At 58.2% G+C, this 56,300-nt stretch carries 56 protein-coding genes and 1 pseudogene (2 of these 57 only partly in view); 39 read left to right on the forward strand and 18 right to left on the reverse strand.

Annotated elements, in window-relative coordinates:
- From hemW to AC0L8N_RS09005, 4 genes are all read right to left on the reverse strand, one after another.
- Positions 1-890: the 5' portion of a radical SAM family heme chaperone HemW gene (hemW, locus tag AC0L8N_RS08990; RefSeq protein WP_473667298.1), read on the reverse strand. The gene continues 274 nt to the left of window position 1, outside the view; 890 of the gene's 1,164 nt are visible here — the first part of the coding sequence; its start codon is at positions 888-890; the stop codon falls past the left edge of the window.
- Complete coding sequence (rdgB, locus tag AC0L8N_RS08995; protein ID WP_473667299.1) at positions 890-1,501, reverse strand: RdgB/HAM1 family non-canonical purine NTP pyrophosphatase; 612 nt, start codon at positions 1,499-1,501, stop codon at positions 890-892. The genes hemW and rdgB overlap by 1 nt, the downstream gene beginning before the upstream one ends.
- Positions 1,502-1,510: 9 nt before the next feature.
- A complete protein-coding gene (gene rph, locus AC0L8N_RS09000) occupies positions 1,511-2,230 on the reverse strand; it encodes a ribonuclease PH (RefSeq protein ID WP_473667301.1) in 720 nt (239 codons plus the stop codon).
- Positions 2,231-2,342: 112 nt separating this feature from the next.
- Positions 2,343-3,089 (reverse strand): PP2C family protein-serine/threonine phosphatase, encoded by a 747-nt coding sequence (locus AC0L8N_RS09005; RefSeq protein ID WP_473667302.1) that lies wholly within the window; start codon positions 3,087-3,089, stop codon positions 2,343-2,345.
- Between the two features lie 287 nt (positions 3,090-3,376).
- Between AC0L8N_RS09005 and AC0L8N_RS09010 the strand changes: the two genes are divergently transcribed.
- From AC0L8N_RS09010 to ubiA, 7 genes are all read left to right on the forward strand, one after another.
- Positions 3,377-4,243, forward strand: coding sequence for a YicC/YloC family endoribonuclease (locus tag AC0L8N_RS09010; RefSeq protein ID WP_473667303.1), 867 nt, complete (start codon positions 3,377-3,379; stop codon positions 4,241-4,243).
- A 2-nt stretch (positions 4,244-4,245) separates the two neighbouring features.
- Complete coding sequence (gene gmk, locus AC0L8N_RS09015; RefSeq protein ID WP_473667304.1) at positions 4,246-4,902, forward strand: guanylate kinase; 657 nt, start codon at positions 4,246-4,248, stop codon at positions 4,900-4,902.
- A 74-nt stretch (positions 4,903-4,976) separates the two neighbouring features.
- Positions 4,977-5,258 (forward strand): DNA-directed RNA polymerase subunit omega, encoded by a 282-nt coding sequence (gene rpoZ / locus AC0L8N_RS09020; RefSeq protein ID WP_473667305.1) that lies wholly within the window; start codon positions 4,977-4,979, stop codon positions 5,256-5,258.
- Between the two features lie 48 nt (positions 5,259-5,306).
- Positions 5,307-7,466, forward strand: coding sequence for a RelA/SpoT family protein (locus tag AC0L8N_RS09025; protein ID WP_473667306.1), 2,160 nt, complete (start codon positions 5,307-5,309; stop codon positions 7,464-7,466).
- Between the two features lie 37 nt (positions 7,467-7,503).
- Positions 7,504-7,887, forward strand: coding sequence for a RidA family protein (locus AC0L8N_RS09030; RefSeq protein WP_473667308.1), 384 nt, complete (start codon positions 7,504-7,506; stop codon positions 7,885-7,887).
- A 14-nt stretch (positions 7,888-7,901) separates the two neighbouring features.
- A complete protein-coding gene (gene recG / locus AC0L8N_RS09035; RefSeq protein ID WP_473667309.1) occupies positions 7,902-9,983 on the forward strand; it encodes an ATP-dependent DNA helicase RecG in 2,082 nt (693 codons plus the stop codon).
- 70 nt (positions 9,984-10,053) lie between these two features.
- The gene (ubiA, locus tag AC0L8N_RS09040; protein WP_473667310.1) at positions 10,054-10,971 is read left to right on the forward strand and encodes a 4-hydroxybenzoate octaprenyltransferase; all 918 of its coding nucleotides are present in this window, start codon (positions 10,054-10,056) and stop codon (positions 10,969-10,971) included.
- On the opposite strand, the gene AC0L8N_RS09045 is transcribed toward ubiA, so the two are convergent.
- A complete protein-coding gene (locus AC0L8N_RS09045) occupies positions 10,941-11,411 on the reverse strand; it encodes a ComF family protein (protein WP_473670252.1) in 471 nt (156 codons plus the stop codon). The genes ubiA and AC0L8N_RS09045 overlap by 31 nt on opposite strands.
- Before the next feature lie 78 nt (positions 11,412-11,489).
- Positions 11,490-11,924, reverse strand: a pseudogene (locus AC0L8N_RS09050) (double zinc ribbon domain-containing protein); the annotation flags it as partial.
- Between AC0L8N_RS09050 and AC0L8N_RS09055 the strand changes: the two are divergent.
- The 5 genes from AC0L8N_RS09055 (at position 11,827) to AC0L8N_RS09075 (ending at position 17,164) form a co-directional block, all read left to right on the forward strand.
- Positions 11,827-12,660 (forward strand): methyltransferase domain-containing protein, encoded by an 834-nt coding sequence (locus tag AC0L8N_RS09055; RefSeq protein WP_473667311.1) that lies wholly within the window; start codon positions 11,827-11,829, stop codon positions 12,658-12,660. The pseudogene AC0L8N_RS09050 and the gene AC0L8N_RS09055 sit on opposite strands and share 98 nt — an antisense overlap.
- A gap of 443 nt (positions 12,661-13,103) precedes the next feature.
- Entirely contained in the window at positions 13,104-13,907 is an 804-nt protein-coding gene (coxB, locus tag AC0L8N_RS09060; RefSeq protein ID WP_473667313.1) for a cytochrome c oxidase subunit II, read from the forward strand.
- Positions 13,908-13,960: 53 nt separating this feature from the next.
- Complete coding sequence (gene ctaD, locus AC0L8N_RS09065) at positions 13,961-15,574, forward strand: cytochrome c oxidase subunit I (protein WP_473667314.1); 1,614 nt, start codon at positions 13,961-13,963, stop codon at positions 15,572-15,574.
- Positions 15,575-15,703: 129 nt separating this feature from the next.
- On the forward strand, positions 15,704-16,279 hold the full coding sequence (locus tag AC0L8N_RS09070) for a cytochrome c oxidase assembly protein (protein ID WP_473667316.1): 576 nt from the start codon (positions 15,704-15,706) through the stop codon (positions 16,277-16,279).
- Positions 16,280-16,294: 15 nt separating this feature from the next.
- The gene (locus AC0L8N_RS09075; RefSeq protein ID WP_473667317.1) at positions 16,295-17,164 is read left to right on the forward strand and encodes a cytochrome c oxidase subunit 3; all 870 of its coding nucleotides are present in this window, start codon (positions 16,295-16,297) and stop codon (positions 17,162-17,164) included.
- Between the two features lie 80 nt (positions 17,165-17,244).
- Here the strand turns inward: AC0L8N_RS09075 and AC0L8N_RS09080 are convergent, their stop codons facing one another.
- On the reverse strand, positions 17,245-17,445 hold the full coding sequence (locus AC0L8N_RS09080) for a twin transmembrane helix small protein (protein WP_473667319.1): 201 nt from the start codon (positions 17,443-17,445) through the stop codon (positions 17,245-17,247).
- Between the two features lie 72 nt (positions 17,446-17,517).
- Between AC0L8N_RS09080 and AC0L8N_RS09085 the strand changes: the two genes are divergently transcribed.
- From AC0L8N_RS09085 to AC0L8N_RS09110, 6 genes are all read left to right on the forward strand, one after another.
- Positions 17,518-18,213 carry an SURF1 family protein gene (locus AC0L8N_RS09085; protein ID WP_473667321.1) on the forward strand — a complete coding sequence of 232 codons (696 nt, stop codon included), beginning with the start codon at positions 17,518-17,520 and terminating at the stop codon, positions 18,211-18,213.
- Positions 18,197-18,778, forward strand: a complete 582-nt coding sequence (locus AC0L8N_RS09090) for a hypothetical protein (RefSeq protein WP_473667323.1) — start codon at positions 18,197-18,199, stop codon at positions 18,776-18,778. The genes AC0L8N_RS09085 and AC0L8N_RS09090 overlap by 17 nt, the downstream gene beginning before the upstream one ends.
- Positions 18,779-18,827: 49 nt before the next feature.
- Positions 18,828-19,703, forward strand: coding sequence for a heme o synthase (locus AC0L8N_RS09095; RefSeq protein WP_473670105.1), 876 nt, complete (start codon positions 18,828-18,830; stop codon positions 19,701-19,703).
- A gap of 177 nt (positions 19,704-19,880) precedes the next feature.
- Complete coding sequence (locus AC0L8N_RS09100; protein ID WP_473667324.1) at positions 19,881-20,420, forward strand: RNA polymerase sigma factor; 540 nt, start codon at positions 19,881-19,883, stop codon at positions 20,418-20,420.
- A 38-nt stretch (positions 20,421-20,458) separates the two neighbouring features.
- Entirely contained in the window at positions 20,459-21,100 is a 642-nt protein-coding gene (locus tag AC0L8N_RS09105; RefSeq protein WP_473667326.1) for an anti-sigma factor family protein, read from the forward strand.
- Between the two features lie 26 nt (positions 21,101-21,126).
- Positions 21,127-21,507, forward strand: coding sequence for a hypothetical protein (locus AC0L8N_RS09110; RefSeq protein ID WP_473667328.1), 381 nt, complete (start codon positions 21,127-21,129; stop codon positions 21,505-21,507).
- Positions 21,508-21,669: 162 nt separating this feature from the next.
- Here AC0L8N_RS09110 and AC0L8N_RS09115 read toward each other — a convergent pair whose 3' ends face one another.
- Complete coding sequence (locus AC0L8N_RS09115; protein ID WP_473667329.1) at positions 21,670-22,158, reverse strand: hypothetical protein; 489 nt, start codon at positions 22,156-22,158, stop codon at positions 21,670-21,672.
- A gap of 370 nt (positions 22,159-22,528) precedes the next feature.
- Here AC0L8N_RS09115 and AC0L8N_RS09120 point away from each other — a divergent pair, with 370 nt between their 5' ends.
- The 7 genes from AC0L8N_RS09120 to AC0L8N_RS09150 all read left to right on the forward strand — a co-directional run bounded on the left by AC0L8N_RS09120 (position 22,529) and on the right by AC0L8N_RS09150 (position 31,502).
- Positions 22,529-24,091, forward strand: a complete 1,563-nt coding sequence (locus AC0L8N_RS09120; RefSeq protein ID WP_473667330.1) for a hypothetical protein — start codon at positions 22,529-22,531, stop codon at positions 24,089-24,091.
- A gap of 98 nt (positions 24,092-24,189) precedes the next feature.
- Positions 24,190-26,376, forward strand: coding sequence for a DNA helicase II (gene uvrD, locus AC0L8N_RS09125; protein WP_473667331.1), 2,187 nt, complete (start codon positions 24,190-24,192; stop codon positions 26,374-26,376).
- Between the two features lie 60 nt (positions 26,377-26,436).
- A complete protein-coding gene (gene trkA, locus AC0L8N_RS09130) occupies positions 26,437-27,813 on the forward strand; it encodes a Trk system potassium transporter TrkA (protein ID WP_473667332.1) in 1,377 nt (458 codons plus the stop codon).
- A gap of 22 nt (positions 27,814-27,835) precedes the next feature.
- Complete coding sequence (locus AC0L8N_RS09135) at positions 27,836-29,287, forward strand: TrkH family potassium uptake protein (protein ID WP_473667333.1); 1,452 nt, start codon at positions 27,836-27,838, stop codon at positions 29,285-29,287.
- Positions 29,287-29,616 (forward strand): tetratricopeptide repeat protein, encoded by a 330-nt coding sequence (locus AC0L8N_RS09140; protein WP_473667334.1) that lies wholly within the window; start codon positions 29,287-29,289, stop codon positions 29,614-29,616. The genes AC0L8N_RS09135 and AC0L8N_RS09140 overlap by 1 nt, the downstream gene beginning before the upstream one ends.
- A complete protein-coding gene (locus AC0L8N_RS09145; RefSeq protein ID WP_473667335.1) occupies positions 29,613-30,128 on the forward strand; it encodes a TRAP transporter small permease subunit in 516 nt (171 codons plus the stop codon). Before AC0L8N_RS09140 ends, AC0L8N_RS09145 begins: the two co-directional genes overlap by 4 nt.
- Positions 30,129-30,131: 3 nt before the next feature.
- Positions 30,132-31,502, forward strand: a complete 1,371-nt coding sequence (locus tag AC0L8N_RS09150; RefSeq protein ID WP_473667336.1) for a TRAP transporter large permease — start codon at positions 30,132-30,134, stop codon at positions 31,500-31,502.
- A 3-nt stretch (positions 31,503-31,505) separates the two neighbouring features.
- Here AC0L8N_RS09150 and AC0L8N_RS09155 read toward each other — a convergent pair whose 3' ends face one another.
- The gene (locus AC0L8N_RS09155) at positions 31,506-32,609 is read right to left on the reverse strand and encodes a TRAP transporter substrate-binding protein (protein ID WP_473667337.1); all 1,104 of its coding nucleotides are present in this window, start codon (positions 32,607-32,609) and stop codon (positions 31,506-31,508) included.
- A gap of 461 nt (positions 32,610-33,070) precedes the next feature.
- Between AC0L8N_RS09155 and dtd the strand changes: the two genes are divergently transcribed.
- From dtd to AC0L8N_RS09185, 6 genes are all read left to right on the forward strand, one after another.
- Positions 33,071-33,508, forward strand: a complete 438-nt coding sequence (dtd, locus tag AC0L8N_RS09160) for a D-aminoacyl-tRNA deacylase (RefSeq protein WP_473667338.1) — start codon at positions 33,071-33,073, stop codon at positions 33,506-33,508.
- 148 nt (positions 33,509-33,656) lie between these two features.
- Positions 33,657-33,899 carry a Sec-independent protein translocase subunit TatA gene (locus AC0L8N_RS09165; protein ID WP_068618584.1) on the forward strand — a complete coding sequence of 81 codons (243 nt, stop codon included), beginning with the start codon at positions 33,657-33,659 and terminating at the stop codon, positions 33,897-33,899.
- 6 nt (positions 33,900-33,905) lie between these two features.
- A complete protein-coding gene (gene tatB, locus AC0L8N_RS09170; protein WP_473667339.1) occupies positions 33,906-34,343 on the forward strand; it encodes a Sec-independent protein translocase protein TatB in 438 nt (145 codons plus the stop codon).
- The gene (gene tatC, locus AC0L8N_RS09175; protein ID WP_473667340.1) at positions 34,340-35,125 is read left to right on the forward strand and encodes a twin-arginine translocase subunit TatC; all 786 of its coding nucleotides are present in this window, start codon (positions 34,340-34,342) and stop codon (positions 35,123-35,125) included. The genes tatB and tatC overlap by 4 nt, the downstream gene beginning before the upstream one ends.
- Before the next feature lie 235 nt (positions 35,126-35,360).
- Complete coding sequence (locus tag AC0L8N_RS09180; RefSeq protein WP_473667341.1) at positions 35,361-37,166, forward strand: M2 family metallopeptidase; 1,806 nt, start codon at positions 35,361-35,363, stop codon at positions 37,164-37,166.
- A 90-nt stretch (positions 37,167-37,256) separates the two neighbouring features.
- On the forward strand, positions 37,257-39,656 hold the full coding sequence (locus tag AC0L8N_RS09185) for an ATP-binding protein (RefSeq protein WP_473667342.1): 2,400 nt from the start codon (positions 37,257-37,259) through the stop codon (positions 39,654-39,656).
- 6 nt (positions 39,657-39,662) lie between these two features.
- Here the strand turns inward: AC0L8N_RS09185 and AC0L8N_RS09190 are convergent, their stop codons facing one another.
- The 4 genes from AC0L8N_RS09190 to AC0L8N_RS09205 all read right to left on the reverse strand — a co-directional run bounded on the left by AC0L8N_RS09190 (position 39,663) and on the right by AC0L8N_RS09205 (position 44,124).
- On the reverse strand, positions 39,663-40,757 hold the full coding sequence (locus AC0L8N_RS09190) for a Kazal-type serine protease inhibitor domain-containing protein (RefSeq protein ID WP_473667343.1): 1,095 nt from the start codon (positions 40,755-40,757) through the stop codon (positions 39,663-39,665).
- A 57-nt stretch (positions 40,758-40,814) separates the two neighbouring features.
- On the reverse strand, positions 40,815-41,594 hold the full coding sequence (locus AC0L8N_RS09195) for a divergent polysaccharide deacetylase family protein (protein WP_473667344.1): 780 nt from the start codon (positions 41,592-41,594) through the stop codon (positions 40,815-40,817).
- A gap of 15 nt (positions 41,595-41,609) precedes the next feature.
- Positions 41,610-42,851: a S41 family peptidase gene (locus AC0L8N_RS09200; protein WP_473667345.1), complete on the reverse strand. Its 1,242-nt coding sequence runs from the start codon at positions 42,849-42,851 to the stop codon at positions 41,610-41,612.
- Between the two features lie 100 nt (positions 42,852-42,951).
- Positions 42,952-44,124: a murein hydrolase activator EnvC family protein gene (locus AC0L8N_RS09205; RefSeq protein WP_473667346.1), complete on the reverse strand. Its 1,173-nt coding sequence runs from the start codon at positions 44,122-44,124 to the stop codon at positions 42,952-42,954.
- 142 nt (positions 44,125-44,266) lie between these two features.
- On the opposite strand from AC0L8N_RS09205, the gene AC0L8N_RS09210 reads away from it, so the two are divergent.
- From AC0L8N_RS09210 to AC0L8N_RS09225, 4 genes are read left to right on the forward strand one after another with little or no spacing between them, the layout of a single operon-like run.
- Positions 44,267-44,707, forward strand: coding sequence for a rhodanese-like domain-containing protein (locus tag AC0L8N_RS09210; protein ID WP_473667347.1), 441 nt, complete (start codon positions 44,267-44,269; stop codon positions 44,705-44,707).
- 6 nt (positions 44,708-44,713) lie between these two features.
- Positions 44,714-44,983 (forward strand): glutaredoxin 3, encoded by a 270-nt coding sequence (gene grxC / locus AC0L8N_RS09215; protein WP_473667348.1) that lies wholly within the window; start codon positions 44,714-44,716, stop codon positions 44,981-44,983.
- A gap of 50 nt (positions 44,984-45,033) precedes the next feature.
- Positions 45,034-45,519, forward strand: a complete 486-nt coding sequence (secB, locus tag AC0L8N_RS09220) for a protein-export chaperone SecB (RefSeq protein WP_473667349.1) — start codon at positions 45,034-45,036, stop codon at positions 45,517-45,519.
- Positions 45,520-45,551: 32 nt separating this feature from the next.
- The gene (locus AC0L8N_RS09225) at positions 45,552-46,535 is read left to right on the forward strand and encodes an NAD(P)H-dependent glycerol-3-phosphate dehydrogenase (protein WP_473670107.1); all 984 of its coding nucleotides are present in this window, start codon (positions 45,552-45,554) and stop codon (positions 46,533-46,535) included.
- Positions 46,536-46,556: 21 nt separating this feature from the next.
- Here AC0L8N_RS09225 and AC0L8N_RS09230 read toward each other — a convergent pair whose 3' ends face one another.
- Positions 46,557-47,024, reverse strand: coding sequence for a tRNA (cytidine(34)-2'-O)-methyltransferase (locus AC0L8N_RS09230; RefSeq protein WP_473667350.1), 468 nt, complete (start codon positions 47,022-47,024; stop codon positions 46,557-46,559).
- 59 nt (positions 47,025-47,083) lie between these two features.
- Here AC0L8N_RS09230 and AC0L8N_RS09235 point away from each other — a divergent pair, with 59 nt between their 5' ends.
- Positions 47,084-48,016 (forward strand): dihydroorotate dehydrogenase, encoded by a 933-nt coding sequence (locus AC0L8N_RS09235; RefSeq protein WP_473667351.1) that lies wholly within the window; start codon positions 47,084-47,086, stop codon positions 48,014-48,016.
- Positions 48,017-48,085: 69 nt separating this feature from the next.
- Here AC0L8N_RS09235 and ntrC read toward each other — a convergent pair whose 3' ends face one another.
- From ntrC to glnA, 4 genes are all read right to left on the reverse strand, one after another.
- Complete coding sequence (ntrC, locus tag AC0L8N_RS09240; protein WP_473667352.1) at positions 48,086-49,480, reverse strand: nitrogen regulation protein NR(I); 1,395 nt, start codon at positions 49,478-49,480, stop codon at positions 48,086-48,088.
- A complete protein-coding gene (glnL, locus tag AC0L8N_RS09245) occupies positions 49,473-50,546 on the reverse strand; it encodes a nitrogen regulation protein NR(II) (RefSeq protein ID WP_473667353.1) in 1,074 nt (357 codons plus the stop codon). The genes ntrC and glnL overlap by 8 nt, the downstream gene beginning before the upstream one ends.
- 35 nt (positions 50,547-50,581) lie before the next feature.
- On the reverse strand, positions 50,582-51,127 hold the full coding sequence (locus AC0L8N_RS09250) for a DUF4124 domain-containing protein (RefSeq protein ID WP_473667354.1): 546 nt from the start codon (positions 51,125-51,127) through the stop codon (positions 50,582-50,584).
- A gap of 82 nt (positions 51,128-51,209) precedes the next feature.
- Entirely contained in the window at positions 51,210-52,619 is a 1,410-nt protein-coding gene (gene glnA, locus AC0L8N_RS09255; protein ID WP_473667355.1) for a glutamate--ammonia ligase, read from the reverse strand.
- A 334-nt stretch (positions 52,620-52,953) separates the two neighbouring features.
- Between glnA and glyQ the strand changes: the two genes are divergently transcribed.
- The 3 genes in view from glyQ to gmhB are tightly spaced (at most 3 nt apart) and all read left to right on the forward strand, a layout consistent with a single transcriptional unit that may run on beyond the window.
- Positions 52,954-53,892, forward strand: coding sequence for a glycine--tRNA ligase subunit alpha (glyQ, locus tag AC0L8N_RS09260; protein WP_473667356.1), 939 nt, complete (start codon positions 52,954-52,956; stop codon positions 53,890-53,892).
- On the forward strand, positions 53,889-55,979 hold the full coding sequence (gene glyS / locus AC0L8N_RS09265) for a glycine--tRNA ligase subunit beta (RefSeq protein ID WP_473667357.1): 2,091 nt from the start codon (positions 53,889-53,891) through the stop codon (positions 55,977-55,979). Before glyQ ends, glyS begins: the two co-directional genes overlap by 4 nt.
- 3 nt (positions 55,980-55,982) lie before the next feature.
- Positions 55,983-56,300: the 5' portion of a D-glycero-beta-D-manno-heptose 1,7-bisphosphate 7-phosphatase gene (gmhB, locus tag AC0L8N_RS09270; RefSeq protein ID WP_473667358.1), read on the forward strand. Its footprint extends 231 nt past the window's final position; 318 of the gene's 549 nt are visible here — the first part of the coding sequence; the start codon lies at positions 55,983-55,985; its stop codon lies beyond the right edge, outside the window.

Raw genomic sequence — 56,300 nt, forward strand, 5'->3', positions numbered from 1 at the left:
AGGTCGTCCCGCTCTGCACATTCCATATAGGCCTGCGGGTGTGCCGGCTTCCGGTAACGCCAGGCCACGCCGGCGCTGTCGGTTACTTTGCCGTGCGCGCCAGCGCCAACCGCAAGGTAGTCGCCGAACGTCCAGTAATTGCGGTTGTGCCGACAGTGCCTGCCGTCACGGGCAAACGCCGAAATCTCGTAACGCCGGTAGCCCGCCCGCTGCAGATGCTGAAATGCCGCCTCCTGCATATCCCAGCTGAGTTCGTCGTCCGGCAATTCAGCCGGTGGTCGCTGGTGAAACACCGTGTTCGGCTCCAGCGTCAGCTGATACAGCGACAGGTGCTCCGGCGCCAGCGCGACCGCCTGCTGCAGATCGTCCGCTGCCATGGCCAGGGTCTGACCCGGCAGCGCAAACATCAGGTCGAGATTGAGGTTGTCGAAACCGGCCGCCCTCGCGTCGTCAACAGCCTGCGTTATTTCTCCGGGACCGTGGATCCGACCGAGTCTTGCCAGAGAACCCGCGTTGAAGCTCTGGGCCCCGAGGGACAAGCGGTTCACTCCGGCTTCGCGGTAGCCAGAGAGGTGGTGGCGTTCGACCGTGCCGGGATTGGCCTCCATCGTCACTTCGACATCCTCGGCAAGAACGAAGTGCTCGCGGACCGCATCCAGCAACTGGCCAATCTCATCGCCACTGAACAGGCTGGGAGTGCCGCCGCCAATGAACACGCTGGTGATGACCCGGCCATTGGCATGAGGTGATTCGTAGAGCAGGTCTCGCTGCAGTGCCTTTACGTAGCGCTCGCGCGGCATGGCGTCGCCGGCGGTATGCGAGTTGAAGTCACAATAGGGACATTTTTTGACGCACCACGGCAAGTGCAGGTACAGCGCCAGCGGTGGCATCAGGCCCACCGCTCGGCCAGTTCATCGCACAATGCCCGGAATGCCCTGCCGCGGTGACTGCGCGCATTCTTCTCAGCCGCACTCAATTCGGCTGCACAACGCGACAGTTCCGGGTCGAAAAACACGGGGTCGTAACCAAAACCGCCCGCACCGCGACGGGTCGCGACGATTCGGCCACGCCACACGCCTTCCTCGATCAGTGGCGACTCGTCCACCGCGCTGGCAACGAAAACCGCCGCGCAATGAAAGCCCGCCCCGCGCTCTGCCTCCGGGCAGGCGCGTAGTTCATGCAGCAGTTTGTCGATGTTGTCATCGTCGCTGGCGCGTGGCCCGGCGTAGCGGGCCGAGAATACGCCGGGCGCACCGTGCAGCGCGTCCACCGCCAGGCCTGAATCGTCCGCAATGGCGGGCAGCCCGGTAAGTCGCGCCGCATGCCGCGCCTTGATCAGCGCGTTGGCCACAAAGCTGTCACCGTCTTCCACCGCCTCCGGAATACCAAAATCCGTCTGGGCGCAAACTTCGATCCCAAGCGGCGCCAGCAAGCTTTCAATCTCGCGGAGCTTGCCGCGGTTGCCGGTAGCAATGACCACTCGATGTGGAACCGCACTCATCGGCTCGTCTCAGACCGATTCCAGCACAGCGTTCTGCGCCGTCATGATCGTACTCACGCCACTGGCTGCCAGCTCGAGCAATGTCGCGAGTTCCTCACGTGAGAAGGCATGACCCTCGGCCGTTCCCTGCACTTCGATAAAGTGCCCGGCCTCGTTCATCACCACGTTCATGTCAGTTTCGGCGTTGGAGTCCTCGGCATAGTCGAGATCCAGCACGGGCGTGCCGTCGAATATACCGACCGACACCGCGGCGATCTGACCGTGCAGCGGGTTGCGTTTGAGTTCCCGTGCCGCACACAGACGCTGCATGGCAATGCTCAGCGCAACATACGCGCCGCTGATCGCAGCCGTCCGGGTGCCACCGTCAGCCTGCAAGACATCGCAGTCGAGCGTTACCGTGCGCTCACCCAGCGCTTCAAGGTCCATCACCGCCCGCAGTGACCGGCCAATCAACCGCTGGATTTCCTGAGTACGGCCGCTTTGCTTGCCGCGCGCTGCTTCGCGACCGGAACGGGTGTGCGTTGAACGCGGCAACATGCCGTATTCACCGGTGACCCAGCCGCTGCCCTGACCACGCATCCATGGCGGCACGCGACGTTCAACGCTGGCGGTACACAAGACCCGGGTGTCGCCAAACTCGGCCAGCACGCTGCCCTCCGCATGCCGGGTAAAGTCTGCGATAAATCGCACGGTTCGTAGATCGTTGGCGGCGCGGCCACTGGGTCGCATTGCTTGCTCCTGAAATGGAAGATAAAGACGAATAGCCGCCACGACGGTGGCAGGCGGATGTTGGAGCCGCACAGTTTACTGAAAAACGCAGCGCTGACGCGCGGTTTCACGCTTAAGCGGAAATGAATCTCAGGGCGGTGCCGGTTGTATTGTCGCTATAAGGCGAGTTGGCCGTCAGGGCCTTGACGCTCAGGGACTTGAGATTGTCGCCCAATTGGCTGTCCGGCAATGTTGCCAGCCGTGCAATCTCGGAATCACTGAGGCCTGACCACAGCCCGTCGCTACAGGCCAGCAGAACGTCGCCAGGCAGCAACGGCAATTTGCGGGTCAGCGTCATGTCGGGGACCGGAGCATCGCCGCCGAGGCAGCATTCAACGAAATTCCGCATCGGGTGGTCGAGGGCTTCGGCCTCGGTTATGGCTCCTTCCTGAATCAGTACCTCGACGTGACTGTGATCGCGCGAGCGCTGTACCAGCTGACCATCGCGCATCAGATAAATGCGGCTGTCCCCGATATGGCACCAGTAGCTTCCCGACTCCTGCACCAGGCAGACTGCGCAGGTGGCCCGGGGCCGAAAATCAACACCGATATCAGTGCCGAGTGCGACGATTTCATCGTGCGCACGCGCAAGCGCCATGTACAAGAACCCTTGTGGATCGAAGATGGGCATCGGCATCTTGGTGAACAGGTCCTGCACAACCTTGATGCCGGTTTCTGCCGCCAGCGCGCCATCCGAGTGACCGCCCATGCCATCAAATACCAACATCAGTGCCGCATTTTCGGCTACAACGATAGCCGCGCGGTCCTGATTGTCCTGGCGATCACCGATTGCCGAAACCTTGCTGTATTCAATCTGCATGTGATTCTGCAATGCTGTCACGTCCGTCCTGACCGGCAATGCCTGTGGGGCAGCGCAGCTCAGCTGTCGATATTTCCTGCATGGACTATTGCTTCTCTCTTGTCGAAGAATTCGCCGGCAACGAATGCCGTCAGTGATCAAAGGTTTCAACGGGCCGCGAGCTTCCATTAGTATGGCCGCCGCAGGCTCCCGTACAACACGTTTCCCAGTATGGGGTCGGACGGGACCGCCAGTCTGTGACCCGAACTGCAGTTTCCGAGGCGGACCAATTTATCAGGGGTTAGTGAATGTTGCACAGTATGACCGGCTTTGCCCGGCAAATCGCCGAGTCACCGTTAGGCACGCTGACCTGTGAAATACGGGCCGTCAACCACCGCTACCTTGATGTGCAGTTTCGCCTGCCGGAGGAACTGCGTCCCAAGGAATCCGAACTCCGGCAAGCGGTTAGCAACCATCTGCAGCGCGGCAAAGTGGACTGCCACCTGCATTTCCGGCGCGCGACCAGCAGTGAGCGCAGCCTGATGCTCAATCACGAATTGCTGACCCGCCTTGCGGAACGCACCGCAGAACTCGCGACCTTGCTGCCCGATACCCGGCCTATGGACCCACTGGACGTATTGCGCTGGCCCGGCGTGGTCGAAGAGCTGCCGCTGGACGTTGAGCCGCTGTTTGCAGCCGGCAGCGAATTGCTGGCTACGACCCTGAGCGCGCTCAATACGATGCGGGCGAGCGAGGGCGGTCGCATTGAAGACATGCTCAGTGCACGCTGCGACGAAATACTGGTCATCGCCAACAACGTTCGTGCGCGTATGCCAGAGGTGCTGGCACGGGTCCGGGAAAAGCAGCGTGAGCGGATTGCAAAACTCGATGTCGCAGCCGACCCCGCGCGACTTGAAGTCGAACTGGCGCTCATCAGCCAGAAGCTTGACGTCGACGAAGAACTGGACCGGCTGGAAAGTCATATCAGTGAGATTCGTCAGAACCTCGCCGCCAGTGAGCCCGTGGGCCGCCGACTGGATTTCCTGATGCAGGAACTGAACCGCGAAGCCAATACACTGGGGTCAAAATCTGCCGATACCGACACCACCCGGGCCGCGGTCGATCTCAAGGTGCTGATCGAACAAATGCGCGAACAAATCCAGAACGTCGAGTAAACATGAGCAGAGTCTCCCACAGGGAATCGAACAAGCGAGCCGCCGAGGCAGGCCCCGACGCACGGCTGTTTGTTATTGCTGCACCGTCCGGCGCCGGCAAGACCACGCTGGTGAGAAAGCTCGTAGACCGGAATCCTGGCATTCGTTTCTCGGTGTCCTACACCACACGCCAGAAGCGGCGAAACGAAGAAGAAGGCAGGGACTACTTCTTCGTGAACCTTACTGATTTCCACGACCTGCAGGAAAAGGGCGAGTTGCTCGAATCAGCGCTGGTCTTCGACAATCACTACGGCACCAGCCGCCAGCAAGTCGAAGAACACCTGGCCAGCGGCCACCACGTCCTGCTCGAAATTGACTGGCAGGGCGCGCGACAGGTCCGGGAGTCCATGCCGGAATGCATTACGATATTTATCCTGCCGCCGTCCCGCGTTGAGCTGGAACGCCGCCTGCGCGACCGCCAGACTGACAGTGATGCGGTGATCGAACGCCGCCTGCGGGATGCACTTAGCGATATGTCACACTGGAACGAGTTCGACTACTGCATCGTTAACGACAATCTGGACCAGGCAGTTGATGAACTCGAAGCCGTGCTGCGCGGCGATTGCGAACACTGCCGCAGTGACCGCATGCGTCCGCTGATCGAAAAGATTCTGGCGTAATTCCGCAACAATCCTGTAAACTGGCCGGTCTTTGCGAAAAACCCGGCTCGCGCCGGCAACGGAGAATGACCCCCATGGCCCGAATTACGGTCGAGGACTGCCTGCACAACATCGACAACATCTTTGAAATGGTGCTGGTCGCCGCCAAACGCGCGCGACGCATTGCTCATGGCTCAGATGCCCTGGTCGAGATCGAAAATGACAAGCCGACGGTACTCGCATTGCGCGAAATTGCCGGCGGTCATATCACGCCGTCCATTCTTGAGGAAATCGAGCAGCCGCCTGTCGAAGACTTCATGCAACCCGAAAGCAACGACGACATCATGCCCATGCGAGGCATCTCAATCGGAGACTGACTGCAACACGGGTGCCGCGGCCAGCCCCAACTGCAGGTAACATGAAGCATGGACTACGCCGCATCCATTCTTGCGAGATTGCCAGGCCGGGCCGCCAGCCGCGACCACGGTTTGCGGCAGCTGCTGGTCAAACTACGCACCTACCTCACTCCTGATCAGATAAAGCTGGTCGTCAAAGCGTACCGCTTCGGCGCCGCCGCCCACGAAGGCCAGCGCCGCCGGAGTGGCGAAGACTATATTTCCCACCCCGTGGCAGTCGCCAGCATACTGGCCGATATGCACATGGATGCGCAGGCCATATCCGCCGCAATCCTGCACGACGTAGTTGAAGACACCGAGATCGGCATCGCCGACCTCGAGAAGGAATTCGACAGCGAGATAGCGACGCTGGTTGATGGCGTCAGCAAACTCGATCAAATGCCATTCAACAGTCGCGCCGAAGCGCAGGCTGAGAGCTTTCGCAAGATGATGCTGGCGATGATCGAGGACATTCGCGTGATCCTCGTGAAACTCGCTGATCGCCTGCATAACATGCGTACGCTGGATTCCATGCCACGCGAGAAGCAGGCCCGCATCGCCCGCGAAACCCTGGAAATTTACGCACCGATCGCCAATCGCCTGGGCATCAACCGCATGAAGGTCGATCTCGAAGACCTGGGCATGCGTTACCTGCACCCTTACCGGTATCGGGTTCTTGAGAAGGCCCTGCGTCGTTCAAAAGGCAATCAGCGCCAGATACTGCGCAAGATGGCCGATCGAATGCGCAAAGCGCTCCAGGAACAGAAGATCGACGGCGAAGTGGTAGGCCGCGAGAAGCACCTTTACAGCATCTACAAGAAGATGGCGGAAAAGAAGCGCTTGTTGAACGACATCGTCGACGTATACGGTTTTCGTATCGTGGTGAACGACGTCAACACCTGCTATCGCGTGCTCGGCATCGTGCATGGTTTGTACAAACCGATGCCCGGGCGCTTTAAGGACTACATCGCAATACCGCGAATCAACGGCTACCAGTCACTGCACACAACCCTGTTTGGTCCGAAAGGGCTGCCGCTCGAAGTGCAGATTCGCACCGTACAAATGAACCGCGTGGCAGAGTCAGGCGTCGCCGCACACTGGCAATACAAGGCAGAAGACAAATCGAGTGCAACACCGCAGCGGCGCGCACGCGAATGGTTGTCGCGACTCGTGGAAATTCAGGAACAAGGCAGTTCGGAAGAGTTCCTGGAGAACGTGAAAGTTGACCTGTTCCCGGACAAGATCTACGTGTTCACGCCCAAAGGCGACATCATGCCGATGCCGAAAGGCGCGACAACCGTTGACTTCGCCTACGCCGTCCACACCGACATCGGCAATCGTTGTGTTGCTGCGAAGGTAGATCGCAACCTGGTTCCCCTGCGCACCCAGTTGCAGAATAGCCAGACTGTCGAGATCGTCACTGCGCGCGGCGCGAAACCGAACCCGAACTGGGTCACCTTCGTGACCACGGCGAAGGCGCGCTCAGCGATTCGCTTGTACATGAAGCAAATGCGCTCCAGTGAATCCACCGACCTTGGCAAACGCCTGCTTGATCGCTCACTCAAGGACCTGGGCTCATCGTTGCGCAAGATCGGCAAAGTGCGCATGCGCGAAGCTCTGAATGAACTCAGCCTCGACAGCCCGGAAGGTCTGTACGAACAACTCGGGCTTGGTGAGCGGCTCGCGCCATTGGCCGCCCGGGTAGTGCTTGGCATTAGCGAAGACGGCGAAAAGAAAGATGCCAGGGCGAGCTTGACGATATCCGGTACGGAAGGGCTCGTTGTCACCTACGCCAAGTGTTGCTACCCGATCCCGGGCGACGAGGTCATGGGTTACCTGAGCACTGGTCGCGGTATCGTGATCCACCGCAATAACTGCGGCAATCTTTCGAATTTCCGCAAGCAGCCCGATAAGTGGATCTCCGTTGATTGGGAGAAAGAACTGCAGCGCGAATTCACCACCCAGATCCGGATCGAAACCATCAATCGCACCGGCGTACTCGCCGAAGTGGCGGCCACAATCGCCGATGCCGGCTCCAATATTGAACAGGTATCGGTCGGAGACCGGCACGACGACTGTTCCGAGCTCACGTTCCTGATTACGATTCGGGACCGCACGCATCTGGCAAACATCATGCGTCGCGTACGAACAATGCAAAACGTGGCTCGCGTCACCCGCGACTGCGCCTAGAATTAGTTAACCCAGTACAGAACCTCAGGAGACAGTCTTGTCCAGGAAAGTCATACACAGTGATAACGCGCCTGCCGCCATTGGCACCTACTCGCAGGCAGTAGAAGTAAACGGACTCGTATTCATGTCCGGGCAGTTACCGCTTGATCCGGTCAGCATGGAAATCGTTGAGGGTGATTTTGCCGCACGCGCACACCAGGTATTCAAGAACATGGCGGCTATTTGCGAAGCCGCGGGCGGCTCAACCGATGACATCGTAAAAGTGAATATTTTCCTTACCGATCTCAGCAGTTTCGCCACGGTCAATGAAGTCATGGCCCAATACTTCACTGAACCCTACCCGGCGCGCGCCGCCATCGGCGTCGCCAGCCTGCCTAAAGGCACGGATATCGAGGCCGAGGCAGTTCTGGCCGCCTCTTGAACTGACTTGCCCACGTGGCCGACCAACCCCTGCATGCCGCACTGACGACACTGAAAGGGGTTGGTCCGGCTCTCGTTCAGAAACTTGCCAGGCTACGCCTGGAAAATGTTGAAGACCTGCTGTTTCTGCTGCCGTTGCGCTACGAAGACCGCACAACGGTACGGCGGATTGGTGAGTTACTGCCAGGGACCCGCAGCCTGGTTTGTGGCGAGGTCCTGCTGGCGGAAACCGTGTTTCGCGGCCGACGCAGCTTGCTGGTCCGTATAGCGGATGGCAGTGGACAGCTCACCCTGCGCTTTTTTCATTTTTCCTCACAACAACAGGCGCAGTTCCGGCCCGGCGTAAAGCTTGCCTGCTTTGGCGATGCACGACTTGGCAGCGCTGGAATGGAAATTGTCCACCCGGAATACCGCATCGTTCGCGAGGGCAACAACCCGCTCGCCAGCGATACCCTGACTCCGATTTACCCTATTACTGACGGCGTACCGCAGGGCCGTATGCGCAGTCTTGCAGCACAGGCAGTCGCGATCATGCGCCGTGCACCGCCCGCCGAGCTGCTGCCTGACAGCCTGCGCGACGAACTTGAAATGCCAACGCTGGCTGAAGCATTGAGCTACCTGCACCAGCCACCCGTGGATGCCGACCTGGCACTGCTGGCGAGCGGCACGCATCCTTGTCAACAACGCCTGGCATTTGAAGAACTGCTCGCGCACTACCTGAGTCTGCGCAACCTGCGCCGGCTCGCCAGTCAGGAAAAATCTCCCCCGTTACCGACCGACGCAGGCTTGCACAAACAATTCCTGCAGAGCCTGCCGTTCACAATGACCGGCGCACAAACGCGGGTGATCGACGAAATTCTCGCAGACCTGAAACTGGCGCAGCCGATGATGCGCCTGATTCAGGGCGATGTCGGCTCGGGCAAGACCGTGGTTGCAGCGATGGCCTGTTTGCAGGCTATCGGCAGCGGCTTGCAGGCTGCCGTTATGGCACCCACTGAGCTGTTGGCCGAACAGCACTTGCAGAGTTTTGAGTCCTGGTTCGAACCGCTGGGCATCGAGCCTTGCTGGCTCGCCGGAAGCCAACGCGCGGCGGCACGGCGCGAGTCACAGGCGTCGATTGCGAACGGCGACGCCCGCCTGATTGTTGGCACGCATGCGCTGTTTCAGGACCGTGTCGATTTTCACAGGCTGGGTCTCATCGTAATTGATGAGCAGCACCGCTTCGGCGTTCACCAACGCATGGCATTGCGCGACAAAGGTGCTGACGGTCTGGGTCAGCCACACCAGCTGGTGATGACCGCCACACCAATCCCGAGGACGCTGGCGATGGCAGCGTATGCTGATCTCGACACCTCGATCATTGATGAGTTGCCGCCGGGAAGGCAGCCAGTTACTACAGTGGCACTGCCGGAAACGCGCCGCGAACAGGTTATTGAGCGAGTCCGCGAAGCCTGCGCTCAAGGTCAACAGGCCTACTGGGTTTGCCCGCTGATTGAAGAATCAGAGTTGCTTGATTTTCAGGCCGCCGAACTGAGTTATGCACAGCTCAGCGAGGCTTTGCCTGAGTTGCGGATCGGGCTCGTGCACGGACGCATGAAAGGTCCGGACCGGGACCTGATCATGCGCGCGTTCAAGGCCGGCGACATCCATCTGCTCGTCGCGACGACGGTTATTGAAGTCGGTGTCGATGTCGCCAACGCCAGCCTGATGATTATCGAGAACGCGGAACGCATGGGTCTGTCGCAGTTGCATCAGCTGCGTGGCCGCGTTGGCCGCGGCGCCGCGCAAAGCCATTGCGTGCTGCTCTACAAACAACCGCTCGGTAAGATCGCGAAAAGTCGTCTGGGTGTCTTGCGCGATACCAACGACGGCTTCATCGTCGCGCAACGGGATCTCGAACTGCGCGGGCCGGGTGAACTGCTGGGCACGCGCCAGACCGGTTTGCCGCAATACCGCATTGCCGATCTCAGCCGCGACGGCGAACTGATGCCCAAGGTGCAAAAGACAGCGCAAACCGTACTGCGGGAAAGCCCGGCCATCGCGACGGCACTGGTGCGCCGCTGGATTGCCGACGCTGGTCGCTACGGTAAGGTTTGATCCGTTTGTTTAAGCAGCGGTGTGCTTTCACAGTGGTCGCATCCGCGGAATTCAGTACACTCTCGCTGCAATGAATACCAACAAACCCGTGAACCGCAGCTCGGGCAATGCCGCTTTGCTGAGCCAGCTCCGCAATTACCTGTTGCTGATGCGAATGAATCGGCCGATAGGTATCTGGCTGTTGATGTGGCCGACCTTGTGGGCGTTATGGCTGGCAGGCGAAGGGCATCCCGATTCCGGCCTGTTCGTCGTCTTCGTACTCGGCGTCGTGGTAATGCGCGCCGCTGGCTGCGTATTGAACGACTTCGCGGACCGAAATATTGACCCGTACGTCGAACGGACCCGTAACCGGCCGATACCCAGCGGCGCCGTGGCGCCGTTGGAAGCGCTCGCATTGTTCGTCGCGTTGTCGCTGATCGCGATCGGGCTCGCTTCCATGCTGAACAGTCAGGCACAGATTCTGGCCGTGGTCGGTGCCGGACTCACCGTCGTGTACCCGTTTATCAAACGGTTTATTTCCGTGCCGCAGTTTTTCCTCGGCGCCGCGTTCGGCTGGGCTGTACCGATGGCCTTTGCCGCGCAAACAGGGCAAACGCCGCAGCTCGCCTGGATCGTGTTTCTTGCCGCGCTGATCTGGGCCACGATTTACGACAGCTTTTACGCCATGGTTGATCGCGAGGACGATCTGAAGATCGGCGTGAAATCCACGGCGATCCTGTTTGGCGATGCTGATCTGTTTGTTATCGGTGCGCTGCAGGTACTTATGCTGGTGGCGTTGATTTTCGCTGGCAATATGGCGGAACTGGGGCCGTGGTACTTTGCCTCGCTGCTGATCGCGGCGCTCATGATGGCCTGGCATCAATGGCTGGCGCGCGATCGGGACCGCGACGGTTGCTTCAAGGCATTTCTGCACAACCACTATATAGGCATGGCGGTGTTTATCGGCATTGTCCTGCACTACACCTTTGAGACTCCGCTACCGGGCTGACGCCCGTTCGCCGCTCGCGCCACCGTCAATACACCGACTTGTTTGGCACCGTTCGCCCGCAGCAAGAGGCTGAGCTGCCAGCAGGTTTCGCCGGTGGTCATGACATCGTCGATCAACAGCGGGTACTGACACCGGAGCGGCGCCGCCAATGCAAAGGCAGCACGCAAATTGCGGCGACGCGCTGCACGACCGAGGCCACTCTGCGCCGCGGTAGCGCGCACCCGGCGCGGCGCAGTTTCTATGCGCAACCCTGTTGCTCGTGCCAATGGCCGGCAAATTTCCTGCGCCTGGTTAAAACCTCGGAATGCCTGTCGCCAGCGATGCAGGGGGACCGGCACCAATGCATCCACAGATGCGAATTCCCGCTGGAGTATCGGCAGCATGATCTCCGCGAACGCGGCTGCATACGCCAGCTGTGCGGAAAACTTCAGCGCTTTCAATGCAGTACTTACGGGCCACTCGTAGGGCAGCGCCGCGCGGCATTTCGACCATGGGGGCGGGCGCTGCTGGCAACGGCCGCAGCACAGATCGTCAGCTGCCGAAATCGGCAAGGGCTCACTGCAAAGCGGGCAGACGGGGCCGAGCGCAGGGAGATCTCGGCGACAGCCATCACACAAGCGTCCACCATGCACGGGCTGCGCGCAAAAGACGCATACCGTCGGGAAACCGCGAGCTATCAGAGCGCCAATGTGCATGCCTCGATGCTCGCAAACCGCTGCCAACACCGCGATCCGTGTTTCCCAGTGACATTGGCAGATAATCGGCCGCCAGACCGTATCGCGGTGCGCCTGCATTGCCCGTATGCTATCGCCCGCCATGGAACCGCCAGATACAAAAACGCCACGCCAGCGAGAAGTGCAGAGACGCTTCGACCGCTGCGCAGGCGACAGTGACGCAGCCGAATTTCTGTTTGCGACCAGCCGCGCCGGCCTGCTTGACCGCCTGCAGCCCATGCAGCTGGACGTGGAGCGGGTACTGATCCTGGGGGCAGGGACAGGCGCGCTCAATCAGGAACTCGGTAAACGCTTTCGTGGCAGTCAATTGTTCGGCCTCGACCTGTCCCTCAACATGCTGCGACGCAACCGTCAGGCGAGCTCGCTGTTTTCCCGAAGCAAAGTACTGCAAGCAAACGCAGAGGCAATTCCCCTGAAAGACGGGAGCGTGGACGTCGTGGTTGCGAACCTGTTACTGCCGTGGATCGCCGATCTGCCGATGCTGTTCCACGAGGTCGCGCGGGTCTTGCGCAAAGACGGCCTGTTCGCGTTTTCCGCGCTCGGCCCGGAAAGCCTCCATGAACTCCGCAGCGCATTTCAGGAAGATGCGCCAGCCCACGTGCGGGAGTTTGCCGATATGCACAATGTCGGTGACGCGCTGGTGCGCGCGGGCCTGCGTGACCCCGTGCTGGATATCGACCACCTGCACATCGAATACAGCGATACCCGCGCTCTGTTTCGCGACCTGACCGTGACCGGCGCTCGCAATACCCTTGCTGGCCGACGCCGTTCTCTGACGGGCAAACAACGATTCGGCCGAATCAAGGAAGCGCTGGATAGTCAATTTCATGAGCAGCGGCTTAGGCTTACGCTTGAATTGGTGTACGGACATGCTTGGGGTGGCGGCCCGCCCGTTAACAGCAGCGAGTTCAGTTTCAATGTCGACGATTTGCGCGGTCGGCGACGCAGTCGCTAGATTTGCCGGAAAGTTTCCACAAGCCAAATCAGGTCCGCGGGCTAAGTGGTTGTTAATGAAATAATTTGTCTTCCGCGCCGACGGTCCGTCTGTTTGCAAGCCGTACGCGCTTTCAGTAAACTTCGCTGGCTTTTTGACCAGCCGGTGTCGACATTGGATACCGGGCAGCGGAACTGCCGGGTACCCGCATGCAGGCTTAAAGCCTCCGAACACTGAGCGGAGCTCAAGGTACCCGGACTTGCCACCCTGAAACCGACTCGTGATTTTGGCCTCACAGCCGAAGTTAGCGGTACGGTTTTGCGGTGAATCGACAGCCCTGACTTAACGACAGGCTGCGGTGGCTATCGGCTTGGCTTTGCTTTGCCGAGCTTGGTGACGATGTAACGCGTGCCTTACGTACTGGATGGAATTTTGGGTGACACGAGTCACCGGGTGAAGCTTCGATGATACGAAAACTGTGCCTCAGCGCGGCCGGACTACTGTTTGCCGGCAATGCCTTCGCGGACTGGACGCTGAATATGCCGAAAGGCGTAACCGAATTGAGTGTGGAAACCTACGGGCTGCACATGATGGTGTTCTGGTGGTGTGTAGCCATCGGCTTCGGTGTATTCGGTGTGATGATCTATTCGATGGTCAAGCATCGGAAATCTCAGGGCGTGAAGCCCGCCAGCTTTTCGCACAGTACGACCGCGGAAATAGTCTGGACCATCATCCCGATCATTATTCTTCTGGTGATGGCTGTGCCGTCGGCCGAAACGCTGGTCAAACTCGAAGACAGCCGTAAACCCGACATGACAGTGGTCATCACCGGTTACCAGTGGAAGTGGCATTACAGCTATCAGAATGAAGATGTAGCGTTCTTCAGCAGTCTTGCCCGGACCAGTGCGGATGCCCGACGTAAGAATTCCGGTATCGACCCGTTCAGCGTCGACAACTACCTGCTTGAAGTTGACCGACCGCTGGTTGTGCCCAAAGGCAGCAAGGTTCGCCTGCTACTGACCTCGAATGACGTTATCCATGCATGGTGGGTTCCGGAGCTGTCGATCAAAAAAGACGCAATCCCGGGCTACATGAACGAGATGTGGTTCCGTGCAGAAGAAACCGGAACGTTCCGCGGACAGTGCGCGGAGTTGTGCGGCAAGGATCACGGCTATATGCCCGTTGTCGTTGAAGTGGTTGAGCCGGAGGCATTTGCTGCCTGGCTGGCCGCAGAGCAGGACAACACGGCGCCAGTCGCCGCTAACTAACAGTTTGGAATACCGGCGGGCCCGTTAGAGGGCGCGCTGCTGGAGATAGATTGATGAGTACTGCAGTGACGGACGCAGCCGCGAGCCACGACGACCACGATCACCACGGACCAGCCAAAGGCATCAAGCGCTGGCTGTTCACGACGAACCACAAAGACATCGGCAACATGTACCTGATCTTCAGTCTGATCATGTTCTTTGTCGGTGGCTCTATGGCCCTCGTCATTCGCTCAGAGCTGTTTAGCCCGGGCTTGCAATTCGTGCATCCCGAGTTCTTCAACCAGATGACCACGATGCACGCGCTGATCATGATTTTCGGCGCCGTTATGCCGGCCTTTGTGGGCCTCGCAAACTGGATGGTGCCGTTGATGATTGGTGCGCCTGACATGGCGTTGCCGCGCATGAACAACTGGTCGTTCTGGATTCTGCCCGTTGCCTTCACGATGCTGCTGTCCACGCTGTTCATGCCAGGCGGCGCACCGGCCGGCGGCTGGACCATGTATCCGCCGCTGGTTCTGCAGACAGGCGATGCGTTTCCGTTCCTGATTTTTGCCGTCCATCTGATGGGTTTCAGCTCGATCATGGGCGCGATCAACGTCATCGTAACGATCATCAACATGCGCACACCGGAAATGACCTTGTTGAAGATGCCGATGTTTGTCTGGACCTGGTTGATTACGGCCTACCTGCTGATTGCCGTAATGCCGGTACTCGCTGGCGCAGTCACCATGCTGCTGACGGACCAGTTCTTCGGCACCAGCTTCTTCCTTGCCGCCGGCGGCGGTGACCCGGTCATGTTCCAGCACATCTTCTGGTTCTTCGGTCATCCCGAGGTGTACATCATGATCCTGCCGGCATTCGGCGTGGTGTCTGAGATCATCCCGACCTTTGCCCGCAAGCCGCTGTTCGGGCATGACTCGATGGTGTACGCAACAGCCAGTATTGGCTTCCTGTCGTTCATTGTCTGGGCGCATCACATGTTCACGGTCGGCATGCCGCTGACCGGTCAGTTGTTCTTCATGTTCGCGACGATGCTCATCTCCGTCCCGACCGGCGTGAAAGTATTCAACTGGACCGCAACCATGTGGCGCGGTTCCATGACCTTTGAAACTCCGATGCTGTTCGCGCTGTCGTTCCTGTTCCTGTTCACGATTGGTGGTTTCTCGGGCCTGATGCTGGCTATCGTGCCAGCTGACATTCAGTACCACGACTCATACTTTGTCGTAGCTCACTTCCATTACGTACTGGTACCGGGTGCCGTCTTTGGCATCATGGCGGCTGCCTACTACTGGCTGCCGAAGTGGACCGGCACGATGTACAACGAGAAGCTGGGACAATGGCATTTCTGGTTGTCGACGATATTCGTCAATCTCACGTTCTTCCCAATGCACTTCCTGGGCCTCGCGGGGATGCCACGACGCATACCTGACTACGCCACCCAGTTTACCGATTTCAATGCCGTTGCAAGTATTGGCGCGATCGGCTTCGGTGTATCGCAATTGTTGTTTGCTTACATCGTAATCCAGTGCGCGCGCGGCAAAGGCGATACGGCCACGGCGGAAGTATGGGAAAACCCGAAGGGTCTGGAATGGACCGTACCTTCGCCTGCGCCTTATCACACGTTCGATGAGCCACCGAAATTGTCGAAAGCCGGAGCATTTGAGTGATGGACCAAATTCGTAATAGCGAACTTCAGCAGAAGCGCCGCATACGCAATCATACGTTGCTGTTCGCAGGCATTGCGTTGGTGGTGTACATCGGTTTCATAACAATTAGCGGATTACGCTGAGACAGCCATGAGCACGCGGGGCACTTCAGCCAACAACGATAACCGTTCACTGGCAGTTCGCTTGCTGGTGATGGCCGTCGGAATGTTTGGTTTCGGATTCCTGCTTGTTCCTCTGTACGACGTATTTTGCGACCTCACCGGTTTCGGCGGCAGAACCAACGAAACCGCGGTGGTTATGGAAGAGAATCGGGATGAGAGCCGTGAGATACAGCTCGAGTTTGTGACTACGGTCAATGAGTTCGCGCCGTTCGCTTTCGAACCAACCGTCGAGTCCATGACAGTGCAGGCGGGTGGTTTGTACGAAGCAGTGTTTACCGCACGCAATTTAACCGGCCGCAGCAAGATAGCGCAGGCCGTGCCCAGCGTCGCACCATCGATCGCGGGCAGTTTTTTCAAGAAGCTGGATTGCTTCTGCTTTACCTACCAGGAATTTGCGGCCAATGAAGAACGCGAATTGCTGGTGCGTTTTATTGTTGATTCAGAGCTGCCCGACTACGTCGATACGCTCACCTTGTCATATACGTTTTTCGACACAGCCCGCCTGACCGACAACAGTCGGCAGGCCGCCACTTCCAACCAGTAAGTTTCGGATACCCACATGTCATCACACGCTGAAGATCGTTATTACGTCCCCCACGGCAGTCACTGGCCAGTGGTCGGTTCAATTGGCCTGTTCTTTTTGATGGTTGGAGTATCGACCTGGTTCAACGGTTCGGACGCAGGTTACTGGGTCATGCTTTTCGGCGCGGCGATCGTCATCTTCATGCTGACCGGCTGGTTTTCGAACGTGATCGCGGAAAGTCGGGGCGGTTTGTACAACAGTCAGGTCGACAAGTCCTTCCGCATGGGCATGTTCTGGTTCATTTTCTCCGAAGTTATGTTCTTTTCGGCGTTTTTCGGCGCTCTGTTCTATGCCCGCAACATGTCCGTGCCCTGGCTTGGCGGAGACAGCAACAACTTCTTTACCAATATGCTGCTCTGGTCAGGTTTCGAAAACACCTGGCCGACCAACGGCCCGGCAGAAATGGGCGGTGAGTACGAAAAGATGGGTCCGTTCGGTCTGCCTTTGCTGAACACCGCGATCCTGTTGTTGTCCAGTGTCACGATTACAATCGCGCACCACGCGCTGCTGCACAATCAGCGCAAGATCCTGAACGTCTTCCTGGCAGCAACATTCTTGCTGGGTTACTTCTTCGTGGTCATGCAGGCGGAGGAGTACATCCACGCCTACCAGGAGATGAACCTGACAATGACCTCGGGCATTTACGGCGCAACGTTCTACATGCTGACGGGTTTCCACGGCATGCACGTAACGATTGGCGCAATAATGCTGACGGTCATGTGGGTGCGCACGATGAAAGGGCACTTTACTCCGAAGAATCATTTCGGCTTTGAGGCCGTCGCGTGGTACTGGCATTTTGTCGACGTGGTCTGGCTCGGCCTATACGTCTTCGTTTACTGGATGTAAAAAAAAGCGGCGCTAAAGGCGCCGCTTTTTTTGCTGGGTCTCAATGGGCTGGCTGTACGCCGTCCCTGCAATGCCGGGTCTTACGACCCAGGCATTGGCCCCAGCCAGCCCAGAAAGTACGACGCAAGCAACGCCAGCAGCAAGACGACTGACAATGCGACCCGGATTTGCAGTGACTTGAGCACGCGCGACGAACCCTGCCCATCTTTACTAAGATAAAACAGGCCAGAACCCAGACTTGCCACAATCGCAATCAGCATTGCGATAATAAAGAATTTCATTGAGGCTCCAGTGAGCAACTGCCAGTACGGCATTATAACGTGATCGAGACACGAAACATTCAGCAGATGGCAATGAAGTGGCTTCCGCCAGTGGCGGGGGTCCTGTTGATTGTCATGTTCGTCTCACTCGCGAACTGGCAGCTAGACCGGGCCGAGGAGAAGGAAGCCACTGCCGCGCTGTTTGACGAAAATGCGACGCCGGTTGAGCTGGCAAGTGTTACGGAGCCGCTTCGTTTTCAGCCGGTGACCACCCGCGGACGTTACCTGCCAGAGCAACAGTTTCTGATCGACAATATCGTGAACAATGGTCGGGTCGGCTATTACGTTGTAACGCCATTCGAGGTGGCTGGCGGAGACCAGGTCGTACTCGTCAATCGCGGCTGGCTTGCCAAACCGCGAAACAGCGACGAATTGCCGGCGATTTCTGTCGGGAGCGAGATTCGTGACCTATCTGCGCGGGTCGGCCGTCTGCCGCGGGTGGCACTGCGCCCGGACCGCGCCGTGCGAGCCAACCAAAGCTGGCCGAAAGTGGCGGTCTATCCTGAAATCTCTGACCTGGCGTCTGAACTGGGTCGACCGGTCTCAGAAATGATTTTGTTGCTGGCGCCGGAGGCCAGCGATGGCTACGGAAGGAGCTGGCGACCGCCGGAGAAAGGGTCGATGATGCATTACGGCTATGCGTTCCAGTGGTCCGCACTGGCGTTAACCGTATTGGTAATTCTGGTTTATCAACTCAGGAAAAAATTCAGGCATGAACAACGGACCTGACAGGAAGCGTTCCGGACGCCTGCAATTGCTGCTGGTCGGGCTGGTATTCTTGTTACCACTGGTGGCGGCCAGCTGGATGTATTACAGCGGTAACGCGCCACGGCCGCAGGCGACTACGAATCATGGAGAGTTGCTCACGCCGATTCAAAACGTGAATGACATACTTGGCGAAACGGCTTTTACCGGGGCAATTGCCGATCATTGGGCACTGGTCTACGTATACCCGGCGCCATGCGCAACGACTTGCGGCGATGCTTTGTACAAGTTGCGGCAAAGTCGGCTGATGCTCGGTAACGACATGAACCGGGTGGTCCGGGTGATGTTGCACGGTTCTGAGGCGCCGGATACCCTGTTGCTAACCGAGGAGCACGCAGGCTTGATTGCCCTACAAGAGTCAGCGGCAGACCGTTTGTTGAACAATACACACCCATTTGACGACGATTCCGGTGGCTATTACCTGATTGACCCGCTCGGCAATCTTGTGATGTATTTTCCGACGGACATAACGCCACGCGACCTGGTTGACGACATCGAACACCTGCTGAAACTGTCGAGCATCGGCTAGTGAGCAGGCACGCGGAGGACCGGGTTTGAACACGAGCAGCCTGCATTACATGACGCAATGGCGTGACTATTACGAGCTGACCAAGCCCCGCGTCGTAATGCTCATCGTGTTTACCGCCGTGGTCGGAATGTTTCTCGCTGTACCGGGATTACCCAATATTGCCGCGCTGGTGTTTGGAACTGTCGGCATTGGTCTTGCCGCCTCATCGGCAGCCGTGATCAATCATTTGCTCGATGCCCGTATTGACGAAAAGATGGCACGCACCCGTTCGCGGCCTTTGCCACAGGGCAAACTGAACGAGCGCCAGGCATTAATATTTGCGGTGGCGCTGGGCGCGCTGTCGATGTTGATTCTGACGGTTCTCGTTAATGCCCTGACGGCTGTCCTGACATTCGCATCGCTTATCGGTTACGCAATCATCTATACCGTTTACCTGAAACGAGCGACTCCACAAAACATTGTAATCGGTGGCGCGGCCGGTGCCGCACCGCCGGTGCTGGGCTGGACCGCTGTTACCGGTGAAATCCACAGTGACGCGTTACTGCTGTTCCTGATCATATTCATCTGGACACCGCCACATTTCTGGGCGCTCGCCATTGCCCGCAAAGATGATTACAAAAACGCAGGCATTCCGATGTTGCCGGTCACTCACGGCAATGCGTTCACCCGCAAATACATAATGCTCTACACCATATTGCTGGTGTTGATTACGGTCATGCCTTACCTGTCCGGCATGAGTGGCTTGATATACCTTGTGACCGCGCTGTTGCTCGGCGCCGCCTTCCTCTATTACGCGTGGCTACTGTTGAAGAACGATGGACTGGATTTGCCCATGCGCGTCTTTCGTTTTTCGATCAATTACCTAATGGTGCTGTTTGCAGCGCTGTTGCTTGATCACTATTTCATCATTCGCCTGCATATCTGAACTGTTCACCCGTTCACAGTCGTCCGGGACTCAGCCTGCAACTATTGGCAGCAATCCTGAATCACGCGGTCCTGCTCTGAACGCAAAGAAACCGTCGATGCAAGGTGGCAGCACAGACCGGTCACCGCCACAGATGGCCAGTTACTCAATAGCCGGTGTACGAGAAGCAGTATTACGATGAGTTCGAAACAAAACAGGCAAGAGTTCGAGCGATTGCTGAGACCGTATCTCCCCAAACTGTACAGACTGGCCTGCCGTCTGACGGCCAGCAAGATTGATGCCGACGACCTGTTTCAGGACGTGCTCGCGCGTCTCTTCCCACGCCTGCAAGAACTGCAAGAGCAGGGCCAGGCAGCTACCTGGCTTGCGGGGGAAATGTACAACCGTTTCATTGACGATCAGCATCGATTTTCGCATCAGCGCGCACTCACGGACGAAGTCCGGGGCTTGACCGGCAACAGGGTGGACAGCCTCAGCAGTACCGGTGACAACCTGCACGACGTAGTGTGGCGCGAACAGGTGCAGACGCTGGGCCGGGCACTTGAAATGTTGAACGAGGCGCAGCGGGTGACCCTGTTGCTGCACGATGCAGAAAGCTACAAGCTCGCCGAGATACAAAGTATTACCGGGGACTCAATCGGCACGATAAAGTCCAGACTGCACCAGGCCCGGGCCCGGTTGCGGGAAATTTTGCCGGATGATGGGACTTTTCTGTAACGAACAGCGGGTAACAATCAGGGAGAGAAGGAGATGAAATGGCCTGCGTGACAGTTCGCGATCAGTTGGATGAATATATCGATGACATGCTGCCGGCGGTCGACCGCAGCGCGATTGAAGCTCATGTTGCCGACTGCGTGTCCTGCCAACGATTGACTGGACGCGAACGCGAGCTGCGCGAACTGCTGCAGGCGTTTGGTGAATCGTCCGTGCCCATTCCGGACGAAGAGTTTTTTGCCAAGGCGCTGGACAATGCCGCCAACGAAGGCAGCCGACAGCATCGCAACCGATGGCTGGCTACGGCGCTGGCCGTCGGGCTGATTGCATTAATTGGGCTGTGGATTACCAATGCTGTGCGGGTCGACACACCTTTGCCCGCCGCTCTCACGCAGTATCCGGTAGTCAGCCTGACGATTGGCGAACCTCGGGTAGTGAATCTGGTCTTCACCAGTTCATCGGCGCTGACAGCCGCCAGCCTGACCCTGCAGCTGCCGGCAGGCATTGAGCACATGGGTTTTCCCGGAAAGCGCGAGGTTAACTGGTTGACCAACGTGCAAAGTGGCCGCAATCTTTTGCCGCTGACGTTTGTCGCTACGGCAGACGTGGCTGGTGAGGTTGTTGCAACGCTTGAACACGGCACCAATGTTCGCGAGTTTCGGCTGCAAATTGACGTCTTTTGAAAACAGCGCTCTATAAGGATCGGACTATGAGCAACTGGCAATTTCTGGTGACAGCTATCGCGATCACATGGCTCGCGTTGCCTGTGTTTGGCCAGACCGAGGATGAGCTGGAAGTCACTATGGAAGTTATGGACACGCTTTCCGACCTTGACGGTGACCTCAACGAAATGCGCGGTCCGCGAGCCTCATTGCGCCCGGACGAGCAGGCTGACGAGAGCGCCGAAGAGCGCGACCAGCGGCTTAACGCTGAGGCGGAGGCCGCTCTCGCCAAACAGTTTGCGGGGATCGAGGATGACTTCGAGTACGACGACGTTAACAATGACTTCGATACAGCCATCAACGCGCAGGACGACTACGAACGGTCTGAAGAAGTCGACACTGACGAGCTCGTTGAATCGCTGCCCTGAAGTGCGCGGTCAGTTCTCCGGCAGCAACGCAAGCTGTTAACGGCTGACAATCATTGTCGTGCCCTCGGCCTGCCCGACCCTGCAATATCGTCGGGCACTCTTGCCGCCAGCGGGCACTACTGGTTCTCGAGACAAGATCGCCGGAGTGCGTAGACGGCCCGGTTACTCGCTGCCGGTGGCAACTTGCGGCAAAGGATGGGGGATGCGCAAAGCAGTCACGTCGACGTAGGTTCGCGCTTGCAGCTTGAAGACCGCTGCTGCGTTACTTGGGTGTACAAGCTCGTCAAGGTTTGCACTGCCATACGCTGAGATTTCAGCAACGTCCTCGCCCTTCAACGCCAACGCTTTCGGGGTCGCCGGAACGTCCTGCGTCCAGGCGCCGCGCAGGCCGGCAGCCGGAACAAAACAATTCAAGTTGTTTGCAACATAATGCTGCAACAGCGCATCCGTATTGCAGCCAAGGCGACTGCTCGCTTCTGCGAAGGAGTACCACGCTTGATCAGATTGCGGCGCGACGGCTGTTCCCGCATGGCCTAATTGGCGCAGTTCGCTGTATCGGAAAGCTTGTGTCGAAGTCATCTTTTCGATGCCGGAATCCGTTTCAACACAGACGCGCCCACTGTCGCCGTTTAAGGCGCGTACGCGTTTCATAATATTTTCTAGTTTGGTCACTTGGCCAGTCCAACGGTCAGAACAAAAGTAAGGTGGCAGTCTAGACAGTGGCTGCCGTGGCTTATGTGACCTCCTTCGCAATCCGGTAACTATCGACCAATAATCGCGACGGCGACATTTTCTCTGCCGAGTCGTCCGCCGGCGGGCATTGCCCGCGTCGGCCGGTCCGACGGCGGCGGCAATGCCATTCCGGTTTTTTTTGCGCTAAGTCTAAGTTTTGAGACCGGATGCTCGCATCTGCCGGATTTCCGGGTAGTTTATGCCCAAATCAGTACACCAGACGCACCCGGACACCCCGCATGTTTAAGGCTCGACACTTTTCCCGCCCTGGCTACCTGCCAGCCTTGTATTGGCTCTCGGCAGCCTCGTCCCCGGGCAGGCGGCATTTTCTGCCAGCGCTGAAGAAATGTTCGCCGACGGCAACCGGCTGTACCGCGATGACCTGTACTGGGCGGCATTGCTGCGCTATCAGCAAGCCGCCGATGCGGGACTTGATTCCTCTCTATTGCATTACAACACCGGCGTGGCGCACTACCGGGCTGGCCAGTTCCCGCGCGCCGGGCGTGCTTTCGAGCGCGCCGCAAGCGACCCCGGTCTGCTGCACATCGCGCACTACAATCTTGGCCTGACCGCGATGGCTGCTGGCGAACGCAGTACCGCTCTTGAGTGGTTTCGGCAGGTTGAAGCACAGCAATCCCGGCCACAACTGGCGGCGCTTGCAACACTCGCCATTGCCCGACTTGATCGTAACGACCGTGATCTATCGGCAGAGGATGAACCCGAGGGACCCGCGCCGTTGCCCCGACCGAACGGTTTCAGCGTTCGTGCTCTGGTGGGTTTCGGCAGCGATGACAATGCTTACCGCAGTCCGGACGAAGAGTATCTGGACCGCACCCGCAACGGCGCGCCGCTAACGGTACCGGTCGTTCAATCCGGCGCGTTCTATCCGTATGACGTCACCGCCAAATACACCGTCAACAGCTTCGAACATGAATCATTTTTTGGCCGCTACCGTGTCGCCGGCCGCTACTACCAGGACCCGGAACTGAGCAACGCGGATACCACTTCCCACGAAGTTGCGTTCGGAACAGAGTACCGGCGACGCAGCGAAAACCGAGAACGCAGGATCCGCAGTGCATTCACCGTAGCGCAACACAGCCAGGTCTGGTTCGACCCTGACGACGGCACCGAGCGCAATATTGATGGCGAAGACATTGGCGAACGCCTGTCTTTCATGCGTTATGGACCGGAAGTATGGGCCCGACAGTCATTCTCGCGATTGTCGTTCAATGTGCACTTCAAGGGCCAGATCTGGAACTACGAAAATTCCGACCCGGTGCCCGAATACGATCACGAGTACCTGAAGGGCGGCCTCAGTGTCCAATACCGATTCACATCGACATCATTATTGCGGCTCGAGGGCGATGTCTATCAACGCCGCTTCGGTGATCGGCGCGCCTTCGAACTGGATGGCACGCAAAGCATTGACAGCGAAACGCTGCGTTACGATTACCTGAATTACGGCGCGACCGCACGCCAGCGCGTAACCCGTGCCTTTTGGTTCGGCCTGCGTTACGCGCACACGACGCGGGAAGACAAGTACGTGGGCTATAACGATTATGTGCGTGACAGTTACGGTGCGGATATGAGCTTGCGGATTTCGGACAAGTTTAGAATTCGCGTCGAAGGCTGGTATCACAACTACAACTACACCAACGCGCTGGCCTACCACGACCCCGCTGCCGGCCGTAAGACCATGGAATCGGCCGACGGACGGGTTACGGCGCGCTGGCAGATCAGCGACCATTTCGGCATCGTCGGCAGCTTTGAGTACGACGACACTGCGTCGAATGATCACCGCATCGACTATACCCGCAGTCAATTCATGCTCGGACTGCGCTGGGAGCAGTAGTCCGCGGAATAGCAGGATTTGCAACTGGAATCGGCACAACAGGGACGGAACTTTCTCTGCTAGACTGCCTTGTTTTCAGAGTTCCCGCTGAAAGCTCGATGGACGTAACCCCAATACTTGACTCACTGAATGACGCACAACGCACCGCCGTTGCTGCGCCATCCGAGCCGTTGCTCGTCATTGCTGGCGCAGGCAGTGGCAAAACCCGCGTGCTTACGCATCGCGCTGCCTGGCTGATCGATGTAGAGGGGGTCAGCCCGCAAAGTCTGCTCGCCGTGACTTTCACCAATAAAGCCGCCGCAGAAATGCGCAATCGAATTGAGAATCTGCTGAAGATGCCAGCCAGCAACCTTTGGGTCGGGACCTTTCACGGACTGGCTCATCGCTTGCTGCGACGCCACTGGCGCGAAGCAAAACTGCCGCAGAGTTTTCAAATCATCGATTCAGACGACCAGTTACGCTTGCTGAAGCGCCTGTTCAAGAGCCTGGATCTCGACGACAGCAGTTTCGCGCCGCGTGATGTGCAGTACTTCATTAATGCGCAGAAAGACGAAGGCCTCCGACCACAGCATATCGACGACGGTGGCGACGAAACACGCCGCCAGCTCATTTCGCTGTACCAGAGTTATCAGGAAATTTGTGACCGCGGCGGCCTGCTGGATTTCGCCGAGTTATTGTTGCGCGCACACGAGCTGTGGCGGGACAACCCCACCGTTCTTGAGCATTACCGGGCGCGTTTCCGGCATTTGCTGGTCGATGAGTTTCAGGACACCAACGCTATTCAGTACGCGTGGTTGCGCTTGCTGGCCGGCAAGACAGGCGTTCTGTTTGCGGTCGGCGACGATGACCAGTCTATTTATCGCTGGCGCGGCGCGCGCGTTGAACACATCTATAGCTTTCAGAAAGACTTTCCGGCCGCTTCGATTGTGAAGCTGGAGCAGAACTATCGCTCGACCTCCACCATCCTGAATGCCGCCAACGCCGTCATCGCCAATAACAGCTCACGTATGGGCAAGAACCTGTGGACTGACGGCACAGACGGCGAACCGATACGGGTGTATTCCGCGTTCAATGAACGAGACGAGGCCGACTTCATCATCGGGCGTCTGCGCGACTGGAGCGATCAGGGTCACGCACGCACCGACGCGGCCATTCTTTATCGATCGAATGCCCAATCCCGCGTACTTGAAGAAGCGCTAATGAACGCGCGAATTCCCTACCGGGTTTACGGCGGCCTGCGCTTTTTCGAGCGCCAGGAGATCAAAGACGCACTCGCCTATCTGCGACTTGTTTCGAATCGTGACGATGACAGCGCGTTCGAACGCGTCGTTAACCGGCCGACGCGAGGCATCGGCGCACGTACGGTCGAATTAATGCGCGCCTACGGCAGGGACAATTCCTGTTCGATGTGGCGCGCGGCGGGTGCGATCACCAGCGATGCGCTGGCTGGTCGCGGCGCAAAATCCGTCGTCGCGTTTATGAGTCTGATTGAACGGATTGCACGCGAGTCCGAACCGCTGGATCTTGCCGGCAAAGTTGATCACGTCATCCAACAGAGCGGACTGATCGAATTTTTCCGTAAGGAAAAAGGCGAGAAGGGCGAGACCCGTATCGAAAACCTCGAAGAGCTGGTCAGCGCAGCGCGAGGCTTCAATCCCGACGTCGCCGAAGAGGGCATGAGTGAGCTCGATGGCTTCCTCGCGCACGCAGCGCTGGAAGCCGGCGAGGGTCAGGCGGACGCATGGGAAGATTGTGTGCAACTTATGACCATGCATTCGGCAAAAGGTCTGGAATTCCCACTGGTCATCATGTGTGGGCTGGAAGACGGGCTGTTCCCTCACCAGCGCTCATTAAATGACATGAGCGGTCTCGAGGAAGAGCGGCGCCTTTGTTACGTCGGGATAACCCGGGCGCGTCAGTTGCTGTACCTCACTCATGCGGAGCAGCGCCGATTACACGGTATGGACAGTTACGCACAAAAATCACGTTTCATCGGCGAGATTCCCAGCGAACTGGTGGAAGAGATTCGGCCGAAAGTTCAGGTCAGTCGCCCGGTTTCACCCAGCCCGGCACTGCGACACAAGAGTGACCGCACCAGCCTGCGTGCCGGCTCAGCCGCCGATATAGGCGTACGACTCGGGCAACGCGTGAGACATGCGAAATTTGGTGATGGCGTGATATTGAATTGCGAAGGGCACGGTGCGCACGCGCGCGTCGAGGTCAACTTCGAGAATGCCGGGAGCAAATGGCTTGTGCTGAGCTATGCCAACCTGGATCTGATGTAGAATCGCCCGAAGTATCGAAATAGCAAAGGCGCGATTGCGCTTTAGGACCCTGCTCCTGATATGAAGATTTTGATTCTAGGCGCCGGCCAGGTCGGCTCTTCGGCTGCATATCATTTGTCGCGCGAGGAGGCCAACGAAGTCACCGTGGTCGACATGCGCGCCGACGTACTCCGCGACTTGCAGGACAGGCTCGATATCCGCACCGTCGTTGGCCACGCAGCTTACCCCGACGTGCTGGAACGCGCTGGCGCCAATGACGCCGATATTATTGTCGCGCTCACGGATTCTGACGAAACCAATATGGTCGCCTGTCAGATTGCCTACACGCTCTATCACACGCCCACCAAGATCGCCCGCATCCGCTCAGCCGAGTACATGAGTGCGAAGAAGCTGTTTACCCAGGATGCGATTCCGGTCGATGTACGCATCAGTCCGGAACAGCTGGTCTGCGAATACGTTGCTCAGCTGATTCTGTACCCCGGCGCACTTCAGGTGCTGGACTTCGCTAACGGCCGGGTTCGACTCGTCGGTGCCCGGGCGGATGAAGGCGGCCTGTTGGTGGGCAAGAAAATTTCGACGCTGAAGGAGCACATCCCGAATACGGAAGGCCGCATTGCGGCTATTTATCGTGCCGGCCAATCCTTGCAACCTGATGGCGACACTATCGTGCAGGAAGGCGATGAAGTTTTCTTCATTGCCGCCCGTCAGGATATTCGCATCTTCATGAGCGAAATGCGGCGACTGGAAGACCCGGTTCGGCGAGTGGTTATTGCCGGCGGTGGCAACATCGGCATACGACTCGCGCATGCACTGGAGCAAACCAACCAGGTCAAGATCATAGAGCGCGATCCGAAACGCGCCAGACTGATCTCTGAACAACTGAACAAGGCTATCGTGCTGGTTGGCGATGCGGCGGATGAAGAATTACTGCTCGAAGAGAACATCGACAACGTCGATGTCTTCTGTGCACTCACTAATGCAGAAGAGGCCAACATCCTGTCAGCGATGCTGGCGAAACGGCTTGGTGCACACAAGGTGATGGCACTGATCAATCGGCCTTCTTACGCAGAGCTCGTCGAATCAGGCACGATCGACATCGCCATATCGCCGCAACAGGTAACGATCGGCTCATTGCTGGCCCACGTGCGACGCGGTGATGTTGTTAAAGTGCATTCTCTGCGCCGCGGCGCCGCTGAGGCGATCGAGGCGGTCGCGCACGGCTCGGAATCAGATTCAAGAGTAGTCGGCAGAAGAATAGAGGATATCGACCTGCCGCGCGGCACAACGATAGTGGCTGTGGTGCGGGGCGATGAGGTCATGATTGCCCACCACGACACGGTGATCGAGTCTGATGATCATGTCATTCTGTTTATGACCGACCGACGCAAGATCGAGAGTCTGGAGAAGTTATTCCAGGTTGGCGTCAAATTCGTTTGATTCACGGCCGGCAGCAAACACCATGAACTGGACTACTGTTCAACGCATCCTCGGACTGCTGCTGATGCTGTTCAGTATCACGATGTTGCCGCCGATCGTTGTCAGCTTTATTTTCGGAGAAGCGTCCTGGCTGCCGTTTATCCAGGGGTTTGCGTTGACGCTGGTATCAGGAATCATCATCTGGTTTCCGGTCCGTGGCGAACGCAAAGAGCTGCGCTTGCGCGATGGTTTTATTGTCGTCGCGTCATTCTGGACCGTACTGGGTACGTTTGGTGCCGCACCGCTGTTTCTTGCCGACGTGCCGTCAATGTCATTTACGGATGCCGTGTTCGAATCCATGTCCGGGCTAACCACAACCGGGGCGACCGTGTTGACCGGGCTGGATACGCTGCCGAAGTCGATACTCTATTATCGGCAGCAACTGCAGTGGCTGGGCGGCATGGGCATCATCGTCCTCGCTGTCGCGGTCTTGCCAATGCTCGGCGTAGGCGGGATGCAGCTGTACCGTGCGGAAACGCCGGGGCCGGTCAAGGACAACAAGCTCACGCCACGAATTACGGAAACGGCCAAAGCACTCTGGTACGTGTACCTGGCGTTTACAACCTTGTGTACCGTCGGCTATTTCCTCGCCGGCATGGACTGGTTTGACGCGATCTGCCATGCCTTCTCGACAGTGGCGATTGGTGGTTTCTCGACCCATGATCTTTCCATCGGCTACTTCAACAGCACAGCGGTCGACCTGGTTGCGATCGCCTTTATGTTTGCCGCCGGCATAAACTTTTCGCTGCACTTTTTTGCCTGGCGGTTTGTGCAAGTAAAACATTACGCCGCGGACCCGGAGTTCCGCGCCTACACCAAGATGCTGCTGGTCCTGTCGCTGATCGTTGCCGCATCCCTCGCATGGTCGAATACCTACGGCAGCATCAGCGATAGCGTCATCAACGGTGTGTTTCAGGCCGTATCCATTGCGACGACGACAGGCTTCACGACGGCCAATTATTCGGCATGGCCCGGAGCCATTCCCGTTCTGTTGATTTTCTCCAGTTTCGTTGGCGGCTCGGCGGGATCCACGGCGGGTGGCATCAAGGTGATTCGCTGGCTGCTGATTTACAAGCAGGGTGTCCGGGAGATTGCGCGACTGGTACACCCCAGCGCAGAGATTCCCGTAAAGCTTGGCAACAATGCCGTGCCATTTCGAGTGGTTGACGCGGTCTGGGGTTTCTTCTCCGTCTATATCGTCGTCTTCGGAATCATGCTGCTCGCGATGATGGCGACCGGGCTCGATCAGGTCAGCGCGTTCTCGGCGGTGGCTGCTTCTTTGAACAACTTAGGCCCCGGTCTTGGCGAAGTCGCGGCGGGCTTCATGACATTAAGTGATACCGCGAAGTGGATCTCGATGGTTTGTATGCTACTGGGACGACTCGAGATCTTTACACTGCTGGTCTTGATCACGCCGACGTTCTGGAGGCATTGATGAATGACCGCATCGATGCTTTTTCGAAGATGCTTGCGCGTGGCCAGGATTCAGCAATGCTGCGCTTTTCCCTGGGCAACGAATATTACGGGCAAGGTGAGGTAACCGCGGCTATACCGCATTTGCGCGCCGCCCTTGAATTGGACCGTAATTATTCAGCCGCCTGGAAGCTGCTTGGCAAAGCGCTAACGGATACCGGCGATGCGGTCGAGGCAGTGACAATCTACGAAGAGGGTATTCGAATCGCTACCACCAACGGTGACCGACAGGCGGCCAAAGAAATGTCTGTGTTCCTGAAACGCCTGCAACGGCAGATGGATTTGCTATGAATGTAACTTTTGACGACCTTAGTCAACGTCTGGACTCGTTCAGTGAGTGGGTCGGGAAGACCGCTTCCTGGCTGACTCTCGGCATGGTGTTGATAACGGTGGTGATCGTTGTCTTGCGCTACCTGTTCGACAGCGGTTTTATCTGGTTGCAGGAAACTCTCACGTGGATGCACGCGACTGTCTTCATGCTCGGCGCAGCGTACACCTTGCAGCAGGATGAACATGTGCGCGTTGACGTTTTCTACAGCGGCATGAGTGAACGTCGCCGCGCGCTGGTTAATGCGCTCGGTGTATTAATTTTCGTGTTTCCGCTGTGTGGCTATTTATTTTATGAAGCGCTCGATTACGTCGGTCGCGCCTGGGAGATCCGCGAAGTATCGCGCGAGACGGGAGGCCTGCCGTACCCGGCGATGCCGTTGCTGAAATCCATACTGCTACTGATGCCACTGACGCTCGGCTTGCAGGGTTTGTCGATACTGCTGCGTGCAATTGTCACGCTGCGCCGGAGCTGAGCCATGGAATGGGTCGCGTTACTACTGTTTGTCACCATTATTGTTTTGCTGCTCGCGGGTTTCCCCGTTGCCTTCACGCTCGGTGGAACAGCCCTGTTGTTTGCCACTGCCGGGGTCATCGGTGGCGGCTTCGAAGTGGCATTCCTCACCGGGCTGCCGAGTCGGCTGTTCGGCATCATGGGCAACGAGACGCTGATTGCAGTGCCGTTGTTTGTATTTATGGGGATCACGCTTGAACGGGCGAGGATAGCGGAGGACCTGCTCGAAACGCTTAGCGCATTGTTCGGGCGACTACGGGGCGGGTTGGGTATTGCTGTCACTCTGGTCGGCATGTTGCTCGCAGCCAGCACCGGCATCGTCGGCGCGACGGTTGTCACCATGGGGCTGCTCTCGTTGCCCACCATGTTGAAGCGTGGCTATTCGCCGGAAGTAGCGGCCGGCACAATCTGCGCTTCCGGCACGCTCGGCCAGATCATTCCACCGTCGATCATTCTGGTCATGCTGGGCGATGTCATGTCGTCTGCCTACCAACAGGCACAGTTGCAACAGGGTATCTTTTCTCCCAAGACCGTGTCGGTAGGTGACCTGTTTGCAGGTGCGCTGATTCCGGGTTTGCTGCTGGTTGTGCTTTACATGCTGTATTTGTTCGGCCTGGCGATCATCAAACCGGCGTCGATGCCGGCGCGGCCAGATGACGACAGCGAGGTAACGTTTGCGCGCCTCCTTGCAGCGCTCATGCCGCCATTGATACTCATATTCTCGGTGCTGGGTTCGATACTGGGCGGATTTGCAACGCCTACCGAGGCGGCGGGTGTTGGCGCCGCGGGCGGATTGTTAATCGCGCTGCAACGTCGGTCACTGAATTTTGAGCGTCTGCAGGAAATCATGCGTGGAACCCTGCGGGTTAGCAGCATGGTGTTTCTGATCCTGATCGGTGCGTCAGTATTCTCGCTGGTGTTTCGCGGTTACGGCGGTGATGACGCGGTACGCGAATTGCTTGATCACTTGCCTGGTGGCGTATTCGCTGCGGTGCTCGTGGTCATGTTGCTGATGTTTTTGCTCGGCTTCGTTCTCGACTTTATTGAGATTACGTTTGTTGTCGTCCCCATTGTCGCGCCGGTGCTGTTGGCGATGGGGCTCGATCCGGTATGGCTGGGCATTATGATTGCCATCAACCTGCAAACGTCATTTCTCACGCCGCCGTTCGGCTTCGCGCTCTTTTATCTGCGCGGCGTCGCGCCACCGGAAGTCAGCACAGCCGCGATATACCGCGGCGTGATTCCGTTTGTCGCCATTCAGTTACTGGCGCTGCTGATCCTTGCCGCGTTCCCCGAACTGATAACCTGGTTGCCCGAACAGATATACGGCAGCTGACGATCAACTGGCGTCGTCGAGTCTCATTCTGGCTTTAAGGTATGAGAACTCGCTGACGCGCTGATTGGCCGTCGACTTCTTGAGGAAGGGCGCCACGGATTCCTGCAGGCGCTTCGCCCAGGGGTCGCGCACAGCAAGCTCGTTCGCAACGTCGCTGCTGTGTTTTGCGAGCAGATCAAGAACATCGTCAGGCAACTCACGCACCTCGACGTCCGGCTGCTGCATCAGCTCGTGCAGCGCTTGCGCGTTGCCGTACATGTATTCTGACTGGATATCGAGGTTGATGGCCTGACAGGTGGTCGCCACGATTTCCTGCAGATCTTCCGGCAAGGTCTGCCACGCCTCTTTGTTGACGATGCACTCGATGAGCGGACCGGGCTCGTGCCAGCCAGGGTAGTAGTAGTAGCGCGCCGCTTTGTGCAACCCGAGTGACAGGTCGTTGTAAGGCCCAACCCATTCAGCCGCATCGATAGCACCGGTTTGCAGGGAAGTGAATATCTCGGAAGCGGGCACCGTGACTTGCGTCGCACCCGCCCGCTGCATAACTTCGCCGCCGAGCCCCGGGATGCGCATCTTCAGGCCCTTGAGGTCGTCGACCGAGTTGATTTCTTTGTTGAACCAGCCCGCCATCTGCACGCCGGTCTGGCCCGCCGGAAACGGTACCAGGCCGAATTCGTCGTAAAGTTCACGCCACAGCTTCAGTCCGCCGCCGTAGTACATCCACGCGTTGATTTCATTGCCGTTGAGAGCGAACGGGATAGTAGTGAAGTATTGCGCAGCGGGCACTTTGCCACGGTGATAGTACGAAGCGTCGTGGCCCATTTGCGCTGTTCCGGCACGTACCGCATCGAATACCTCCAGCGCCGGAACCAGCTCGCCGCCAGCATAAACGCGTATTTGGAGGCGGCCACCCGACGCGCGTTCGATACGCTTCGCGAGGTTTTCGGCGCCGATACCCAAGCCCGGCAGCCCGGGCGGCCAGGACGTGACCATGTTCCAACGAAACGTTTGCTGGCTTGCTGCCGGACTGCTGTTGGTTGATTCCTGACTGCAGGCCGCCACTCCAGCGGCAGCGGCGAGTGTCCCCACAAAGGCTCGTCGTTTCATTGATTCCGGTTCCGTCTAATTGATGGCAAAGGCTACGGAGTGTAGTGCCACGCCCGCGGACTGCAATTACTTTTTTTTGAGGAGAGAAAACCCACATAGTCGGTCCTGTCCAAGATTTTCGGGTATTTATGCCCACTACCTTACTAAATTTAATTGGGTGGGATTAACCCCCTCTATCAATGCATATAATGGCAACTGAGTGGGCCGCTGGCTTCTCTTGGGGTGATTTTTTGGCGGACAGTGGCCCCGGCCATTCGGCCGGGGCCTTTCCCTCCCTGGACCGGGCAGCAACACTGGACGTCCCTGGCCAGATGCCCCGCGCAACCAGGCTGCGGCGGTGGCGCTTGCCCGGCTGATTCAGACTGCCACGTCGTACGGAGGCGGGTAGGCGTTGTTATTCGGCGATGGATGAATAAACTCGTGCGGCCAGGGTGGCTTGCTTAGCGGAAGGAACAGAGACTGTGATTGGATTACTGCAGCGAGTGAGCGAAGCAGCGGTCACTATCGACGGTGAGCGCGTTGCCGCTATAGGCCGCGGCCTGCTGGTGCTGGTGGCGGTTCATCGCGACGACAGCGCTCGCGACAGCGAACGACTGGCCGAGCGCATTGTCCAATACCGGGTCTTCCCCGATGATACGGGACGTATGAATCGCAGCTTGCTGGACACCGGGTTCGAGCTCCTGCTGGTACCTCAGTTCACCCTCGCAGCGGATACGAAGAAGGGCACCCGGGCCAGTTTTACCCGCGCCGCGGCACCTGACATTGGCTCCGCCTATTTCGACGACCTTGCGGCGGCCTGCCGGGCGAAGCTCGGCAAGGTCGGCTGCGGGCGGTTCGGCGCCGACATGCAAGTTCAGCTCGTCAATGACGGTCCGGTCACCTTTTGGCTGGAGACTTGATGCCCGGCTTGTGACGGTGGTGCAGTTTTGTTGCACCGCCGGAGGTATCATGAACATAATTCGCGTCCCGCCTGTTTTCAGGCGACGACTGGCGCATACGCCTTTCACGAAATTCGGGGCAACTTAACGCCCCAGGAGAAGTAAGAAGATGTTATCGAACATCGGTCCGGTCCAGCTGCTGATAGTCCTGGTCATAGTGCTGGCTGTTTTCGGCACCAAGCGACTGCGCAATCTGGGCTCCGACCTTGGAAGCGCCGTAAAAGGGTTTCGTTCCGCCATGTCGGAAGCCGAAAAAGAGGAATCCGCCGAGCAGCTCAGCGACAAATCCCGCGACGCTGATTTTGATAACACGCCGGTGGAACAAGCCGACAAAAAAGAAAATAACCGGTAACTCTGTATGTCCGGCGTCGGCTTCTGGGAGCTGATCATCCTGCTGCTTCTCGGACTCATTGTTTTGGGCCCGGAGCGCTTGCCGCGTGTGGCTAATCAGCTAGGCGGCTGGTTGGGTCAGGCGCGTCGCATGACGCGCGTGATGAAACGGCAGCTCGATGATGAACTAAACATTGAAAAGCACCTGGATATCGTGCCGCCGGCGCGCACCCAACACTCAAACCCGGATAACTACCAGGCGCCAGTCGCCGAAACGCCGCCTGTGGATGACGATTACGACGACACCTACTCGCCAGCGCACGACAAGAACAGCGCCGGCACGGGAGTCCACGACGATGATGCGGTTGCCGATGTCGCAGAAGAGGCCGCTGAGCCGGTTGTGACCGAGACTGAAACCAGCGCAGACGAGCCCGTCGCCAGTCCCGATAAGAATCAATCCGCGTGAGTACAAACCCCGATCAAGATACCGCGAGCGACGCGGAAGACGGCATGCTCGAAGGCACGTTGCTATCGCATCTCGTTGAGCTGCGATCGCGCCTTCTCAAAATTTCCGCGGCTGTGGTGGGTGCGTTCGTCTGCCTGCTGCCATTTGCCAGCACCATATTCGAGATTGCTTCCGAACCGCTGCGCGCCGTATTGCCGGGCGCTCAGATGATCGCAACTGCGCCGGCGTCACCGTTGATCGCGCCGTTCAAGCTCACCTTCTACGTGGCACTCTTTGTCGCCATGCCAGTCGTTCTTTACCAGGTCTGGGCTTTCGTAGCGCCCGGCTTGTACCGCAAGGAAAAACGTTTTGCGGTGCCACTATTGGCATCAAGCATCCTGTTGTTCTACGCGGGCATCGCCTTCGCGTTCTACGTCGTATTCCCACTCGTCTTCGGGTTTTTCACGCAGATTGCGCCGGAAGGTGTCGAAGTCCAGCCCGACATCTCGGAATTCTTGTCATTCATCACTACGATCATCTTTGCCTTCGGCATTGCGTTCGAAGTTCCGATTGCTACGGTTCTTATCGTATGGACGGGACTGACCACGACCGAGAAACTCGGCAAGGCCCGCCCTTACGTATTTCTTGGCGCCTTTGTGATGGGCATGTTTCTGACGCCGCCGGACGTTATCAGCCAGACCGTGCTCGCGGTCCCGGTTTATCTGCTTTACGAGCTCGGCATTATTATGTCGCGCGTGTTTGCCATTCGTAAGCCAGAAGACGAAGCAGACCCGGCCGATTAAGCACTCGCTGCAGTGATGCAGGCCGGCTTGGGAAGTTCCCCTTGAAATAGGGTAATGTTTGCGGCGGAGCAGAAACGCCTCTGGTTGACGCGGCCTACCGGCACTGTTTGTGCGTGAGCTGATCGTCGCCCGGCTATACGTGGCTGCCCTTGACCGAAACCGCGGAACGACCGGCCGGAAGACAGATTCCACGCCGCGCCCTGCCTGACCACAGCATTCTTTGCAGAGGTTTCTTATGAGAAAGTATTGGCTGTTATCCGTACTGCTTTCACTCGCCGCTTGTAACGCGGACGTCGATGTTGCGACCACCGAAGCCAACGAGTCCCCGGATGAGTTCGTCGAGCGACTCAACACCGAGCTCGCAGAAATGGGTCGGGAGAACGGCGCTGCGAACTGGGTGCGGGCAACTTATATTAATTTCGACACGGCGATACTCAGCGCCGCAGCCAGCGAACGCTATTCCGCCTGGCACAGCAAGAGCGTTGCGGAGTCGCTAAAGTTCAGCGATGCCGATATGTCGGATCTCACGGCTCGCTCACTCAAACAGCTCAAACTTGGCACATCCGAACCAGCGCCGAACGATCCGGCCAAACGCCGCGAACTTGCCGCAATAATGACCGACATGGCAGGTACGTACGGAGCAGGCAAGTATTGCCCTGAAGACGGTCGCGAGTGCATGAGTCTCAATGAGCTGGAGAATGTCCTCGCCGCGAGCCGCGACTACGATGCACAGCTGGACGCCTGGCAGGGTTGGCGTGAAGTTGCGAAACCGCTGCGCGAGAAGTACGCACGCTTCGTCGAGCTCAGTAATGAAGGTGCGAATGAATTGGGTTACGGCGATCTGGGCCAATTATGGCGAGACGGCTACGACATGACGCCGGCGGAATTCGAAACCGAAACGGCGCGCCTCTGGCAACAGGTAAAACCGCTGTACGACGCACTGCATTGCCACGTTCGTGCGGAACTGGCAGAAGAATACGGCGAAGACAAAGTACCACTGAACGGCCCGATTCCGGCACATCTGCTCGGCAACATGTGGGCACAGGAGTGGGGAGAAATTTACGACCTGCTGGAACCCTACCCTGGCGTTGGTGACCTGGACGTGGACAGCGCGCTGATCGAGCAAGAGTACACGCCGATCAGCATGGTCGAATCCGCCGAGCAGTTCTATGTATCGCTCGGCTTCGAGAAATTGCCAGCGACATTCTGGGAACGTTCGATGTTCGTTAAACCCGCGGACCGGGATGTCGTCTGCCATGCCAGCGCATGGGGCCTCGACGGTGGTAACGATCTGCGGATAAAAATGTGTATAGAGCCCGCGTATGAAGACCTGCGGGTTATTTATCACGAGCTGGGCCACAACTTTTATCAGCGCGCGTACAAAGAACAACCAAGACTGTTGCAAGGCGGCGCGCACGGCGGTTTCCACGAAGCGATCGGCGATACAATCACGCTGTCGATGACGCCGGGCTACCTCGCCGAAGTTGGCCTGATTGAATCAGCCGAGTCCAGCGAAGAGGCTGTGATCAATCGGCAAATGCAGCAGGCACTCGACAAAGTTGCGTTCCTGCCGTTCGGCAAGCTGATTGATGAATGGCGCTGGGATGTGTTCGCGGGCAAGACCTCGCCCGAGGACTACAACAAAGCCTGGTGGGAATTGCGAACACGCTACCAGGGCATCGCGCCGGTGGACGAGCGCGGCGAAGACTATTTCGATCCGGGCGCCAAGTACCATGTCCCGGGCAACACCTCGTATACCCGTTATTTCCTGGCGCGGATTCTGCAGTTCCAGTTCCAGCGTTCGCTGTGTGAAGCAGCAGGCTTCAACGGACCGTTGCACGAATGCTCTGTGTTCGGCAGCAAGGAGGCGGGTGAGCGCCTGCAAGCCATGCTGGCTGCCGGCGCCAGTCGCCCGTGGCAGGAAACTCTGGAAAAATTGACGGGTACCCGGGAAATGGATGCCACGGCGATTATTGATTACTTTGAGCCGTTGATGAGCTGGCTGGACGTACAGAACGAGGGCCGCAGCTGCGGCTGGTAACCGGGCCGGCGCCGCTCCCTGGCAGCGGCGGAAGCAGCCAGGTCCGATCAAGCCGGGCGCCGTCACCCACCGATAAGGAACGTTAAGGCAATGCACGATTTCGAAAAACTGGGCGCGTTTTATGTAGGTAAACGCGTGGACGACGCGACCGGAAAAACCGGTGAAGAGCTGGTGCTCTATGATTCCAGGGATCTCACGACTCACGCCGTGATCATTGGCATGACCGGCTCCGGCAAGACTGGCCTCGGCATCGGCTTGCTCGAAGAGGCGGCGCTCGATCATATCCCGGTGATTGCGATCGATCCGAAGGGCGATCTCGGCAACCTGATGCTCACCTTCCCCAATCTTGCGACGGAGGACTTTCAGCCCTGGGTCAATGCACGCCAGGCAACCGATCAGGGACAAAGCACCGAGGAGTACGCAGCAGCACAAGCGGCGCTGTGGAAGAAGGGCTTGTCGGGCTGGGGCCAGGACGGCGAGCGCATCCGCAAACTGCAAGCCAGCACGGACATCAACATCTACACCCCGGGCAGCCAGGCGGGTCGGCCGGTTTCCATATTGAAGTCGTTTGCTGCACCGCAACCTGAATTGCTCGCCGATGGCGACTTGTACCGGGAGCGGGTGCAGGCGACGGCAACGGGGATCCTGTCGTTGATCGGAATCGATGCCGACCCGATCACCAGCCGCGAACACATCCTGATTGCGCTGATCCTTGACCACTACTGGCAACAGCATCGCGATCTCGATATCGCCGCACTTATAGGCGCGATACAAATGCCGCCGGTCAGCAAAGTCGGCGTACTCGATCTGGAATCGTTCTACGCCTCCAAAGACCGTTTTGCACTGGCAATGCGGCTGAACAATTTGCTGGCCGCACCAGGCTTCGAGGCCTGGATGGAAGGTGAGCCGCTCAACGCCCAGAGCCTCCTGTACACGGCCGAAGGCAAGCCGCGCACGTCGATCATGTCCATCGCACACCTCGACGAAGCCAGTCGCATGTTCTTTGTGACCATGCTGTTGAACGAACTGATTGCCTGGATGCGCGCCCAGCAAGGCACCTCGAGTCTGCGTGCGATTCTGTACATGGACGAGATCTTCGGCTACATGCCACCGACCGCGAACCCACCGTCCAAACGTTTGTTCCTGACCCTGTTGAAACAGGCTCGTGCCTACGGTGTGGGTCTTGTGCTCGCAACCCAGAACCCGGTCGATCTTGACTACAAAGGCCTGTCGAATACCGGCACCTGGTTCATCGGTCGCCTACAAACCGAGCGCGACAAGATGCGGGTGATGGAAGGTCTTGAGGGCGCGAGTCAGGGCGGTGCTTTCGACAGGGCCAAAATGGAGCGGACACTGGCAGGACTCGGCAAGCGACGCTTCCTGTTGCACAACGTGCATGAAGATGAAGACGTGGTTTTCGGCACGCGCTGGGCGATGTCTTATCTTGCCGGTCCGCTGACGCGCGATCAGATCAAGACACTCATGCAAGACCGTTTGCCTGTCGCCGAAACAGCAGCGCCGGCGCAACGCGCCGCCAGCACTGTCGGTAGTGACGCGCCGGTACTGGCACCGGCCATCAAGCAATACTATGCACCGGCAAGCGGCGGCGGCATCGTGTACTACCCGCGACTGCTGGGTGCGGCAGACATCACCTTCAGTAACGCTCGCTATAAAGTTGATGAACACCGCGACGCGGTACACACACTGGAACTCGAAGACGGCCCGCTGGCAGTGGACTGGGATCTGTGCGAGTCGATGGTGTTCAGCGCCGATACGCTGCAAAGCAACGGCGAGCCTGACAGCGGCTACGCCGATTGCCCGGCACTGTTTAGTGCAGAGAGCAATTACGCAAAATGGGAAAAGCTCTACAAGCGCTGGGTTCGGCAGAATGAAACCATCTCGCTGTACCGAAGCAAGAAATTCAAACTGACCTCGAACCCGGGAGAAGCCGAAGGCGAGTTTCGAACCCGTTTACAACAGCAGGCCAGTGAAGAACGCGACAAGGCGATTGCAAAACTGCGCAATCGTTACGCCAGCAAGACCACCACGCTGGAAAATCGCCTCTTGCGTGCGAGGCAAGCAATTGACCGCGAGTCCCAGCAAGCCGGCAAGAAGAAGTTCGATACGGTTTTGTCGTTCGGCACCGCGATTCTGGGCGCCGTCCTCGGCCGTAAGAAGCTGACCGCCAGTACCGCCAGCAAAGTTGGCACCGCGATACGATCAGCCAGTGGCGCCCGCAAAGAAGCGGGGGACGTTGAGCGGGCCAAAGAAACCCTGCAAAAAGTTCAGTCGGATCTCGATGCATTGAACGAGGATTTGCAACGCGAAATCGACGAGCTGGACACCGGATTCAACGCACTGGATGAAACGCTCGAAGAGATTGTGGTGCGCGCAAAAACAACGGATGTGCACGTGTCTTTGTTCGGTATTGTCTGGTTGCCGTATCGCGACGCTGGCGATGGCCGCTTGCAAAGTGCCTGGAGCGACTGAGCGCCTTTACTGCCCCAGGCAAACGCCCGCATAAGCCATCGTCTGCTTGGCGTTCAGCAGTCGGCATTCGTTGTCGTAGGTGTTGCCGTCGAGACCGCAAACCGGCTGATAGACGTTAGGGCAGTTTAGTCCCTGCGCTTCACACAGGCCCGCGTGCTGAATTCGGACTCCAGCACGTTCTGCCTGACAGGCGTTGCCGTAGGTTCGGTCATCCGCGGCGCAAACCGGCACGTACAGGCGCGGGCACGGCCGAGCGTCGCAAGCGCCTTCAGTAAACACGGTAACGCCGGCACCTTCCGCTTCGCAGGCATTCGCGTGGGTTTGCCCATCAGCATCGCAAACCGGCGCGTACACATCCGGGCAATTGCCAGGCTCGCATAATCCCCGACGCTGAACGGGCACGCGGTCCTGTTCTGCTTCGCAGCGATTACGGTAACTGCGCGCATTCATGCCGCACACGGGCTCGTAAACATCCGGGCAACCACTGTCACTGCAAATACCAAGGTTGGCGACATCGATGCCGACCTCGTTCGCTTTGCAGGCATTGTTGTAGGTCACACCGTCAACACCACAGACCGGCGTGTACTCATCGTCGCATTCGCTTTCCGGGGTTTCGCAAAGACCAGTGAAGGCGATATCAACCCCTGATGTGCTGGCGAAGCACGCATTGCTGTAAGTATTGCCATCAACACCGCAAACCGGCTCGAAATCTTCGCTGCACGCTTTCGCATCGGGGCACAAACCTTCACTGGTAACTGCTATACCGGCACCTTCCGCTACGCAGCGATTGCCGTAGGTCTTGCCGTCAGCGCCGCAGACCGGCTCGTCGCGATCGGTACAGGCCTCCTCATACTCGCTGCACTCGCCGAAGCCAACAATGTCCACGCCGGCAGCGGTGGCGACACAATCGTTGCTATAGGTTTTGCCGTCGACGCCGCAGACCGGGTCGAACTGCATCGTGCAAGCGGTGTCAGGCAATGCCTGTGTTGCCGATTCCGCGCGCTGCTGGGCCGCAGCGGTCTGCGACCAGAGCGCGGCAAGTGTGGCGAACAGCAAGACGGTTGGAACAAATTGCCTGAGCATGGCGGCAGGTATCTTCATTGCGAGTCTTTCAATAGCCTGACAGACGATGGTTAGAGCGGCAACTGGCTGGCGGGTTCAATATCCGTTCGGCAACAATTCGCGGAGGCTGACCAGGTCGATGCCCTCGGCAGCCAGTCCCGGCAGTGCCTGTTCCAGAAAGTCGAGGGTCTCGGGGTAAGGATGACCAATGGCGATGGCGCTGCCGTGTTCCCGGGCCAGGCTCAGCAGGCGCTCGAACTCACGAGCCACAGCGGCGGCCGAACGTTCGGCATCGAGAAAGACATCACGCCGCACCGCGGGTACTCCGGCTTCCAGCGCAACCTGCAGAGCCACGCTACGGTGAGTGGTATAGCTGTCGACAAAAAACAGCCCGCCGCGTGCGCGCAATTCTTCCATCAGCCAGCCCATGTGGCCGGGGTGACGGGTCAGCAGGCTGCCTCGGTGGTTATTGACGCCAATCACGTGCGGTATCGAGGCAATATTTTCGGCGAAGGTCGCTGCAAATTGTTCCCGGCTCATGTCCAGCAGCATAGCGCCGGGTTCTCGATCACCATCGTAGTTCTGTGCCTGCAAGGGCAAGTGCAACAACACCTCTTTGCCATTGCTCGCTGCGAGTTCCGCCAGCTGCCTGCCGCGCGGAGTGGCCGGCAATACAGCGCACGCCACCGGACCCGGTAATGTGACCGCCCGTTGTCCGGCCGCAAACTCGTAACCCAGATCGTCAATAATCACCGCGACCCGCGGCCGTGCGTCGGGCGCCACGGGTGCTGCCGTGTTGGCACCGGCAAGCAAAGGCCAGGGCAGTAGAATAAGGGCGAGGCTGATCGCCTTGAGTCGCCGAACGGTTCGGGTCATGCGCTGGCGGGGCCGTCAGGAACTGGCGCGCGTGTGCATGACGCGCTGATCGCGCAAGCGCTGCAACGCCTCGATAAGCTGCGTGTCGGCCTCACGATCGAGCTTGTCGGCAAGGCTGTAGCCAGGATGAGCGCTGCTACCCTCTATGTAGACATCCGGAGCAATTCCGGTTTCGTGTATCGAATCACCGGACGGCGTGTAGTAACGCGACGTGGTCAGTTTTATCGCGCGCCCGCGCGACAGCGGCATTACGGTTTGCACCAGCCCCTTGCCGAAGGTCGAAGTACCGATAATCAACGCACGGTGGTGATCCTGCAATGCGCCCGCAACGATCTCGGATGCCGACGCGGAGCCGGCATTGACCAGCACCACCATGGGTGTGCCGTCGAGCAGGTCGCCGCGGTGTGCCTTGCGCGTAAAGCGTGATTCCGGAGTACGACCATCCGCACTGACGATGATGCCGTCATCAAGAAACAAATCGGAAACATCGACTGCCGCGCCCAGTATTCCGCCCGGGTTGTTGCGCAGATCCAGAATCACCCCTTTCAAGGTTCCGCCGACCTGCTCCTGCACCTCATCGACCATCGCATCGATGGCTTCGGTCAACTCTGCAGCGGTGCTGTCGGTAAACTGACTGATGCGGGTATAGCCGATGGACGAGTCCATTAATTCGAAGCGCACGCTGGCAACATGAATATCGTCACGCCGCATGTCGAACACCAGAATCTGGTCATCGGGCTGGCGTTGCACGGTGATGCTGAGCCGGCTGCCGGTACGCCCGCGCAGCTGACGCACCGTCTCGCGCAGGCCGTCCTCTTCGACCGACGCACCGTTAATGGCAATGATCACGTCGCCGGCCCTGACACCGGCCTTTTTGGCGGGCGAATCGTCAAAAGGTGAAACGACCAGCAACTGCCCGTCGCGACTGCTGACCTCCAGGCCGACGCCGGCATAGTGACCGGTAGAGCTGATGCGAATGTCCTGATACTCGCGTGCATCCAGGTATTGCGAGTGCATGTCGAGGTCAGCAACCATGCCCCGAATCGCGCTTTCGAGCAGAACCTCGTCGTCGAGCGGCTCTACGTAGTCGCGTTTAACCCGCGCCATGACTTCCGCGAACAGGCGGGCATGATCCAGCTCCTCATCGCCGCTTCCGTACTTGTCGCGCGCCTGCATAGCGGAACCGCCCAGCGAAAGGCCGAAGCCCATCACCGTGCCGATTACCAACACCAGAATTACACGAATTTTCAGAGACATACTGTTACCCAGAAGAACGCGCTCCGCGGGCTACAGCGAACCCGGAGCCGCAGAACGATAGCACAGCGCCCACCTGTTTGGCGCGTTCCAAGCGGCCTTGCTAGCCGCCGCCCTGCGGCTGGCGGGTTACCCAGCCACGCGGATTGACCGGGGCGGTCCCTTTGCGGATCTCGAAGTACAGACCGGCCCGTTGCTGGCCACCGGTGTCGCCGACCGTGGCAATGACATCACCGGGTGCCACCCAGTCACCGGCATTGGTAAGGATCGATTCGTTATAGCCGTACAAGGTCATATAGCCCTCGCCGTGATCAACGATCACCAACAGGCCGAGCCCGGCGAGCCAGTCTGCAAACACAACCCGGCCGTGATAGACCGTGCGAACCTCGCGGCCGTGCTGAGCGCCGAGTACGACGCCATTCCATTTGACGCCGCCACCAATACGCGGCTGACCGTAGTCGTGCAGCAACTGTCCGGCGACGGGCCAGGTTAATTTGCCTTTCATCGAGCTGAAAGGTTCTTCCGAGGTGATCGGGTAGTCGGACAGGATGCTGGTCAGCTCCGCGATCAGTCTCGCCAGATCTTTTTCCTGCGCCGCGAGACGCTCTATCTCCGCTCCTTCCTCGGTCATGCGTTGCTGCAGGGCCGCCAGCAAATCTCGACGTTTTTCCTGGGCGGTGTTGAGTTCACCCAACTCGGCGTATCGCGCACGCGCCAGACGTTCCAGACGGCCTTCTTCTGCGGCGACTTCGTCGCGTACGCGTGCGGCCTCCGCTACGTGGGTGTTCATTTCTTCAATGTTGCTCGCGCGATAATCACTCAGGTAGCGATGGTAGGCGAGCAATCGACCCACCTGTGCCGGGTCCTGTTGATTCAGCAACAATTTGATTCGTTCCTGACCACCATTGACGTACGCCGCCCTGACCTGGGCAGCAAGTTGTTCGGCTTCAATATCCAGTTGTTTTTGGAGTTCAGCCAGCCGCGCTTCGAGCTGCAATTTCTTGCGCTCGCTGAAGTCCTTCTGACGTTGCAGCTCTTTAAGCTGTATCCGGGCCTCCGCAATACTGACCTCGGAAGCCTGCAGTTCAACCGTCACCCGATCGCGCTCGGCCGCCCGCTCATCCATGCTTTTCTTCAGGCGGCTGATACGCTCCCGTACCTCTTGCAGTTCCTGCTCCTTAATTCGACTAAGGCCTTCGTTCTGCGCACGCAGCCCGTCGCCGGGCAACAAGCTCAGAACAAAAAAGAAAAGGAGTACGCGCAGGATCGGTGACATGGACCCGAAGTGTAGTGCCTATGGCGGTTGAGGGGGTAGTCAGGCCGGGGGGGGGGGCGGCGTACGGCACAAGGGCTGTTATACTCGCCCTTTTCCACAACGCCGCCTGTCAGGCGGCGTTTGATCCTGTGAACCGACTCTGATGCAACAATTACTCGAGTTCGCCGCCAACCACAGCCTGTTGGCCGGTGGCGTCGTCCTTAGCTTTATAGTGCTGATATTCAGCGAACTCCAGCGCAAAGCCCGCGGCATTACGACGGTTGAACCGCAAGAAGCCGTCAACCTTATCAATGCCGACGCGGCCGTTATCGACCTGCGCAGTGCCGAGGCGTATGCCCGCGGCCATATTGTCAACGCAAAGAGCATTCCGTTCGATGAACTTGCAGCCCACGAAGAAAAGCTTAAGAAGATGGGCGGCAAAGCTATCGTCGCTGTATGCGACTCGGGAATGACCGCCGGCAAGGTGGTCGACCGGCTGCGCAAGTCCGGCGTTGAAAACATCTACGGCGTACGTGGCGGCATGAACGCCTGGAGAGAGGCCAGCTTGCCGGTGGTTGGTGGCAAGAAGATCAAAAAGAAATAGCGGCCGATGACGACGCAGCCGAAGGTGGTGATGTACGGCACGGCGATGTGCCCCTATTGCGCAGCCGCGCGCATGTTACTCACCAAAAAGAAAATCGCGTATGAGGACATCTCCGTATCCGGTGATGCCGCTTTGCGCGCGAAGATGGAACAGCTGAGCGGTCAGCGAACCGTCCCGCAGATCTTCATTGATGACAAGCCGGTTGGCGGCTTTGATGATATTTACGAGCTGGATCAGAAAGGCGAGTTGGACCGAATGTTGGGTCTCGCCGATTAACAGGTCCATTGACTGACACTATTGACTAAGAACTTACCCGGGTAGCGAACATGGAAGAACAGGCAGAACAGAATCAGCGCATTACGATCAACAAGATCTATATCAAGGACTTTTCATTTGAATCGCCACGTGGACCCGAAGTATTCACTTCCGGCGAGTGGAGTCCGAAGACCAACCTGAATTTGCGCAGCGCGCACGCACCGGCTCCCGGTGAGATGCACGAGGTCATTCTCACGATCACCGTCGAAGCGAAACACGATGACAAGACCCTGTTTCTCATTGAGCTGCAGCAGGCCGGCCTGTTCCAGATCGCGGGCTACAGCGAGCAGGAATTCGACGTTATCGTTGGCAGCTTTTGCCCCGCGACACTGTTCCCGTATGCACGGGAATCGATAGCCAACATCGTGTCCAAAGGCGGTTTCCCGGAATTCGTGTTGCAACCCATCAATTTCGACGTGCTGTATTCCGAAAGTCGCAAGAAGGCGGCCGCTGCACAGCAAAGTGCTAACCTGAGTGGGGAAGGGAGCCTGAACTGAACAACACCGCGCCAGCGACTGACATTCAATCGATAGCAGTAGTCGGTGCCGGCTCCTGGGGCACCGCGCTGGCGTTGCAGTTTGCGAGACGCGGTCATCAAGTCCGTTTGTGGGGCCGCGATCAGCAACAAATTGAAGCAATGGCCGCCGCTGGCGAGAACCGCCGCTATCTGCCTGGCGCAATGTTCCCGAACAACCTCGCCGTGTGCAAAGACTTACAGGATTGCCTCGACGGTGCTTTGATCATCTTGGTTGCGGTCCCCAGCCACGGGCTGCGCGAGACACTCACTCAGCTCAAGCCGAGACTGCGGGACGACATCCAGCTTTGCTGGGCGACCAAAGGCTTCGAGCTCTCCACTGGAAAGCTGCCTCATCAGGTCGCTGCCGAGGTACTGGGCGATCAGCGGCCGATGGCCGTGTTGTCCGGCCCAACGTTCGCTCGGGAAGTTGGCGATGGCCTGCCTACGGCAATGACCATCGCGGCCAATGACGAACAATTCGCCGCCGATCTTGCGAATGCGCTGTCAGGCGACAATTTTCGTGCGTACACCTCATCTGACATGATTGGTGTTGAAGTTGGCGGGGCGGTGAAGAACGTACTCGCTATAGGTGCCGGCATATCTGACGGACTCGGCTTTGGTGCCAATACACGTATAGCAATGATCACTCGGGGCCTCGTGGAAATGACCCGACTCGGCGTTGCCCTCGGCGCGAAGGCAGAAACCTTCATGGGCCTTGCCGGCATGGGTGACCTCGTGCTGACCTGCACCGACAACCTGTCACGCAATCGGCGCATGGGCTTGTTGCTCGCAGACGGCCGCTCGATTGACGAAGCGCAACAGGAGATTCAACAAGTCGTGGAAGGCGTACTGGCGGCGAAGGCCGTTAAAGAGGTCGCTGACAAACTTGCGGTCGAGATGCCTATCTGTCAGCAGGTCTACCGCATCCTGTACGAAGGTATACCGGCCAGCGAAGCCGTTGGTGCGTTGATGGGCCGTACACTGAAACCCGAATAAGTGACGCTCAGCCCTTCCCGGTCATTCACCGTGACCGGCAAAATCCAGCTGCCGCCAGGCTTCGTAGATCATGACCGCGGCCGCATTGGACAAATTCAGGCTGCGACTTTGTGCGCGCATCGGCAGGCGCAGGCGCTGCTCCGGCGGCAAGGCATCAAGCACGGCTTGTGGTAACCCGCGTGTCTCGGGTCCAAACAGAAAAGCATCATTAGCCTCGAACTGCACGGCAGCATACGGCGTGTCGCTGCGGGTGCTGAGCGCGAACACTCTCGGCTCACCCAGTGCCGTCAGGCAGGCTGCGAGGTCCGGGTAGGTTCGAATATCAGCGAACTCACGGTAATCCAGCCCGGCGCGGCGCAGGCGCGTGTCGTCCAACTCGAAACCCAGCGGCTCGATCAGGTGCAGAGCGGTTCCCGTGTTCGCACAAAGGCGAATAATATTGCCCGTGTTCGGCGGAATTTCCGGTTGATAGAGAATCAGATGGAACATGTTGCGTACAATACGGCATTCCTCAATTTCTGGACGTACGAATTTCCGTGGTCGCTGTCGTGAGTAACACCCCATCCATCGCTGTAGACTTTTGTGGACTTCGGCTTGATTCCCCGCTGGTACTGCTCTCCGGTTGCGTTGGCTTCGGCGAGGAATACACGCGGATCAAAGGCTTTTCCAACCGGGATGTGGGCGCGGTGGTCCTGAAGGGTACGACGCGCGAGCCGCGCCTCGGCAATCCGCCGCACCGAGTCTACGAAACGCCCATGGGTATGCTGAATGCCATCGGCCTGCAAAACCCCGGTATGGACCGGGTGGTCGATGACATTCTGCCAACGCTCGACTTCACTGAAACTCGTTTTATTGCGAACGTTTGTGGTTCGACGATCGACGACTATGCGGCGGTTACCGCGCGATTCGACGATTCGCCGATTGATGCCATCGAGATCAACATCTCCTGCCCGAATATCAAAGAAGGTGGCGTGTCGTTTGGCAATTATCCGGACATGTCAGCCCGGGTCGTCGCCGCCTGTCGCAAGGCCACGAGCAAACCCATCATCGCCAAGCTGTCACCGAACCAGACCGACATACGCGAAAATGCGCGGATGTGTATAGAGGCCGGGGCGGACGGGCTCGCAGTGATCAATACAGTGATGGGCATGGCAATCGATATTGAAAGCCGCACTCCGGTCATTGGCAATGTTCAGGGTGGTTTGTCAGGACCCGCGATCAAGCCGATTGCGTTGCTCAAAGTCCGCCAGGTCTACGATGTTGCCGGCCCGCTCGGCATTCCGATCATTGGTCAGGGCGGTGTCACTACGGTAAATGATGCCATCGAGTTCATGATCGCTGGCGCAACGACCGTCGGTATAGGCACGGCGTTGTTTTATGACCCCTTGTTATGCCAGCGGATGAACAACGGCATTGCCGACTATTTGTCGCGACACAGTATGAGTTCCTGCGCCGAGCTCAGCGGCTCACTGCTTGCATAGCGAAAGTCGCGAGCAGTCGTTGTTGACAGCGACTGTCGCGGCGGAGACCAATCTGGAAAGCAGCCGCGTCTAATCCAGCTGCAAAGACTTGATCTTGCGAGTGAGCGTATTGCGCCCCCAGCCCAGCAAACGCGCAGCTTCCTGCCGGTGTCCGCCGGAATGTGCCAGCGCGATTTCGATCAGGGTTTTCTCAAAGGCCGGCAAGGCGTCATCAAGCAAGGGCTTTTTGTCACGCCCCGCCAGCATGCCTTCGGCCCAGCCGCGAAGCGCCTGCGTCCAGTCCGGGCCGGATTCGGACAATCCACCCAGTTCCTCCGGCAAATCTTCTGGGGTAATCACATTGCCAGGTGCGGTCACCGTCAAGCGTCGCGCGGTGTTGACCAGTTGTCGTACGTTGCCCGGCCAGTCGTAGCTGCGCAACAACTGCAGCGCTTCCGCATTCAGCGCTTTGGATGACGCGCCGAGTTCGTGGGCAGCCGTTTCCATGTAGTGGCTAAACAGTAACGGAATATCTTCACGCCGCTGCCTGAGAGGAGGAGTGTTTATCCGCATGACGTTCAAACGATGGTACAGGTCCTCGCGAAACTGACCTTTGCGCACTGCCTGTGCAAGGTCTTTGTTGGTAGCGGCGATGACTCGCACGTCCACTTTGATTGAGGTCTGGCCACCCACGCGATAGAACTCGCTTTCAGCAAGCACACGCAGGAGTCGCGTTTGCAAGGCGGCGGACATGTCGCCGATTTCATCGAGGAACAAGGTGCCGCCATTGGCCTGTTCAAATCGTCCAACCCGACGCGCATCGGCGCCGGTGAAAGAACCGCGTTCATGGCCGAACAATTCCGACTCCAGGAGTTCTGACGCGATAGCGGAGGTATTCAATGCCACGAATTCGCGGTCGGCTCGCGGGCTGTGTTCGTGCAATGCGCGCGCCACCAGTTCCTTGCCAGTGCCTGATTCGCCAGTGATCAACACCGTCATGCTGGAGCCGGCAAGTCGGCCAATGGAACGAAATACTTCCTGCATGGCCGGAGCCTGACCGATCAGCGAGGGAATGCCGCGCTGAACCTGGGCCAACTCACCGCCATCGCCGCCGTTGTGCCTCGCTGCTTTGCGAATCAGCGCTACGGCTTCGTCAATATCGAAGGGTTTTGGCAGGTATTCAAAAGCGCCGCCGCGATAGGCGGCTACCGCATTGTCCAGATCTGAATGTGCCGTCATGACGATGACCGGCAGGTTTGGGTGTTGTTCGGTAAGACGAGCCAGAAGGTGCAATCCGTCCATCCCCGGCATCCGCACATCGGTTACCAGAACGTCTGGGACATCGGTCGCGATCGCGTCGAGCAGGAGTTCCGCTCGTTCGAAGCTTGTGCATTCAATGCTGGCGGCACGCAAGGCTTTATCAAGCACCCAACGGACCGACTGATCGTCGTCGACGATCCATACTCTGAGGCCTGGGTCAGTCATGAGCGCCTCCGGTCGGTTCGCTTAATGGAAGGCGGACAAGAAAGACGGTGCGGCCGGGGCGCGATTCGAATTCAATCAAACCGCCATGGCGACTGACGAGTTCCTGCGCCGTAGGCAGGCCGAGGCCGGTACCGTCCGCTCGACTGGTGACTAGCGGGTAGAAAATGGATTCTTGCAGGTCTGCGGGAATTCCCGGGCCGTCGTCTTCTATTTCTATACTCGCTATCGTTGCGTGACGGGTATCGCCGATAGTGAAGTTGGTGCTGGCACGGGTTCTGAGGACCAGCGTGCCTTGATTGTTCAGCGAGATGCACGCGTTACGCACCAGGTTCAACACGGCCTGCACGATTTGATCGCGATCTAAGGCAATGGAAGGCAAGCCGGGATCGTAATCCCTGACGATAGTAAGCCGACCGTCCAGTTCGGGTTCGACGAGACGCACGACATACTCGATGAGCTCGTGAATATTGACCGGCTTTTTATTCGGTGGGCCACCGGGGCCGAGCAAGGTGTTCACCAGCGTAACGAGGCGGTCGGCCTCGGAGATGATGACGTCGGTGTATTCTCGCAAATCGTCGCTGTGTAGCTCTCGCGCCAACAATTGCGCCGCGCCGCGCAATCCACCCAATGGATTCTTAATTTCATGGGCCAGCTGGCGGACCATCTGGCGACCGGCGCCGTGCTGGATGAGCAAGGCATTTTCTCGAGTGATGCGCATACGACGGGTTACGTCAGTCATTTCTACGAGCAAGTAATGTTGGTCTTGCTGCGACACGGGTGTTACCCGGCATTCGACCATACGGCTCGCCGCATGAACTTCACTCGGCGCGAGTAACAATTCATGCGCGTAGGTTTGGTTGGTGACCAAACTGTTTGCGAGGACCCGTTTAAGGGTTTCGTCTTCATCAACGAGTGGCAGCAGTGGCGTGGATACCGCGCGATTGCGGCTGATGCCGAGTAAGTTTTCAGCCGCGGGATTGAGGGCCGTGATCAGGAGGTTGCTGTCAAGAACGACGACAGCCGTTTCCAGATTGTCGAGGATGTCGTTGGGCGGTAGCGGGGTCATAGGCATGTGCCGCCCCCGAGCGCCGGTTTCTAGCGTCAGGGTCTGTTGATGGTGGTCTGCTGGACGTAAAACCGCATCGGCTGGCTGCGAATGAGCGTTTTGCCGGTCTCGTCCAGAACTTCCGCCTGCAGGTTGTGTTCTCCCCGCCAGACTTCCTCCAGCTGAATGTTCAGCGTGCGCACTTCCCGGGGTTCGCCGTCGAAGTACAACCGTAGCCGGTGTCCCGGCTGCAGCGCCGGCTGCAGGGCCAGGCTGACGCTCAGTACCCCGCCAATATTCCACAGGGTTTCCTCGGCAATCGGGGCCGTGAATGATAGAGCGGAATAGCCAATGGTCTCTGGTGCTTTAGTCTCAGAGTCCGCTGGTGCATTGGCCGCGGGCCGGGCCGCTGCTGGTCGTTGGCGCGGGGCAGTAACGGGATTGCTCGTAGAACGTTTTGGCAGAGTGACGAGCTCCGCGCCAGGGACCGGTTGGTCGCTGTAGTGAATGACGCCGTCGGCGTCGACCCATTTATACACTTGCGCAGACGCAGCCGCGGCGCAGAGCAGCAGGGCCGGGACCAATAGGGTGCGTTTGTACATGGGGTTAGCATAGCAGTGTGCAGTCGCGGGTGACCAGAGGCACGGGCGGCATTATGTTGCCCGTGCCTCTGGCGAGCCGTGTTCAGAGGCTGTAGTACATGTCGAATTCAACCGGGTGCGTCGTCATGCGCAATCGGGTGACGTTTTCCTGCTTCAGCCTGATGTAGGCATCGATCAGGTCGTCGTCAAATACGTCGCCGGCCTTCAGGAAAGCTCGGTCCTGGTCGAGCGCGTTCAATGCTTCTTCCAGGGAGAAGGCAACATGTTGCAGTTCTTTCTCTTCTTCTGGCGGTAAGTCGTAGAGGTCCTTGTCCATGGCATCGCCGGGGTGGATCTTGTTCTGGATGCCGTCCAGGCCTGCCAGCATGAGCGCGGAGAAGGCGAGGTACGGATTGGCCATTGAGTCCGGGAAGCGAACTTCGATGCGCCGGCCTTTCGGATTGGTAACGTAAGGAATACGTATCGACGCCGAACGGTTGCGTGCTGAGTACGCCAAAATCGTGGGCGCTTCGAAGCCAGGTACAAGGCGCTTGTAGCTATTGGTAGACGGGTTGGTGAAAGCGTTGAGTGCTTTCGCGTGTTTGATGACGCCGCCGATGTAGTACAGCGCGGTGTCGGAAAGACCACCGTAACCGTCGCCGGTGAACAGGTTTTTGCCGTCTTTGAACAAGGACATGTGGACGTGCATGCCGCTACCGTTGTCGTTGACCAGGGGTTTCGGCATGAAGGTCGCGGTTTTGCCGTACGCGTGCGCAACGTTGTGAACGACGTATTTCAGAACCTGCACTTCGTCGGCTTTCTTGATCAGGGTCGCAAATTTAGCGCCGATTTCACATTGGCCAGCGGTAGCCACCTCGTGGTGATGGACTTCGGTTTCAACACCCATTTCTTCGAGCGCGAGGCACATCGCGGAACGGATGTCGTGCAGTGAATCCACCGGTGGCACCGGGAAGTAACCGCCCTTGACCGTCGGCCGGTGGCCGGTGTTGCCCTCGACGTTGGTCTTACCCGTGTTCCAGGCACCTTCGGTGGAGTCGATAGAGTAAAATGCGCCTTCCATAGAATCGCCCCAGCGAACATCGTCAAAGACGAAAAATTCGTTCTCGGGTCCGAAGTACGCTTCGTCAGCGATACCGGTCGATTTCAGGTAAGCCTCGGCACGGCGGGACAGTGCACGAGGGCAGCGGCTGTAACCTTGCATCGTGTTTGGTTCGATGACATCGCAACGCAGGTTAAGCGTCGTTTCCTCGGCAAAGACGTCGATAATGGCGCTGGCCGGGTCGGGCATCAGAATCATGTCCGATTCGTTGATGCCCTTCCATCCAGAGATAGAGGAACCATCAAACATCTTGCCGTCTTCGAAGACATCCTCGTCCATGGTGTGCGACGGCACGGTTACATGCTGCTCTTTGCCCTTGGTATCAGTGAAACGTATATCGACGAACTTAACGTCGTTTTCCTTTATCAGGGCCAGCACGTCTGCAGGGGTCATTGTGGGTATCCTCCGGGATGTCTAAAACAAATGTGCGTCGGTAACGCGGTATGTTCCATCACAGTGCAGAAAGCGTGCCAGCTGTGATGGTTTTGTAAAATGCTGATTTATATGGGGTTCCTACCCGTCAGTGCGTACGCCTTCGCACTATATAGGTGCATCAACTCGACAGGCTGCACCATAATAGGGCGAAATACGAGGGCGCGCGTCACTTTGGCGCGTTTCACGACAAACCCCAGCAAGAATGCGGTATTTGCGGCCAGCACAGCGCATGCGGCCCGTGATTTCGCGGGTTATACTTCGCCGCCCGAATTTCTGGCCATGAACGTACCCGATGACTAATAACTCCACGCCTGATTTTTGCAGCTTTCAGGAGCTGATCCTCCGCCTGCAGCACTTCTGGGCGGAGCGCGGCTGTCTTATCGCACAGCCGTACGACATGGCCATGGGAGCCGGCACGTTTCACCCATCCACGTTTTTGCGAGCAATCGGACCGGAACCGTGGAGTTCGGCCTATGTGCAGCCCTGCCGCCGACCAACCGACGGCCGCTACGGCGACAACCCATTCCGTTTGCAGCATTACTATCAGTACCAGGTCGTGATCAAACCGTCGCCGGTCGATATTCAGGCGATGTATCTCGACTCCTTGCGCGCCATTGGTATCGATACCTCAGTACACGATATTCGTTTTGTCGAGGACAACTGGGAATCTCCCACGCTGGGTGCCTGGGGGCTCGGTTGGGAAGTCTGGTTGAACGGCATGGAAGTCACCCAGTTCACTTATTTCCAGCAAGTCGGTGGATTGGAGTGCAAACCAGTGACCGGTGAGATTACTTACGGACTGGAGCGCCTTGCTATGTACCTGCAAGGCGTGGAGAGCATATTTGACCTGGTGTGGACGGATGGGCCGTTAGGACGCATCACTTACGGCGATGTTTACCATCAGAACGAAGTAGAACAGTCGCGCTACAATTTCGAGCACGCAGATACAGATTCGTTGTTCGGCGGCTTTGATCACGCCGAAGTCGAAGCACAGCGACTTATTGCACTAGGCCTGGCGCTGCCTGCCTATGAACAGATGCTCGGTGCGTCGCACACATTCAACTTGCTGGACGCTCGTCAGGCTATTTCGGTGAGTGAACGGCAGCGGTTCATTCTACGCGTGCGGGACATGTCGCGGGCCATTGCGGAAACCTACTTTGCCAGCCGGGAAGCCCTTGGCTTTCCAATGGTCGCCAGTGTTGCGGCAAATGCAGGAGCGCAATCACGATGAGCACACCTGGAACGTTGGATTTCCTCGTAGAAATAGGCACGGAAGAACTTCCTCCAACAGCCCTCAAGACCCTGATGCTTGCATTTGCTAGCGGGCTGGAAGCTCAGCTGGATGACGCTCATCTCGCACACGGCCCGGTAACGGCATTTGCGAGCCCTCGGCGGCTGGCCGTGAAGGTTGACGCGCTGGCACTGGCACAAGCGGATCAGCAGGTTGAACAAAAGGGCCCACCGTTCCGGATCGCTTTTGCCGAGGACGGCACACCGACCCAGGCAGCGAAAGCGTTTGCCGATAAGTGCGGCGTTGCCGTCGATGAGCTTGCGCGTGAAGAGACAGAGAAAGGCGAGTGGCTGGTGTATCGCGGCGTGGAGCAGGGCCGTGCGGCAACCGCATTGCTTCCGCAGTGTGTACAGCGAGCCCTCGACGGACTGCCGATTCCTCGTCGAATGCGCTGGGGCGCGGGGGCGGCCGAATTTGTTCGGCCGGTGCACTGGCTCGTCATGCTGCACGGCGAACAGGTTGTAGCGGGCGAGGCGCTGGGCCTGACGGCAGGCCGCGTTTCGGCGGCGCATCGTTTTATGGGCGACGGTCCGATAGAGCTCAATAGTCCGGCCGACTACCCCTCGAAACTGCTGACCGAAGGTCATGTTATTGCCGATTTCGTTGAACGTCGCCGGAGGATCGTCGCTGCGGTGACCGAAGCGGCCGCGGCAGTCGGCGGCGCCGCAGTGGCAAGCGATGATCTGTTTGATGAAGTGGCTGCATTAACGGAGTGGCCGGTTGCCGTCACCGGCGGTTTTGACGAAGCCTTTCTTAGCTTGCCGAAGGAAGTAATCGTGTCGACCCTGACGGGGCACCAGCGGTATTTCCCGGTGGCTGGCAAGGATGGCAAGTTACTGCCTGTTTTTATAACGCTTGCGAATATCGCCAGCAGCGACCCGGACAAAGTCCGCGACGGCAATGAAAGGGTTATTCGGCCGCGGCTGGCCGATGCCGCGTTTTTCTGGGAAGCAGACCGCAAGGCGACACTGGAAACCCGGGGAGAAATGCTGAAGAACGTCGTTTATCAGCATGGTCTCGGCACAGTAGCTGAACGTAGTGAGCGGGTAGCGACCCTGGCAATGCGGGTGGCTGAACAGCTGGGCGTTGATGAAGACCTCACCCGGCGCGCTGCGTTACTGGCCAAATGCGATTTGGTAAGTGGGATGGTTGGCGAGTTTCCGGAGTTACAAGGCACGATGGGTCGCTACTACGCGCTGGCTGACGGCGAACCGGTCGCCGTGGCGGACGCAATAGCGGAGCATTATCTGCCGCGCTTCGCTGGCGATGAGTTGCCCGCGTCGGATTGCGGTCAGGCACTCGCTATTGCGGACAAACTCGATACCTTGAGCGGGATTTTTGGCAGCGGGAAAAAGCCGTCCGGCAATCGAGATCCTTTTGGCCTGCGACGTGCGGCACTCGGCGTTGTTCGAATCATCGTCGAGCTGAAACTCGAGCTGGACCTTCCGGCATTGATAGCCCGCAGTCTGGAGTTGCAGCCGGTCTTGGCAGAGCCCGCTGTCGCCGGTGAGGTCTATGATTTCATCGTTGATCGTTTACGAGGCTGGTACGCAGAGCAGAATCTTTACGGTGGAGAGATGTTTGAGTCTGTTCGTTGGCAACGATTGCCATCGCTGACGGATGTAGACGCTCGTTTGCAGGCTGTCGCAGAGTTTGTCGAAAACCCTTCTGCTGAGAGTCTCGCCGCGGCGAACAAACGCATTGCCAACATACTTCGCAAAGCGGACTTTGACAGTAAGGTCGCACCCGATCCTGCATTGTTCAGTGAGGCGGCGGAGCACGACCTGTTTGAGGCCTTGCAAGCGGCACGGAGTTCAGTGGATGACATGTTGGCGTCCCGACAGTACGGCGATGTGCTTGCCAGGCTCGCAGAGCTGCGTGTGCCTGTTGATCAGTTTTTTGACGGCGTGATGGTTATGTCGGACGACAGTAAGGTGAGAAATAACCGGCTTAGCCTGCTCGCTGGCCTGCGAGCACAATTCCTCGACGTTGCCGACATTTCCAGGTTGTCCCTGGCGAAAGGCTGATCGTTGAAACCCGGTCTCGTTATTCTCGATCGCGACGGGGTCATTAATCGTGACTCAAAAGCATTTGTGAAATCGGCGGCCGAGTGGCAACCGCTTCCCGGTAGTTTGGAGGCCATTGGTGAGCTGACCCGCGCGCGCATTCCGGTTGCGGTAGCGAGCAATCAGTCGGGTATCGGTCGCGGTTTGTTTTCGCGCGACACGTTGTATGCGATGCATCGCAAACTTCGGCGCCTTGCTCGCAGCCACGGCGGCGAGGTAGACCACATACTTTATTGTCCGCATTTGCCGGAATCCGGGTGTGAGTGTCGAAAGCCGGCCCCT

The organism is Woeseia sp. D3-10, from assembly GCF_055809415.1.

Bases quoted from the DNA above. Each gene is read 5' to 3' on its own strand.
- rdgB (WP_473667299.1), bottom strand. From the start codon at position 1,501: ATGAGTGCGGTTCCACATCGAGTGGTCATTGCTACCGGCAACCGCGGC.
- rph (WP_473667301.1), bottom strand. From the start codon at position 2,230: ATGCGACCCAGTGGCCGCGCCGCCAACGATCTACGAACCGTGCGATTT.
- AC0L8N_RS09005 (WP_473667302.1), bottom strand. From the start codon at position 3,089: ATGCAGATTGAATACAGCAAGGTTTCGGCAATCGGTGATCGCCAGGAC.
- AC0L8N_RS09010 (WP_473667303.1), top strand. From the start codon at position 3,377: ATGTTGCACAGTATGACCGGCTTTGCCCGGCAAATCGCCGAGTCACCG.
- gmk (WP_473667304.1), top strand. From the start codon at position 4,246: ATGAGCAGAGTCTCCCACAGGGAATCGAACAAGCGAGCCGCCGAGGCA.
- rpoZ (WP_473667305.1), top strand. From the start codon at position 4,977: ATGGCCCGAATTACGGTCGAGGACTGCCTGCACAACATCGACAACATC.
- AC0L8N_RS09025 (WP_473667306.1), top strand. From the start codon at position 5,307: ATGGACTACGCCGCATCCATTCTTGCGAGATTGCCAGGCCGGGCCGCC.
- ubiA (WP_473667310.1), top strand. From the start codon at position 10,054: ATGAATACCAACAAACCCGTGAACCGCAGCTCGGGCAATGCCGCTTTG.
- coxB (WP_473667313.1), top strand. From the start codon at position 13,104: ATGATACGAAAACTGTGCCTCAGCGCGGCCGGACTACTGTTTGCCGGC.
- ctaD (WP_473667314.1), top strand. From the start codon at position 13,961: ATGAGTACTGCAGTGACGGACGCAGCCGCGAGCCACGACGACCACGAT.
- AC0L8N_RS09070 (WP_473667316.1), top strand. From the start codon at position 15,704: ATGAGCACGCGGGGCACTTCAGCCAACAACGATAACCGTTCACTGGCA.
- AC0L8N_RS09075 (WP_473667317.1), top strand. From the start codon at position 16,295: ATGTCATCACACGCTGAAGATCGTTATTACGTCCCCCACGGCAGTCAC.
- AC0L8N_RS09080 (WP_473667319.1), bottom strand. From the start codon at position 17,445: ATGAAATTCTTTATTATCGCAATGCTGATTGCGATTGTGGCAAGTCTG.
- AC0L8N_RS09085 (WP_473667321.1), top strand. From the start codon at position 17,518: ATGAAGTGGCTTCCGCCAGTGGCGGGGGTCCTGTTGATTGTCATGTTC.
- AC0L8N_RS09090 (WP_473667323.1), top strand. From the start codon at position 18,197: ATGAACAACGGACCTGACAGGAAGCGTTCCGGACGCCTGCAATTGCTG.
- AC0L8N_RS09095 (WP_473670105.1), top strand. From the start codon at position 18,828: ATGACGCAATGGCGTGACTATTACGAGCTGACCAAGCCCCGCGTCGTA.
- AC0L8N_RS09100 (WP_473667324.1), top strand. From the start codon at position 19,881: ATGAGTTCGAAACAAAACAGGCAAGAGTTCGAGCGATTGCTGAGACCG.
- AC0L8N_RS09105 (WP_473667326.1), top strand. From the start codon at position 20,459: ATGGCCTGCGTGACAGTTCGCGATCAGTTGGATGAATATATCGATGAC.
- AC0L8N_RS09110 (WP_473667328.1), top strand. From the start codon at position 21,127: ATGAGCAACTGGCAATTTCTGGTGACAGCTATCGCGATCACATGGCTC.
- AC0L8N_RS09115 (WP_473667329.1), bottom strand. From the start codon at position 22,158: ATGAAACGCGTACGCGCCTTAAACGGCGACAGTGGGCGCGTCTGTGTT.
- uvrD (WP_473667331.1), top strand. From the start codon at position 24,190: ATGGACGTAACCCCAATACTTGACTCACTGAATGACGCACAACGCACC.
- trkA (WP_473667332.1), top strand. From the start codon at position 26,437: ATGAAGATTTTGATTCTAGGCGCCGGCCAGGTCGGCTCTTCGGCTGCA.
- AC0L8N_RS09135 (WP_473667333.1), top strand. From the start codon at position 27,836: ATGAACTGGACTACTGTTCAACGCATCCTCGGACTGCTGCTGATGCTG.
- AC0L8N_RS09140 (WP_473667334.1), top strand. From the start codon at position 29,287: ATGAATGACCGCATCGATGCTTTTTCGAAGATGCTTGCGCGTGGCCAG.
- AC0L8N_RS09145 (WP_473667335.1), top strand. From the start codon at position 29,613: ATGAATGTAACTTTTGACGACCTTAGTCAACGTCTGGACTCGTTCAGT.
- AC0L8N_RS09150 (WP_473667336.1), top strand. From the start codon at position 30,132: ATGGAATGGGTCGCGTTACTACTGTTTGTCACCATTATTGTTTTGCTG.
- AC0L8N_RS09155 (WP_473667337.1), bottom strand. From the start codon at position 32,609: ATGAAACGACGAGCCTTTGTGGGGACACTCGCCGCTGCCGCTGGAGTG.
- AC0L8N_RS09165 (WP_068618584.1), top strand. From the start codon at position 33,657: ATGTTATCGAACATCGGTCCGGTCCAGCTGCTGATAGTCCTGGTCATA.
- tatB (WP_473667339.1), top strand. From the start codon at position 33,906: ATGTCCGGCGTCGGCTTCTGGGAGCTGATCATCCTGCTGCTTCTCGGA.
- AC0L8N_RS09180 (WP_473667341.1), top strand. From the start codon at position 35,361: ATGAGAAAGTATTGGCTGTTATCCGTACTGCTTTCACTCGCCGCTTGT.
- AC0L8N_RS09185 (WP_473667342.1), top strand. From the start codon at position 37,257: ATGCACGATTTCGAAAAACTGGGCGCGTTTTATGTAGGTAAACGCGTG.
- AC0L8N_RS09190 (WP_473667343.1), bottom strand. From the start codon at position 40,757: ATGAAGATACCTGCCGCCATGCTCAGGCAATTTGTTCCAACCGTCTTG.
- AC0L8N_RS09195 (WP_473667344.1), bottom strand. From the start codon at position 41,594: ATGACCCGAACCGTTCGGCGACTCAAGGCGATCAGCCTCGCCCTTATT.
- AC0L8N_RS09200 (WP_473667345.1), bottom strand. From the start codon at position 42,851: ATGTCTCTGAAAATTCGTGTAATTCTGGTGTTGGTAATCGGCACGGTG.
- AC0L8N_RS09205 (WP_473667346.1), bottom strand. From the start codon at position 44,124: ATGTCACCGATCCTGCGCGTACTCCTTTTCTTTTTTGTTCTGAGCTTG.
- AC0L8N_RS09210 (WP_473667347.1), top strand. From the start codon at position 44,267: ATGCAACAATTACTCGAGTTCGCCGCCAACCACAGCCTGTTGGCCGGT.
- grxC (WP_473667348.1), top strand. From the start codon at position 44,714: ATGACGACGCAGCCGAAGGTGGTGATGTACGGCACGGCGATGTGCCCC.
- secB (WP_473667349.1), top strand. From the start codon at position 45,034: ATGGAAGAACAGGCAGAACAGAATCAGCGCATTACGATCAACAAGATC.
- AC0L8N_RS09230 (WP_473667350.1), bottom strand. From the start codon at position 47,024: ATGTTCCATCTGATTCTCTATCAACCGGAAATTCCGCCGAACACGGGC.
- ntrC (WP_473667352.1), bottom strand. From the start codon at position 49,480: ATGACTGACCCAGGCCTCAGAGTATGGATCGTCGACGACGATCAGTCG.
- glnL (WP_473667353.1), bottom strand. From the start codon at position 50,546: ATGACCCCGCTACCGCCCAACGACATCCTCGACAATCTGGAAACGGCT.
- AC0L8N_RS09250 (WP_473667354.1), bottom strand. From the start codon at position 51,127: ATGTACAAACGCACCCTATTGGTCCCGGCCCTGCTGCTCTGCGCCGCG.
- glnA (WP_473667355.1), bottom strand. From the start codon at position 52,619: ATGACCCCTGCAGACGTGCTGGCCCTGATAAAGGAAAACGACGTTAAG.
- glyQ (WP_473667356.1), top strand. From the start codon at position 52,954: ATGACTAATAACTCCACGCCTGATTTTTGCAGCTTTCAGGAGCTGATC.
- glyS (WP_473667357.1), top strand. From the start codon at position 53,889: ATGAGCACACCTGGAACGTTGGATTTCCTCGTAGAAATAGGCACGGAA.